The following is a 57671-nucleotide window of genomic DNA, read 5'->3' as shown; positions in this document are numbered from 1 at the left end:
CCGTTGCTGGGCACACATGTGTGAGCAGTAACATAATGGGATTTTTAATAACAGAATGCCGCAATTTCATTCCAAACAAACGGAACAATATCTGAGCGGGTGTAGCTGGGATACTCGGACAGAGTTTCTAAATTATAAAAAAGATCGGCACCGATATGAAATCGTGTGTTTCGTTACACAGATTCCGGATCAGCGCCGATCCTCTGGGTGGTTGGTTTTAATTTAGTAAATTATGGGGAAGAGCTGCGCCCCAGCATGCTCAGTGGCTTCAGCGTGCTCAGTGCCCCAGCTCAAAAAAGCTGCGCTTTTCCTATGCCTCAACCATGTACGGATATGTTACATCCAGGCACGGTACTCTGAGTTCTTTGATGGTTCTCGGGCTTAACCAGCGATACATGTTGATCTCGCTGCCGGCTTTGTCGTTGGTTCCGGATGCTCTTGCACCACCGAACGGCTGCTGGCCGATAACTGCACCGGTCGGCTTGTCGTTGATGTAGAAGTTTCCGGCTGTTCCTTTGAGTGCATCTTCCATCTTAACGATAGCTTCGCGGTCATCTGCAAAGATTGCTCCGGACAGACCATAGGACGTTGCGGTATCGCAGCTTGCCAGAGTCTCATCCAGTTTGTCATCCGGATATACATATACGGTCATAACCGGTCCAAAAATTTCCTCTACCATAGTCTTGAAATCTGGCTTCTTAGCCTCAATCAGGGTCGGATATATGAAATATCCCTTGGAATCATCGTATCCGCCGCAGATAACTTCTGCATCCTCGGATGCTTTTGCATAGTCGATGTACTCTTTGTTGGTCTTGAATGCGGATGCATCGATAACAGCGCCCATCAGGTTTCTGAAATCGGTTATATCGCCAATTTTAATCTTCTCAATCTCCGCCAGCATCCCCTCTTTAACCTGCGGCCAGATGCTTGCCGGAACAAATGCACGGGAAGCTGCGGAGCACTTCTGTCCCTGATACTCGTAGGATGCTCTTGTCAGAGCTGCTACCAGACCCGGTACGTCTGCGGAATTGTGAGCAAAGATGAAGTCCTTTCCACCAGTCTCGCCAACCAGACGCGGATATGTTTTGTATTTCTTGATGTTCTCGCCTACTAAGGAGTAAACACCGCTGAACACTTCGGTAGAACCTGTGAAATGGAATCCTGCCAGGTTCGGATCGCTTAATACGTACTTGCTCATGTCAGAACCACGGCTCGGTACAAAGTTGATAACACCTGCCGGAAGTCCTGCAGCCATCAGGGCCTGCATTACATAGTAGTTGGAAAGAACTGCTGTGGTAGCCGGTTTCCAGAGAACTACGTTACCTGCGATCGCCGGAGCGGTCGGAAGGTTAGCACCGATGGATGTGAAGTTGAATGGGGAAATCGCGGTTACGAAACCTTCCAGCGGACGGTACTCGATGCGGTTCCAAACATTCGGTGTGTTGTTCGGCTGTCTGTCATAAATCTGCTGTAAGTAGTATACGTTGAAACGAAGGAAATCAATCAGCTCGCAGGTATCAATCTCAGCCTGATATGCGGTCTTGCTCTGTCCTAACATGGTAGCTGCATTTACTTTATCTCTCATCGGAGCAGCGATTAAATCAGCTGCTTTTAAGAAGATAGATACGCGGTGTTCCATCGGCATCTCGGTCCATGCTTTTCTAGCTGCCAGAGCTGCTGCAATTGCATCCTTTAACTCTTTCTCACCGCCGGAAGCTGCTTCTGCGATTACATGAGCATGGTCATGCGGCATAACTGCTTTGGTCTTTCTCTCTGTCCAAACTTCCTTACCACCGATGATCATCGAACCTGAACAACCTGTGCGGACTGGCGCTCCAGCTCTTTCTTTAAGCTGGCTCTCTCCGGGCTTCCCGGAAGATATGCTTTTACCGGCTCATTTTTCGGCATCTCTACTTTGAAATATCCATTGCTCATTGCTCATCTCTCCTTTTTGACATTTTGTCTCATTTGTGATTATGATATGAAAACTTTTCTCGCTTTATTTTCATGAAATCTAACTCTTTCTTGTTATTTTTCATATTAATGAATTTCTATGGCTAAATATTAGCACGTTTTTCATTTTGTGTCAATACTATTTCATATTTAAAAATACATATTTTCATTATGTTTTTCTGTGCATATCGCATAATATCTTTGCTTTTTCCTGTATTCTGTTTTGGATTGTAATTTTTATCGATCTTACTGTTCACGCATACGTGCCCAGTAACGGAATTTGCCGTGTCTTCGCATTTAAATACGGTAAATTCCTGCTGCCACCACGTTTTCTTACGGCACTTCTGCTTCCAAAAGTGCCCACCCGGGAACAGTAACTATCGATTCTTGTAATTCTGTATGTTTTTTTTATGCTTTGTTTACGGGACATGGTTTTTGTGGTATACTGATCCCGCCTGAAACAACTCACAAAAGTGAGTTTATCCTGAAAATAATTCACTTATATGAAAAAAGGAGTTTGATTATGCTTAAATTAGAACGTACCAGCGTCATGAATCTGGAAAATGCCATGCGCGGTGCCCGCAATCCGATGAACAGCTGGGGACGGATGGACAGCTTTTATGATGAGAATGGCGAATATAAACTGGGACCGAACGATCTCGACCTTGCGAAACGCCTCCGCAAAGCAGGCAGCGACCACCGCAAGTTTCTGCGCCAGGTATTTGTCTCAGTCGATGTGACCGCACCTCTCTACTGGTGGAAAGAATATGATACTTATAAAGTAGCGACCGTCGCTAATTCAACCAGCACGATGCACAAAATCGCCAGCAAACCGTTTTCGATGGACGATTTCAGCTGCGACCACATGACAGCCGGAACACGCGCATTTATGGAAACAGTTATCGCCAAGCTAGAGGAAATCCGCCTGCGTTATCTGGAGACAAAGAATAAAGATGACTGGTATGATATGATCCAGCTGCTGCCGAGCAGTTATAATCAGATGCGGACTTGTTCGTTTAATTATGAGACACTGATTAATATTTATTATGCCAGAAAGGATCATAAGCTGGCGGAGTGGCATACATTCTGTGACTGGATCAAGACCTTGCCGTATGGGGAAGAATTGATTATTGGGGAAGGGAAATAAATAGATAGCTAAATAATTTGATTGTCGTGGATGGGACGGAGAAAAAGCCGCCCGGGCAAAAATGATCAGGTTTCGAAGACTGGGATTTTCTAGGCATCTTCGGTTTGATTAAAAACAGAAAGAAATCCTCACAAAGCAAGTTTGTTGCGGTTTCTTTCAATATCAAATCCGAATCTGCCAAGTAAATCCACAGTCTCGAAAATTCCATTTTTGCTCTGGCGGCTTTTTCTCCTGTTTATTGGATGATAACTTGGTAAAATTTAAGATCCTGGTGTCATCCAGCGCATGAATGCGGCTGGATGACGGCGTAGGATCTTTTTTCGTTCCGTATGATAAATTACTTTGTCCACCATCTACTTTCTTATCTAACTATATTCAAGAAAGTCCCCCATGTCTTTCTTCTAAATACTGAATGTGCGCTTAGAAGAAATGTTTAGTTATGGCAGAGAACTGGCATTCCCTTATATACTTTCTCGTAGAGAAGTTTTGCTTTATCAACCGGCAGATTGATGCAGCCGTGGCTGCCGGAATACTGGTAGATGGTTCCGCCGAATTTACTTCTCCAGCTTGCGTCATGGAAACCGATGCCGCCGTTGAATGGCATCCAATAATCTACGTGACTTTCATATTCATATGTGCCGTCTGCCCGTTTGGCGCCGCGCAGAACGCGGTCGGTCTGCTTGTAGGTCAGGCTGTAAATACCTTCCGGGGTTGTGTAGTTTTTGGATACGTTTCCGGTTACGCATGGGGCATCCCAGGTCAGGGCGCCGTTTTCGTACATATATACATGCTGGACACCGAAATCAACTTCTGCGTAGGTATTGCCCCAGTCTGCGTCTGAATGGCTGGCTGCCTGCTGGGAGAACTGGACTTCACGTTCCTGATTGATGCCTGTCTGCGCCATCAGAACCAGGTTGTCTGTCTCTGCAGTCTGGTCAATCTTCCATCCATAAGGGCCTGTCAAGGCAACCTCTTTTCCGGAAGTGGTATGGAAGGTACGGGTAGTTCCAGCTGTGTCGTATTTCGCTGCCAGCGCCTTGATGTAGGCAGCTGCCTTATCGCGGTCTACGGTAATGACACCATTCTCGCCGCCTGTATACCAGCTGACATATTCAGTACCGGACAGTGTCTCGGTTGCATCACCGATATGGAAGGTAATGACCGCATTTTTAGCCTGGTTCATCTGGGCGCAGAGTGCTTTTAAGGATGCATCGTCGGAAGTCACCTGGATCGGTATGTAACATCCTAATGCTTCCAGATCGATCTCTGTCATGCCGGAGGCGATCGCCGCATTGATCGCCGTCTGTACCTTTGCCTTATCCACAGATTCTCCCTTTACTTCCGGAACAATCGTGAAATCTTTTCCTTCTTCCCAGGCGGATATATGGGCATCTACCGTCGGTGCTGCACTATCTGACATACAATTTAAGGAAGCAATGCGTTTTGCAAGCATCGTCTGATCGCAGGAAAGCGGCATCGCGATCGTCAGCGCTCCTGCTCCAGCTGCCCCTGCTGCCTGCTGGTCAATCGCTGCCTGCAGCTCATTTGTAATCACTACTTTATAGCCGATCTCCGCTGCGGTGATCTCTTCTGTCTTGCCTCCGCGTTCTTTGATCGTTAATTTATAAGAACCGTAATTCTGCTCCAGCTTTGCCTTCGCTTCCTCGTTGCTCATTCCGCCGACTGCGACGCCATTTACACTTGTTCCATTTGCAAAACTGCCATCTGCCAGTACTGGCTGTGCAAACATCAGCACCAGTGCAGCTGCTGCACCAGTCATTTTAAGTATACTCATACTTTTATTTTTCATTTTTTCACAAACCTCTCTGCCGCGCCATCTGGCTGCGGCCTGCATATATGGATTCTGAATCCTTATTATAGCAGAGTCGGAAAAAAAGTCCAGACCGATTCTAAAAAAGATCGTCAAAAGATCCGATTCGTAAGAATTTCTTAACGGTTCCTTTTTTCTTTCCTTTTTCTTTCATTTTTTCCATATTCATGATTGCAGTTTTTCCATTTTGCAGTATGATGGTATTCATTGCAAATGGGAAGTATAACTTTCAGAACGTCCTTAAAAATGTTTAAAATTTTCATGTTCCCAAAAGCGCCAAAAGGACCGCCGCATCTGGCATGCCCTCTTCTAAGTAAACAAGATTTTTATTGTTATCTTGGTCTGCTTAAAAGGAAATATGCCAGTCTGCGGCAGTCCTTCTTTCTATTTCCGGTCAATTTCCGGATTGACATGCACCATAATGTGTTTTACCTTCGGAAACGTCTTTTCAATGCTGTTATGCACCAACTCGGCAATCTTGTGCGCCTCCCGCAGCGGCATGGAACCGTCTACCTCAATCTCAATGTCCGCATAAATTTTATTGCCAAAGATCCGCGTCTGAAGCAGGTCAATCCGCGCCACATCTGGATTCTGAAGAACGCAGGCGCGCAGCTGTTCTTCGGTCTTCTCATCACAGGAATGATCGACCATTTTATCCATCGCATCTTTAAAAATCTCATACGCCGCTTTCACGATAAAGACGAAAATAACCAGGCTCGCGATCGGATCCATGACCGGAAATCCCATTCTCGCGCCCACGATTCCGACCAGCGCACCGATCGAGGAAAACGCATCGGAACGGTGATGCCATGCATCTGCCATCAGTGCGCTGGAATCAATCTTTTTCGCATAATATCGGGTGTACCAGTACATCGCTTCTTTACTGACAATGGATATAACAGCCGCTGCCAGCGCCAGCATTCCCGGAACCTGCAGGTGACTGTATTCTCCCTTGAGCACGTCCGTAAGCGCCTCCACGCCAATCCCCAGACCTGTCATAAAGAGAACCATCGAGAGGACAATCGCAGCCACACACTCCATCCGCTCATGTCCATACGGGTGCTCCTTGTCCGGCTGTTTGGACGACAGCTTAATTCCAATCACCACGATCATCGTGCTGAACACATCGGACGCCGAATGGATACTGTCACTGATCATCGCATTCGAATGTGCGAACACGCCGGCTAACAGCTTCATAAACGCCAAAAGGATGTTCACTACTATCGTTACAAAAGACACTTGATTTGCCACTTTCTGAAAATCATTCTGTTTCATATTCGTTACCTCCAAAAAATATCTCATGGCACTAACGATAGGTGGGTGCTGCAAACCCATAAAAAAGTATAAAAAAAAACACCCACGAACCAGTATGAGTAACTACTGTCCCGTGGATGAAACTAACTTCCACTGTCGCTTCTGCGACCCGACCCCATGATATTCACGGTCTGCTCAGTTTGTACTGTAGTTTGATATGCAGTGCAAAGAGTTTATGATGGATAATAGCACAAATTTACTTTGTTGTCAATATCGGAAAACGCCCTTTTTTCCATATTTATTTTTTCAATTCCTTTATTCCAGCCTCAAGTCCTGCCGCCGTCAGCGGAAACATCGGAATCTCCTCGCGGATCAGACTGATCGTGTACGCACCGTAGGCATATGCCCAGTTATTTTCCCGCATCGGGTTCAGCCAGATCGCCGACGGAAAACGCCGGTGCATCTCCTGCAGCCAGTAAATGCCTGTCCGCTCGTTGCTGTGGAAATAGTCGAGACTGCCGCCGCGGTACAGAAGTTCCGACGGCGCCATCGACGCATCCCCAACCAGAATTACCTTGTATTCCGGTTTCAGGTTGTGAAAAACCCACTCGGTCGAGATCTTATCCCTCCAGGAGCAGGACGGCGTCGTAAACAGCTGATCGTAGAAACAGTTGTGGAAATAATAAATCTTCAAATCCTTAAAATGGGACGACTGATTGACCGCCTGAAACAGCCGGTTGCACAGATCCGCATATGCCCACATCGACCCGCCGCTATCCATCAGAAGCAGAAGCTTCGTCTGGTTCTTTCTCGGGCGCTCCATGACGAGCTCCAGACGTCCGCCTTCGTCACAAGTCTTCTCGATCGTTTTCTCCACATTGAGTTCCGTTTTCGGTCCATCCTCACGGCAGGATAAAAGACGCAGCTTTTTGAGCGCCACCTGAAACTGCCGGATCTGGATGACCGCATCGTCGCGGAAATCGCGGTAATTCCGCTGTTCCGCCACCTGCAGCGCGCTCCGGTTTTTGCCCGGTCCGCCCACGCGGATGCCCTTCGGGCTGTAACCGGAATGTCCAAATGCCGACGTACCGCCGGTTCCAATCCACTTATTGCCGCCGTGGTGCTGCTCATGCTGCTCTTTCAGTCGTTCCGCCATCATTTTACGGATATCGTCCAGATCAAGTCCCGCAAACCGCGCATCGACCTCATCCTTATCATACGGCGTCTGCGCGTGCGCCTTGGCAAGCCAGTCTAAGACCTCCTTCGGAAGTTCCTCAAACGTCTGCACATTTTTAAAATATGCCAGAAATGCCTGGTCAAATTTGTCATATTCGGACTCTTTTTTGACCAGAACCGCCCTCGCCATATAGTAAAACTCCGTCAGGCTCGCGTCGTTCAGGTTCATTTCCAGCGCATCCATCAGGCTGTTCCACTCATTGAGGCTCGTCTTCATCCCGTAAGAACGGAGTAGATACAGAAAATCAGTAAACATATCGGTTATTCTCCACCAGCTTTAAATCCTCTGTCTTTTTTAAGAGTACCCCCGCAAACGGGATCTCCTTTTCCAGCTTCTCCACCGGCACGCCGCCGATCACAAGCGCCTGAATCCAGTCCAACACCTCGGAGGTACTCGGCTTCTTCTGCAGGCCGCGCAGATCGCGCACCCGGTAGAAGGCGTCCAGCACGCCGTCGATCAGCTTCTGGTCGAGATCCGGGTAATGTGCCTTGATGATCTTCTCCATCATCGGCTGCTCCGGGAATGCAATATAATGGAAGATACAGCGGCGCAGGAACGCATCCGGCAGCTCCTTCTCCGCATTGGAGGTAATAATCACAATCGGACGGTGCTTCGCTTTGACAGTCTTTCCCGTCTCCGGAATGTAAAATTCCATCTTGTCAAGTTCCCAGAGCAGGTCGTTCGGGAATTCCAAATCCGCTTTATCGATCTCATCGATCAAAAGAACCGTCTGCTTTTCCTTCTCAAATGCCTCTCCCATCTTTCCGAGGCGGATATATCTGGCAATATCATCAACGCCATCCGCACCAAACTGGCTGTCGTAAAGACGCTGTACCGTATCGTACACGTAAAGACCGTCTTGTGCGCGGGTCGTCGATTTAATATTCCAGATCAAAAGTTCCATATCGAGGGATCTGGCAATCGCCTCCGCGAGCATCGTCTTTCCAGTGCCCGGTTCTCCCTTGATTAAGAGCGGCTTTTTGAGCGCCGCCGCAATGTTAACGCTGCGGATCAGTTCATCCGAAGCGATGTATTCGTCACTGCCGTGAAATTGCTGCATGGTAAATTCTCCTTTTAGAAAGTTCTCCTTTTACATAACTGTAAACACTAACAAGGGCAGCATAACGATTCAGGATCCATGCTGACTGCGATCGGTTCGGATCCATCGTTCCTCCCGATCGTCATACATAATCCTGCCCGTTTGCCGCCCTATTGATTTTCTATAAATATAGCAATATTCTAATAGTTTGTCAAATCGTATATATGTTAGGATTTCATTAGAAAAACACGATTGTTACTGCTCACTATTCTACTTTGCCACCCGGATATTCTTGCTGCCGCTAAATCCTTCCGGCGGCTCTGTCTCCGTGAGGATCGTCGCTTCTTCAAACACCCCGAACGTCACCGAACTTACCATGCCGAATTTCTGGCTGTCCGCCAGCACATAGCAGCGCTCTGTCTGGCGCATCGCCTCTTGCTTGACTAATGCCTCATTCGGATCCGGCGTCGTGAAACCGTGGCGCTTGCTGACGCCGTTGGTTCCAAAAAATCCCTTTGTAAAATGATAGCCCTGGATCGTCAGGATCGCCTGGCTTCCGATGACCGCCTCCGTCGTGCCCTTTAACTCACCACCAATCAGAATTACGCGGTTTCCGGCGGCTGCCAGCCGTTTGGCATGTGATACCGCATTCGTCACAAACGTGGCGCTGCGCGCCGGAAGATAGTCTAAGATATACCCGGTCGTCGTGCCCGCGTCCAGATAGACAAAATCATCCGGCTGGATAAGTCCCGCCGCAAACTGGGCGATTCTCCTTTTCTCCTCCTGCTGCAATTCCATCTTCTGTGCCACTGACGGCTCGGTTCCCGTAAATGTCCCGTCCGAGGACACCGCGCCGCCAAACACCTTGGTCAGGCGCCCCGCCTTGTCAAGCGCATTCAGATCCCGCCGGATCGTCGATTCTGAAACTCCCAGCACCTCTTTAATCTCAGGAACTGTCACACTCCTCTTTTTATCCAGAAGCTCCAAAATCAGTTCGTATCTTTTTTCTGTCAGCATGACTCTTTTCCTTTCATCTTCTGCTGTGGTTGAACTTTTTTTAGCTCAATTTTTCACTTCTCTCTGTCTTAATATTCTTATCAACTGCAGCTGCTTTCGACAATGACCTTCCGAATCGGCAGCACACGCCCCGGCGATACGGAAAGCTCATCCACACCCATTTTCAGGAATTCTTTTGTCAAACTCAGATCCGCGCCCAATTCGCCGCAAATACCTGCCCAGATGCCCTCGGCGTGCGCATTTTCGACAACCATGCGGATCATCGCCAGCACCGCCGGATGGTGCGGATCGTAAAATGCATCCAGCTCCGGATTCTGACGGTCAACTGCCAGCGTATACTGGGTCAGGTCGTTCGTTCCGATGCTGAAAAAGTCCACTTTTTTCGCCAGTTCCCGGCTTACCATGACTGCCGCCGGGGTTTCAATCATAATGCCCTGCTTCGGGTCGCCAAACTGGAGATTCTGTGCGGTCAGCTCCGTCTTGACCTCCTCGACAATCTTCGCAATCGCCTCGACCTCCCAGACACTTGTGATCATCGGATACATGATCTGGAGATTGCCATAGGCACTTGCCCGAAACAGCGCGCGAAGCTGTGTCTTGAAAATCTCCGGTCTTGTCAGGCAGATACGGATCGCCCGGCAGCCCATCGCCGGATTTTCCTCTTTTTTCAGTTCAAAATAATCGCACTGCTTGTCCGCGCCGATGTCCAGCGTGCGGATAATGACCGGTTTGCCCGCCATCGTTTCCGCTACCTGTTTATATACCTGGAACTGCTCCTCCTCCGTCGGAAATGTTTCTTTTTCCAGATACAAAAATTCGCTGCGGAACAGTCCGATGCCCGCCGCATCGTTCTGAATGACCGACGCCAGATCCTTGCTGTTGCCAATGTTCGCATACAGGCGGATCTTCTTGCCATCCATAGTGACTGTTTCGCGCCCTTTCAGTGTTTGCAGCAGTTCTTTCTTCTCCTGTTCCTCCCGCTGCCGGCGGCGCATTGTTTCCAATGTCTCCTCATCCGGTTCCACATACAGGACTCCGTTAGTACCATCCACAACCGCAAATTTCCCATCTACCGTCTCATCGAGCGCCACGTCCGTTCCGATCAGAGCCGGAATGCTCATCGTACGCGCCAAGATCGCCGTGTGGGAATTGACGGAACCGTGTACCGTCACAAAGGATAGCACCTTGTCCTTTTCAAGCTGTACCGTCTCTGACGGTGCTAAATCATCTGCCAGAATAATCACCGGCTCGTCCGTATGGATGCCCTGACCTGCGCCTCCGGACAGAACGCGCACAATCCGCTCCGAAATATCTTTGACATCCGCCGCGCGCCCGCGCATATATTCGTCCTCCATCGCCGCAAACATCTGGGCGAAATTGTCACCGGTCACCGCAACCGCATACTCGGCATTGACCTTCTGCGTATCGATGATATTCTGAACCGCGTCCAGATAGTCCTCGTCCTCCAGCATGATCTGGTGAATCTCAAAAATCGCCGCATTCGCCTCGCCAACTTCTTTTACCGCCTTTTCATACAACTCGCCGAGCTGGCGGATGGACTCCTGAACTGCCGCATTAAACCGTGCTTTTTCCTGCTCTGCATTCTCTATTTTCGTCCGTTTTACGGTCTGCTCGCCTTTCTGATACACACATATTTTTCCAACTGCGACACCACCAAATACACTTTTTCCATGATATGTCTGCATGACCATTCCCCTTTCCATTGATCCATTATCGAAAAATGCCGCCATGTAATAATCCCTTACATCGCGGCATCTTTGTTAAACTACATATTTTCCTTCATAAACTGGCTGACTGCCTCATAAGCTGCTTCTTCGTCCTCGCCCTCAAAGGTCAGGGTTACTTCCTGTCCGTTCTTTACCGCCAGTCCCATGATACCGAAAATCTTTTTGCAGTCGCCGCTCTTTCCATCTTTCGCCAGCTTGATCGTACTCGTAAACTGTTTTGCCGCCTTTACCAGTTCACCTGCCGGGCGTGCGTGGATTCCTTCCGGGTCTGTAATGGTATATTTAAACTCTTTCATGATGATGTTCTCCTTCTCATTATAACCTATTTTGATTGATTTGACCAAAAAATTTCTAATAAAGATTCACATTCCGTCAAAAAAAATTATTTATCTATTCTTCTACATTCTTCTTGAGAACTCCTAAGAGTACCGTCGAGATCGCCATGCCAACCACCAGTGCCAGCAGGTAGAACAGCGGATTTCCCATGACTGGGAATACGAAGATTCCGCCATGCGGCGCCATCAGTGTGCAGTTAAATAACATGCTCATCGCTCCCGCAACACCCGAACCGACGATGCAGGCTGGAAGCACGTGTACCGGATCGGACGCTGCAAATGGAATCGCGCCCTCCGTGATAAATGCCAGACCCATGATGAAGTTGGTCGGTCCTGCCTCGCGCTCTTCCTTTGTAAATTTCTTCTTAAACAGCATGGTTGCCAGCGCAATCGCACACGGCGGTGTCATACCGCCAATCATAACAGCTGCCATCACATCGTAGTTGCCGGAGGCGATTGCCGCCGTACCAAATACATATGCCGCCTTGTTGAATGGACCGCCCATGTCGATCGCCATCATCGCCGCCAGCACAAAACCAAGAATCAGCTTACTCGAACCACCCATGCTGCTCAGACCATTGTTTAACGCCATATTGATCGCGCCCATGACCGGCTCTACGACGAAGCTCATAACCAGTCCGATGAGCAGGACGCCCACAACCGGGTAAATCAGGACCGGAGCAATCTTTTCCAGTGCCTCTGGAAGATTCTCGCACGCTTTCCGAAGCGCCAGAATCAGATATCCGGCAATAAAACCTGCCGCCAGGGCACCAAGGAAACCTGATTTTCCCTGAGAAGCAATCATGCCGCCGACAAAACCGACTGCCAGCGCCGGGCGGTCTCCAATCGCCATCGCGATGAAACCAGCCAGAATCGGGAGCATAAAGCCAAATGCCACACCGCCGACATTTTTAAACCATGCCGCCAGCGGGGTAATCGTACCAAAGTTTACACGCTGGTCGAGCGGAAGTGCATTCATATCCACACTGAAACCATCAATCAGAAACGCAATCGCAATCAGGATGCCGCCGCCGACTACAAACGGAAGCATGTGGGAGACACCATTCATCAGCTGTGTGTAAATCTGGTGTCCGACACTGCCCGATTTGCCGCCAGAGGCTGCCTTTGCCGGGCTGCTGTTTCCAGATGATGCTGCGTGGTAAACCGGTACCTCCCCGGACGCCGCGCGCTCCAAAAGCTCCGGTGCCTTGCTGATACCGTCCGAAACCTGACATTCGATCACTCGTTTTCCGTCAAACCGATCCATCGGCACCTGTGCGTCCGCTGCCACGATGATGCAGTCCGCCGCCTCGATCTCCTGTGCCGTCAGCACATTTTTTGCTCCGGCTGAACCGCGCGTCTCAACTTTGATCTTCCAGCCCTTCGCGCGTGCCGCTTTTTCCAGGCCTTCGGCAGCCATGTAGGTGTGCGCGATACCGGTCGGACAGGAAGTAACCGCTAAGATCTTCGGTCCGGCTGTCTGTTCCGTCTCTGCACCCGCTTTTTGCGCCTGAATCTCCTGACCACCTGCTTGTGCGGCATTCTCTCCATTTGTATCTGCCGCTTCTTCGCCGGAATCAGCCGCCAGTCTCTCATCGATGCCTGCCTGTTCTGCATCTGCCTTATCAATAATGGAAAGAAAGTCTTCCACCGAAGAGGCATTTCGCAGGGAATCTGAGAAATGCTCGTCCATCATGAGAACGGAAAGCTTGCTCAACACATCCAGATGTACGTTATCTTTTGTATTTGGCGCTGCAATCAGAAACAGCAGAGTGACCGGTTCGCCGTCCAGGGAGTCGAAATCCACGCCATTTTTGATGACCATCGCCGCCAGCCCCGGCTTTTTGACCGCATCACATTTTCCATGAGGAATTGCAATCCCCTCGCCGATACCGGTCGTGCTCTCTTCTTCTCTCGCATAAACCTGCTTGCGGAATGCCTCGACATCCGACAGCTTTCCGCTCGCCGCCATCAGCTCTACCGCCTTGTCCAGTGTCTCCGATTTGCTGGTGGGTGCCGCATCCAGCGATATACTTCTCGGATCCAGTAAATCAGTAATCTTCATATCTGTTGCCTCCCTATTTATGCCCGAATGTCAGGTATGCATTGCATATCCGGCAGTACATTCTGCCAGCTTCAAAAATGTCTGCATACAACCTCATCCGATTTTTGTGATTTTACAGTTCTCATACACTTTCTTTATCTCATCCTTCGTCGCCAGCTGCTCCGAAAAGGCGCTCGCGCTTCCAGCTGCCAGTCCCAAGCGGAAGGCGTGTTCATAATCTCCGCTCTCCCCGTATCCGGCCAGGAAACCGGCTACCATCGAATCTCCGGCTCCGACACCATTTTTCAAGGTTCCCTTCGGTGCTTCCGCCGCATAGACGCTTCCATCCTCCGCCAGAAGAACCGCGCCCTTGCCTGCCATCGAAACCAGCACGTTGACCGCACCTTTTTCCTGCAGCTTCTTCGCATACGGAACAACTTCCTCCCGCTCCGAGAGCTTCACGCCGAAAATGTCTCCCAGTTCATGATTGTTCGGTTTGATTAAAAATGGATGGTGTCCCAGCACATTGAGCAGCAGATCCTTGGTCGCGTCCACAACAATCCGGACGTCTCTGCCATCCAGGCGCTCCATAATCTTCTGATAAATATCATCCGGCATCGACGCTGGAATACTTCCAGCCAGCACCAACGTATCATCCGCCCCCAGTCGGTCAAGCTGGGTCATCAGCGCATCCACCGCTTCCCGCGGAATCTTCGGTCCCCGACCGTTGATCTCAGTCCCGTCGATGGATTTCAGCTTCAGGTTGATGCGGGAGACTCCCTCATCCAGGGAAATAAACTCGGCTTTCACGCCCAGCTGCTCCACTTCCTTCCGAACCTCCTCGCCGACAAACCCGGCAGTAAAGCCAAACGCCGTATTGGCAATTCCAAGGTTTTGAAGGACCGTCGAAACATTGATTCCCTTTCCGCCCGGAAGCAAAATCTCCGAATCCGTCCGGTTGGTCAGTCCGAGCTTAAAATCGCTCACTGACACAATATATCTAACGATGGATTAAAGGTTACCGTATAAATCATAAGCCTTCATTCCTTTCTTATCTTGATTGATTCTGACTGTATTATAAAATCATTTTCATTCAAAATCAATCAAACTTATTCACAAACATGCTGCCTCTTTTTGGGTTATATTGCACAATTTTGATTTTTTATGATTGTTTTTGATTGATTGTTTCGTGTGAATTCCGGCGAAACGATTGCTGTCACTGATGGAATAGTGTTTCCAAAAACATCATTTTTACTCAGCTTCATCTCCTCTTCTAATCGTAAAATCCGCCTTTGTTGACAAGGATTTCCCCATTTGCTATAGTAAATGAAGAATTTTGTAATATCTTTGTAATATTTCCAAGATGTTTTTATATCAGAAAGGATATACGATATGAACGATTCCCCTTTGAAACCTGCTTCTTCCAGGCGCAAAAAAATGGATAAAACAATGATGGCGATCTATTTCCTGATCCTTTTTATTGTGGCCGGGGCGGCTCTGCTGGTATTTCTATGCCTCTCTAAACCTTCTGATAAGGAGAACAAAGCAGGCTCTGATCCTTCCATCGCTTCTTCCAGCACCTTAAAAAACAGTCATCAGACCGGCACCGATGCTAAAAGTACGGCGAAAGCCAAAATCAAAGAAGAAAAGCCGGTCGATCCGTATGAAAATCTCGCGGTCGCCAATGTGGATGATGCGCTGAACCTGAGAGAAAAACCAGATACAGATGCCAAGGTACTCGGCACCTGCTTCCGCGGAGGCGGCGGTACCATTTTAAAACGCAAAAATGGCTGGACAAAAATCCGCTCCGGTGGGCTGGAGGGATGGCTCAAGGACGATTATCTTGTATTTGGCGATGATATCAAGCCGCTCGCCAAAGAGCTCGGTCTCTATATCGCTACCGTCAGCACACAGACACTCCATGTACGTGAGGAAGCCAGCACGGATTCTGCCATCGTCGGTCTGGCTGCCGCGGAAGACTACTATCCTGTACTGAGTCAGGAAACTGGATGGGTCAAAATCCAGCTTTCCGTTGACACCTCCGGTTACGTTTCTTCTGATTATGTCACAATCAGCGTCAAGCCAGGACGCGCAATCAGCATTGAGGCTGAGATGGCAGCGCTGGAGGCGGCACGGCAGGCTGCTGAAGAAGCTGAGCAGGCATCCAGAGCCGCCGAGGAGGCCCAGATTGCAGCCGCAAAATCGCAGGCAGAAGCAAACGCGGCTAAAGGTTCCTCCCAGACTTCGGGAAAATCTGGAAATTCTGGAAGCTCTTCGAAAAAGAGCACGGCTGCACCAGCCGCTAAATCATCCTACGTGATCTCCGCCTCCGAGAGCGACGTTTATCTGCTCTCCGCCTGCCTCACGATGGAAGCCAACGGCGGATCCTATGAAAGCTATCTGGCAGTCGGAAGTCTGATCGTCAACCGCGTCAAATCTGGCAAATGGGGCAAATCCATCTCCAGCGTCATCTACGCGGACGGACAGTTCCCAGGCGCGACCTCCGGCCTGCTTGACAAATATCTCGATAGAGGACCGTCCTCTACTGCCACCAAGGCGGCAAAGGCAGCGCTCGCCGGGGAGAATCAGATAGGCGACTACCTTTATTTTACCTCGACCAAATCAGCAAACTACGACAGCTACTCCAGCTATCAGGTGGTTGGTGGGAATTGTTTCTATAAAAAATAAAAGGCTAAAAAAGGCGGATTTAAACGCATTACATTAAACCTCATATACATTCCCATCGCCTTATGATATGATAATCATATCAGCCAAACATACAGGCAGAGGACATCTACTGTCCATACCTTATTGATAGGTACTCTCGGAGTCTTTCCTGCAAATCATCTCACAACATTAAGCACAGAAAGCTTCCGGGAGTCCATTAATTGCAAATGGAGGAAATTATGAGAAAATCAATTTATACCTTGATGGTTTCCACTCTCATCGCAGCCGCCAGCATGACCGCCTGCTCCAGCCAGCCGTCTGAAACAACCACGGCTGAAACAACTGCCGCTGAATCCACACAGGAAAACGATACATCAGCAGAAAGCAGCGATGCCAGCGAAACAACTACTGCCGGAGAAAAAGAAACCGCCCAGACAACGGATGCAGATTATGCAGAAGACGAGACTCTGAGCGAAAAAGAAATCACAGAACTTTACCGTGGTTTTGCCAGATCCCTTCAAAGCATCATCGCCAATAAAAATATGAACGATTTAGCCGAGCTGCTTGTCTATCCGTCCTACATCGGCATCGATGACGGGATTGTCGTAAATAACAGAACTGAATTTATGGCTCTCGACGCAGACAAGGTATTTACCGACGCGCTGATTGAGGCAGTCAAGACAGCCGATGTTTCTTCCACCGAACTGACCAAGGCAGGTTTCATCGTAGGCAATCCATCCGGTAAACCGGCAGTTACCTTTGGTCTGGACAAAGAGGGATCTATCGGTATCACAGGTATTAACTACTAATCAGATATAAAATAGTGAAAAAGAGCGCCGCAACACTCACAAACCGGCTTTCCATTTCTGGTAAAACCGCTCCATGAGTGCCGCAGCGCTCTTTTCTACGTTACAGCCAGACAACTGCATCCATCAATCCGGCTGACTGCTTCTTCTACATTATCCTTCAATCGCAATATATTTTTTCTGCTCGACTTCCGGTTTTGCTTCTTTCTTCGGAACAAAAATCTTCAAAATACCATGCTTAAATTCCGCCTTGATATCTTCCTCTGTTATATCATCACCGACATAGAAGCTTCTCGCACAGGAACCTGCATAACGCTCTCTGCGGATGTAACGACCGGACTTTTTCTCCTTCTCGTCCTCATCCAGTCCCTTCGCAGCCTGAATCGTCAGATTACCATCTTCCAGGGAAATCGAAATCTCTTCTTTCTTAAATCCCGGCAGATCCATCTCCAGCTCATAGCCATCTTCCATTTCCTTGATATCGGTCTTCATCAGGTTCTGTCCATGGCGTCCATACAGCTTTTTCTCTATCTTCTGTCCGGCGTTATCATCATAAAACGGAAAATCATTAAAGAAATCATCAAACAAATTTTCTCCAAAAATACTCGGCATTAACATAAGTCATCTCTCCTTTTCTAACTTCATTTCATTATGTTTATTTACCAACATTTTCGGAACCGGGACGGTCTGGGAACTTTTCTTTTCTTCCTCTTCCTTCGTTCTGGCTATGTTATAGCACTTCTTATTAGCACTGTCAAGAGGCGAGTGCTAATTTTTTTGTGAAGAATTTGTGAACGCTACGAGCCATGCACATTTCCGTGAAAGAGCCATCTTTCAAGCTTGCTTGATAAAGATGGCTCTTTCATGGAAATGTATAGGCGACAGCCCTACAGCGAGGGAAGTCTTTCCCGAGCTGTGCATGGCGTATGCCACTACTTCACAGGGATTTTTCACTTACTTTCGCACTCAATTTTCTTGGTTTGACCACATTTTTACGACAAATTCTTGGAAAAATATATTCGTCTGATTTTCTTACCACATTTTACGACAACAACTTATGTTTTATACCACAGCAGGTACGGTTTCTGGCAGGTTCATTTTAGACATCTCATTCTCCACATGAGACTTATCTGAAATATGATTATAGACATTCATTGTGATCTGTGCATCTGAATGGCCCATCACATACTGCATAACTTTGGGATTGACATTGTTCTCACCCAATCTGGTACATCCCGTATGACGAAGGGTATGCGATGAAATAGGAGGCATCAACTCCGGCTCTCGCTTCTCTTCTTCTGCCAATTTGCTTTCTTTTTTATTATAGGCATTAACAATATTTTTCAGAAAGCTGTTCACTCCCGCTGGCATAATCGGACGTCCATGCTTTGTATTAAAGATAAATCCACTGCGTCCACCTATCTCAACATTACTCTGTAAACCAAACATTAGGTTCAGTTCTCTCTGCTTACGGAACGCATCATATACCATCTGTGTCATAGGAATATTTCTGATTCCTGCATCCGTTTTAGTTTCTGAATCATGGAAACAATATCCGTCATCACCTTCATAATACACAAGCTGTCCACCTACATGGATCTCCCGGTTCTTCATGTCCACATCTGACCAGGTTAAGCCGATGGTTTCACTCACTCTCAGGCAAGCCCCAAACATAACCTGCATCATTGGAAGATGAGGCTTATACACATTACTCTGTTCAACAAACTTCAAAAGTTTTTCCTGCTGTTCCAGTGTCAATGCTTCTTTCTCCTTTGCCGGAGCCCCATAATCTCCAAGTGTTCCTGTTACTGGATTCTTGCGGATAATCCCATCTTCCACTGCCAGTTCAAAACTGGGATTCAATAAGCCATAAAGACCTTTGATCGTACTGTGTGCCAGTCCTTCATCTGACAATGCAGAAAAGAACGTCCTTACGTGAGATGTCTTAAAATCCACAACACGTAGCAAAACTTAAATTCACTGCATTTTTCCTCTTTGGCAAAAGGAAAAGCACTGTAAAACCCATAATCCAACGGTTTTCAGTGCTTTTTTCATATTACATTATTGAATATCCCTCATTCTGCCTATATAAGTGAAACTTAGCGAAACTTAAATTAAATCTCTTTCAGACAATTCAATTTGGATATTCACCGACTGTGGATTATTTCTCAGTGCACCAGTTTCCAACTTACCGCCTGCTGCCTTGCATCCACAAATCTCTTATAAATACCTTCCTGTTTCATTAATTGCTCATGTGTTCCCTGCTGTGCAATTCTTCCTTTTTCAACAACCACAATCTGGTCTGCATGTCTGACTGTTTTTAATCTGTGGGCAATCATAATAATCGTTTTTTCCTTTGTAAGTGCATCTACTGCATCCATCAGATCCTTTTCATTCTCCGGATCAACATTTGCCGTTGCTTCATCCAATATGACGATTGGCGCATCCTTCATAATCGCTCTGGCTATCGAAATACGCTGCTTCTCACCACCGGAAAGTGTGGCTCCTCCTTCTCCGATCACTGTGTCATATCCATTCGGAAGTTTGCTGATGAAATCATGACAACATGCTTTCTTCGCCGCTTCCACCACTTCCTCATGACTTGCATCCTGGCGTCCGAATTTAATATTATTCTCAATGGTGTCTGCAAACAAATACACCGACTGAAACACAAATGAGAAATTACTCATCAGACTGTTCATGCTGTAGTCTTTTACATTCACACCTCCAAGTGTCACTTCCCCGGAATCCACATCCCAGAACCTGGCAATCAGATTGCAAAGTGTTGATTTTCCTCCACCAGATGGTCCAACGATTGCTGTCGTCGTTTTCTGCGGAATAGAGAGCGATATATCATCAATGATCTTCCGTTTGTCATAAGAAAACGAAACATTAGAAAGTCTGATATCGTAATTTTCCGGCTGTATTTCTTTACCGTCGATATCCATGGTATCCAGCTCCAATATTGCATTTGCTTTATCTACACATACGCTTACCACATGTAAAAGAGATGAATAATTTCCTGCACATTCCAGACTGGCATAAAGCATAAATGCTGAAATTGTCATACCGATCGCATAAACCGCACTCATAGTTCCATTAATATAAAAATATGCACTGCAAGCCACGATCACAGCACCTGTAATTTTGGTTATCACACTTTGCAGAAAATGATAGGGCACAAACACCATTTCCATCTTTGTATTGATCTTTTCACATGCTTCATTTGCATCATTTAATCTTTTCGCCTGTTTCCCAAGCAAGTTATATGATTTAACTTCTGATATTCCCTGCAGATACTCCATGATCTGATTTACAAGCTCCATATCGCATACCACTTTTTGCTCTGAATCTTTTTTACCCGCATTCTGCATCACAGAATTGACCCCAAAGAAAATAAGTACTCCTGCTGCAGCTATCAGTCCAATTCTCCAGTCAAAAATAAACAGCATAAGAATGATCATTGATGTTTCCAGAATTCCCTGCATTGTCAGCATAACCACTCTCGCAGCCACATCGCCAAGTATTTCCATTGTATTGGTTGTAATGGAAGAAATTTCCCCGATACTATTGGAATTGAAATACCCCATCGGCAGATATCGCAGATGTTCTGCAATCTTGATTCTCATAAAAGCACTTGCATTATATCCTCCCTCTGTCTGAAGCACTGTAGAGTATCTCTTGCAGATTACGTCGACTACAATTGCAAGAACCATAATCGCAACGGAGCCTCCAATATATTTTCCTGTCGGTTTCCCACTCAGCAGACCAATCAGTATGTACATAATAGCCGGAATCTTCATTGCTGAGGCAAGAGCCTCTATGAGTCCGATCACTATCGACAGTTTAAATTTATTGCCATTTTCCCTGCCTGAAAAACGAAAGAATTTTGCCAGAATCCCAAACATATCATTCTCCCTCCTTCACCGTATCTTTTACAGAAATATGGGCATTCCACATTTCCTTATAAAGCGGGCATGACACCAGAAGTTCCTCATGTGTGCCATGTGCTGTTACATTTCCATCATTTACAACAAAGATCTGGTCACTGTCCTTAACAGTAGAAAGTCTGTGTGCTATTACGATCAGGGTCTTCCCTGCTACCAGTTTTGCGATAGAATTCTGCAGAATTGCCTCATTTTCCGGATCTGTGTAGGCAGTTGCCTCATCAAGGATCACGATCGGAGCATCCTTTAACATTGCTCTTGCAATGGAGATACGCTGCCTCTCACCACCTGACAGATGTCCTCCTGCACCTCCTACAACCGTATCAAATCCATTCTCCAACTGCATGATAAATTCATAGCATCCACTTTTCTTTGTCACCTCGATGATCTGTTCATCTGTAGCATCCGGATTTCCCTGTCTGATATTTTCACGGACTGTTTCATTAAACAGATAATTGTCCTGTGCAACATATGCAATTTTCCGATTAAAATCTGCAAATGCCAGTTCTTTGACATCAACTCCACCGATTTTGATGCTTCCGGAATCCACATCCCACAGGGACGCAATCAGCTTTGCGATGGTCGACTTGCCGCTTCCGGAAGGTCCTACGATTGCATTTACCGTTCCTGCTTTCAGCTCCATAGTTACTCCGTGCAGGATTTCTTCGTCGTGATAACCAAATCTGACATCTTCAAGAGTAACGGAGTTATCTTTTGGAACACTTTTACTTTTCTCTGGACGTTCAAGCTCCGGCTGTTCCAGAATTCCTGCCACTTCACCAACAATCACTCCGATCTTGCCAAGATCATCTGTATAGGAACCCACTGTGATCAACGGTCCAACGACTCCAAGTGATAAAATAATGCAGATGACAAAATCTGAAATCGCAAGTGTTCCATTAGCTACATAATGTGCCCCAAACGGCAATACCGTAAGAAGCGTATAAGGTGTGACCACCATCATCAGTCCATGAAAGATCGAGCACCGTTTCATCCAGGAAATAAAGGAATCTGCATAAGCCATAGCCGCCTTTGTAAATTTTGCATAAGAACTTTCTGTCTTTCCAAATGCCTTGATCACTTCGATTCCGTCAATATATTCCACTGCCGCATCATTCAGATCTTTTGTTGTCTGAACCGTTCTCTCGAAGCTTGGTTTATAATCCAGCATCATTCCAAAATAGGAAAGAAATCCCACTATAACCGGCACCAATGACCAGAGTGCCAGTCTCCAGTCTGTCAGGAAGAAATAAATCAAAATCACAATCGGTGCCAGCAGATTGGACGTGAATTCCGGGACAATATGCGCCAGTGTTGTCTCGATACTGTCGATTCTTTCCACCATAATATTTTTAAATGTACCGGAAGGTGTGTCTTTCACATAGCCAAGAGGTACCCGCGCCAGCTTGTCACAGCAGGATTTTCTTATATTTGCAAGTACTGCAAACGTTGCTTTATGTGACAATGCTGTCGAAAGTGAATGAAGCAGTTCTGCAATGATAAACGATAATGCAATCAGAACCGCTTTTGCAAGATATATTTCAAACTCCTTTTCACCATTTAAAAACAGCTTTACTACATCTGCAATAATAAAATACGGCAAAATCTTAAAAATCACATTTCCTATTGCAAGTAACACACTCCACACATAGGCAATTCTTTTTTGTCCGGCCCACGTCAGGATCCAGCTGACTGCCGACTTCTTTTTTTCTTTCACATCTTTTCACTCCTTACGTTCGTTTTATTGTTTCGTTTTATTATTTTACCTTCTGTTAGTTCGCGCTAACCAACATATAATAAAATAGGTGGTCTACTGGCATCAACCACCTGATATTATTATCCTGTCTGAACTTTATTCAGAAATCCAGAACCTGCAACACACATAACCTATTCAGAATTCCTGCATCAGTTATACTGGAAATTCAATATTCCACAATCGTTCCCAGCCACCTGTATTAAATTCTTTCAGTTGATATACATTTTTCTTTGCAGTCTCCCTGTCTATATCATGCTCAATGATCTGAAATACTGATGAAAAAAATCCCGTATAGATCATATGCATAAGGCTTTCCTCTACAATCGGTATTTTTACACCGTTCTCTTTCATCTTTTCCATATAATTCAGGCTGGACTTCATTTCCCGCTCTACCATATTGTGTATGAATAATTCAAATTTTCCACTGTCTCCGCATTTCAACAATAATCTGAAATTATCATAATGATCATAGATATAATCAACCATCTGCTCCATCCCATCACTGGATGTATCCGACATATTCCTTGTCTGATCACTGGCAGAAAGCTTTTCAAACTCCTCAACGATCTGGTCATAAATCTGATAAATATGTTCCATATAAGGATCCGTCAGTGCATCAAAAAGTGCCTCTTTCGTCGGATAATATTTGTAAAATGCGCCAGTAGTAAGTCCTGCATCTTTTACAATATTTCTTAAAGATGCTCCTGTCAAACCATCTTTCAGAAAATGTTTTCTGGCTGTATCTAATATGTTTTTCTGTGTATCTTCTGCTTTCGTCGACATTCTTTTCGTATCCTCTAAACTTCTTTTCAAAATATAACAGTGTTATATAACACTGTTATATTTTAACTCATTACAGGAATTTGTCAAGTCTTGGTGTTTCAATTTTTTATTTTCCTCGTGTATTCAGTTTCCACTCCGCAGATGCTTTCTGCAGTTTTACAAGTCTGTTCTATTCAGACAGATTTTCTGTTCCTCAGATCGTCGTTGCTCTGCTGAAGCGATTGATTCAGCTTCTGCGTTTCGGACAATTCGGTTGTCAGACACTGAATTCCTACGGTTGATTTCCGAACTTCTTCTCGCAATCTCTGCCTGTCGGACAAGATCGTCTGTTTCTCTTCTTCCAGCATCTGTATCTGCTTTTTCTGTGTCCGCATGAACTCTTTCGCTCTCTCGAAACTCTGCATTAGAAGATCTTTTTCTACTTTGAGCTTGATCGGTGATTCCTCCGGCAGCTGCGATGGCTGTGTCAAGTTCTCTGTAATAATTTCTAAGTTCTTCGGCTGCTCTGCTTTCTCTGATTTCAATATCTCTGGATTTTTTCCTATTTCTATCAAATTCATTCTCTAGTCCCTCCTTGCTGATATCCAGATGAAATGTTTTTGACAAATTGCTGTCTCTCACCTTCTTCCCATCCTGGTTCTGAAAAGTAATGTGCTTCCGTTTCTCTGTCCAATTTACATTCCATCCAAACTGTTTCATTTTTTCCTTAAACTTTTCTTTGCTGATACAATTTTCCAGTGCTTTTAACACTGCCATTGCACAATCCGCTACTAAGCTGTCTTTCACCTGCTGATGGAACAGGTTATATTTATCTTTGCTCCATGCAATGACTTCCCCTTTTTCAATCTGGCTTCTTATTCTTGAAATGGTGATTACTCATTACCGTAAAATTCTTAGTTCTCTCTACACGAAAAATCTGTGCCATTCTATCTCACTTCCTTTCCAGACAGAAAAAGACGCAAGCCACATTTCTATGACTCACGCCTTTCTCTGCACTTCATTATTAAATTGAAAATTTCCATTCTTCTTCCCTTTGTTCTAACAATTCTCTCGCATTTGCAATAGCAAGGGATAGCTTCTGTTCTAAAAGTTCTTTTGGAGGCATTTTGGTCATATACTGTCCCACATGAATATTTCCATGATCCAATTGCATTAATTCTATAGTTTCCTGTGATTTTTCTGCACATAATATAAGTGCAACCGGACTTTCTTCACCTTCCACTCTTTCATTCTTTTCCAGCCATCGCAAATACAGCTCGACTTGTCCTTTATCCTGCGGTTCAAATTCCCCAAGCTTTAGTTCAACAAGAACCAACCTTCTCAAGCCTCTATGATAGAATAATAAATCCATATAGTAGTCCTTGCCATCCAGTACAAAATGTTTCTGTCTTGCTAAAAATGCAAAATCCGATCCCATTTCCAGAATAAATTTTTCTAATTCTGCAAGAATAGCATTTTCTAAATCTTTTTCACTATAAGTATCACGTAAACCGAGAAAATCAAGCATATATGGATCTCTGTAAAAAAGATCCAGACTCATTTTTCCATCATCTCGTAATTCCGCAATTTCATTTTTAATCGTTTCTTCTGGTTTCTTCGATATTGCAGTTCGTTCATAAAGCATGGATTTTTTTCTTTCACGCAGTGTTCGCACTGACCAGTTTTCCTGCATACACATTGCAGCATAAAAATCTCTTTTTAACTCATCTTGTATTGGCAGAATCTCTACAAAATGCGACCAGGTCAATTGTTGCGACAATGTCGCAACTTTTTCGAAGTCAGGAAATTCCTGATAAAACTTAATCATTCTTGAAATTGATGTTTTATCAAATCCCGAACCATACTCCTGTTCCAGCCGTTTACTGACTTCTGCAACAACCTTTTTTCCATACTCAGGCTTATTATTTCCAGTTAACTCCACACTAAGTCTTTTTCCAATTCCCCAATTAAGAGAAATAATGGCATCATTCACAACTTTTTTTACATTAGTTTTCTTTTCCCTGATTAACGCATTTATTTCATCATAAATATTATCAATATTATCTGCTATTAATATCTCTTTTTTCATTATCGATCCCCTTCTATAACTTGAAATGCCAAATTGGCATTTCAAAACTGTCCCAACTGCTTACTGTTATATTACCCTATTTTTCTCATTCTGCCTACTGCTTTTTCATGGTCACATATAATAATGAGGTCGCATTCCACGACCTCATCACCTTCATTTAAACATAAATCAATTCCTTGAGAATAATTTCTTCCGCAATCGCTCTGTGCTGATTAACAGCTCTTACCCAGGTCATCTGATCTGCTTCTTTATCCGGCAGTGGTTCTTTTTCTTCTAACTGCTTCAGAATTACCTTTTCCCATTCTCTGGCTGCCTTGTCCACTTCCAGAAGATGCTCTCCAATGGTGTCCTGCAGAAGCATCACCTGATAAGTTGAATTTCGATGGTTTTTCAGATAATCTCTGCGAAGAAAACCATACTTGCCAAGTTGCTCCATCTGTTCACCGGATTTATAGGTGAGATTCGGGATTAGATATCCATTTACATTTGTATACGTTAATTTCATTTTATTAGCACTCTCCATTTCTCATCTTTTTTTGACCACAAATTTACGACATTTACGACAAATCTGACACTGCTTTACAATACCAGACAAAATGGCTGATGCCCCGGAAAGCCTGTAAAACAGGCACTTCTAGGATACACAAGACAGAACAAAAATCGACTTCCATTATCAATAGGTGAGTGCTAATTATTTGTGAATATTTTGTGAAATTATCAATCCTTTTTCTCTCTATTGATACTGCCACACTAAAGAGGATAGGAGAATTCTTGCAAAGTGTTGTTAAAAAAGTAAATCTCTAATATTATTCTTATACTATTTCATAATCAAAACCGTCGCCAGAATACAGACGAATCCAATCAACTCTGCCGGTGTAAAAACGGAATTCAGCCAGACCGCTGACAGGCACGCCGCCGTCAGCGGTTCCAGGCAGGCAAGCACCGAAGCGCGCACCGGTCCCGTCAAAGAAACTCCCTTTAAAAAAAGAGTATACGCAACCGCACTTCCCAGTATCACAAGCACACCCAGATAAAATGCGGCATGACCGTCCAGCTCCGCCGGAACTTTCCAGATGCGGACGGCTCCCGATATAAACACGCCGCCGATAAACATTCCCATCCCGGTTGCAGGAATACTTCCCCACTGATTCACCGGATTTTTTGAAAGCAGGAAATACGCAGCTGCGCCGACACCTCCCATGATTCCCCAGAAAAGTCCCTTCGCCGTCAGTTCCATGCCGTCCAGTCTTCCTCCCGTCGCGATCAGCCAGACTCCAAAGAATGCCAGACAGATACAGAAAAACGTCCGTTTCGTGGGCAATGTACGTTCTGCCGCGCATACAAAGACCGCCACGAAGATAATCGATAAATTCTGCAGCACCGTCGCCGTTCCCGAATTGGTCCATTTGATTGCATTTAAGTACGCATACTGGGACAGCACCAATCCCAGAAACGAAAACAGCACCATCTGAGCCATCTCTTTCTTATCCTGAACCAGTGCCCGCACCGGCAATTTTCCCTTCGCAGCGGCAGCAAGCAGAAGAATCGTCCCCGCCCCCAGCATTCTAAGCGCCGTCACCCACGCCGCATCGATCGGGTAGGATGAAAACAGTGCCTCCCCGCATGTTCCCGAAAATCCCCAGCTAGTCGCGCCGATCATGCAGCAGAGAGCGCCGAGGCGGGCAGACGAAGAAGGAACTTCTGTGGAATTTGATGCCTGTTTTTCTGTGGCATGATTCGACTCCTTGATGTTCATTTGATTCTTTCCATCTCTATTCCTTTTTAACATCTTTCATTTCTCCACTATTCTTTTATGAGTTTCGTTCTTTTTCATTGACTTTATCATTATATCGGTATTATCTTTATTTATATATAAAAATATCGGCTTGTTTTTTCATTATATTGAGGTTATTATGATTACAAACTATCTTTCCATAAATTCTGACCGGGAGGAAAACCTGATTCGTATTTTCCCGGATTTTCCGGTTTCGGTGTACCGAACCGACTTTTCCGATCCGTCTTATCAGCTTGTGAGCTGGCACTGGCATGAAGATTTCCAGTTCTGCCTGGTCGAGCGCGGCGAGGTCTGTTTTCAGACGCCTGGTTCCAGATTCCCGATTTCGTCCGGCTGCGGTATTTTTTTAAACCGACGGCTCGTCCACAGCGCTTTGCCATTGACTCCGGATTCCTCCTACTACTGCATCAATTTTTCCCCGGCGCTTCTGACTGCTGCCAGCGGGGCTGCTTTGTCGGATGCGATGGTTCTGCCCCTTTTGAATGAGGAAACCTTGTCTTTTTTCCAGTTTGACGCCCTCACACCCGACGGTTCTCTGCTGACGGACTCCATCTGCCGTATTTTACAGCTTTCAGAGAATCACACACCTGAAAGCTCGTTTCAGGTATATGGTATCCTGTTTTCCCTCTGGATCATCGCCTGGCGCTTTCTCCGTCAAGACGAATCCACGTTCAATAAACGCGGCGATACTTCTGCCGCCAACAGCCGCCTGAAAGAGATTTTCCACTACTTGCAGGCGCATTACTCGCAGAAAACCACCCTGCGCGAGATCTCTGACGCAGTCTGCCTCTGTCCGGAAGAATGTGAACGTTTTTTCAAACGGATGACTGGCATCACGATTTTCCAGTATCTCCTTGAATACCGGATCAAAAAAAGCCAGGAGCTTTTGAACAACTCCCGCCTATCTATCGCGGAAATTGCCCAAAGCTCCGGCTTTACAACACAAAGCTACTATTCTTCCTGTTTCAAACGCCTGACCGGATGTACACCGGGGGCGTATCGTAAGCGGAAAATTTCTCTTATAACTTTTCTTTAAGGAATTGCTTCTTCTTGAAACTTCCTTAACCGTGTTCTCATCCGATTCTTTCCATACACAGCACAAACGAGACACTTTGCATCCCTGTTTTATCAGGGATTGCAGTTCTTACATGGTTCATATCCCTCTGCAATCACTTCATCGCGCGTACCGGTAAATTCCTGCCGGTTTGCCGCCTTCATCTGGGTGACAGATGTGCAGCTTGGAAGATGAAATTTTTTCGAGTTGGTATTGAGAATGTAGGTCTGAACCGTCGCGCTGCTTCCAGAGGATCCAGCGCCGCCTCCCGACGAACCAGCTGCTCCCGATCCAGCCGATTGATTCTGGCTGCTGCCATTTCCAGCCGTTCCCTGTCCGGCTGTGCTTCCCGCACTTCCAGAACCGTCCGCCCAGCTTTCTCCTGTCGCATAATCGATCGCAATACCCGGCTGGACATTATAGACGTACACGCAGAACAGCACTCCCTCGCCCTGATCCTCGACGGATTCCGCCTCCATCAGGACGCCGGAGGCAACCAGATTATCGCCCTCAAAAACCGGTGTCACGCGGTACATGACATGGTTTCCGGTTTCTTTCACGTAATCGGCTGTCAGATTTTCAAATGGCAGCATTCCCTGTACGTTCAGATAGCGGGTTCCGGTAATCAGGTTTTTGACATTAGCATTCTCCGCCGTGAGCTGGTAGCCGATCAGATGACAACGGTTATAGAGATACTTTCCATCCACATTGTCATACTTCGCCGTATGCCAGCCCGTCGGCTTGACTTCCCCGATCGAGCCGCGCTTCTCCGTCGGCATCGTGTCCTGCGAAACCGAAGCATATGCCACGCCGCAGCGCCCCAGGCTGTCCAAATCACTGTAACTCTCAAATGATACATCCGTCAGGTCCGCATCGGTAAAATACGGCACATTTCCATTGACTGCCACATACGGCTGACCGGAATATGCCGGTACATCCGCCAGATTAAATGACGTTCCCGAAGCAGAAGATACACGGTTTCCACCATTTTCTGACGATGACACCGCCTGCGAATCTCCGTCCGCACTTTCCGCCTGATTTTCCTCCGCGCTGACACTTCCGTTTCCATTCAGACTTTCCTCTGGAATCTCCTGCGCGCACGCTGAAACAGACAGCATCGCCGCTGCAGCCAGCCCCAGAAGCCACATTTTCAATTTTCTCATATGAATTTCTGCCTTTCCGTTTAAGCCTATCCCTTTCAGAGCCATGTAGATTTGCGCGTTCTGGCGCCTGATTTTCAGGTGCAGAACCGGCTCTTTTTTATATTTGACTTGTTTTTTATGTTTTTCTTACTCTTTTATATTGTACTTACTTTTTATGTATATTTTTTACCTGCGCACATACCGCTCTTCTGTGATTTTCTCATGCGAGGAACCCGCATATTCCTGCGTTTCTGCCAGCTTCCAGCTGCCCAGATCCATCTTAAAATACATATCTGCCGGATAATCCCGGTTCCAATGACAAAGAATCACTTCTTCGATCCGGCTCTCATACGGAACAACATCCTTGTTCTCGACAAAACAGTACTCTCCCGGCCCCGCCTTTTCCAAAAACGCTTCATCTGCCTGAATCTGCCCAGATTGCCCCAGTTGCCCGGATTGTTCCTGTTCTTTCGGCATATTTCCATTCACCTGTAAAAACTGTTTCTGGCTGTATGCATTCATCCACAGTTTTTTCCCACCTGTCAGCTCCATAATACGCTTTCTAAGCACGCGGTCCTGGCTCTGCCGTCTGTGATTGAACATCATGCCGTTCTGATTATCCACACATACAATTATCTTCATCTCTCTTTTTCTCCCTTTTTCTATCTGCTGTACGTTTCATGTTTCCCAAGGAATCAAAGCAAGCGTCAGCTCCTCCATCCAAGTCCGCAGATTGGGACGCCTGACTGCCAGCGTGTTGACAATCACCGATCGTACACGCACCGGCATCGTTTCTCCTTCTTTCACCAGCCTGCTCACATCGTTTATGACATAAAAATTGCCATTCTCATATCCCAGATACATCATCACATGTCCCGGAAAATATAGAAGTGTGCCCGGTTCTAATGCTCTTAAAATCTGCTTTTTTTCTGAGCAGCGCCGCCCCGCCAGCTCTATTTTTCTAACTGGCATCTGCAGCTGACCGGTCGTATTGCGAGGCAGGATCCATCCAAAACAGCGGTACACTTCCCGGATATAGGAAGAACAATCCCGGCTCTCCAGCATTCCGCCCCAGCCGTAGCGGTCTCCCAGACACTTGAACGCCTGTTTAATAATCTCCTCATTTGTCAAGCTCAAATATCCCACCGATACGTCCCGGCTCATCGGAATCAATCCTTTTTGCCGGAAGAAACTGCCATCCGGAGCGCGGCATGGAAGCCAGACGATGTAATTATTCCAAGACAGTCTGTTCTGTACCCTCTGTTCTGCCTGTGCTTCTGTTGTCTCTATTAGCGCTCCTGTCCCTTTTATTCTGTTTGTTTCTATTGTTTCTTTTATCTCTGGGATTCCTTCTTCCACGCACAATTCCAACACCGTACCCATCCGAAGCCGGTATGCACTGGTTCCCGGATAGACCGCACTTGCTTCCAGCCAGACCATGTCCCCTGTCACTACTAACGGATGGATCGGAAATGCCGCCATCAGCCATTCCGCCCGGTTCCGGCAGACTGCCACCGACTCTGCCGATATCCAGCCCTCGCTGCATTCATTCCGGACATACAGATAACTCTCCTCCTGCACCGAACCCAAAATCAAAAGCGGTTCCCCGACCATACAGAGACAAAGTGCTGCCTCATCCCACTCCGGATCGGATGGATCCTCCTCATCGGCTAAAAAAGTCTCCATCGGAAACTGTTTGATCAACCCCTGTGAAGTCGCGATTCCATATTTGATATGAACATTTTTATTCACAGAATTTTGAGCATCACGCACAGTCCAATTTATACCCTGTATCCCAAATGATAAGAAATTTCCACACCATTTATCATAAACAACTCTCTCTTCTTTGGCAAAGGCTTCATTTTTCAAATCATGCATTTCCGTTCCAGATGTCCGTAAAATCCGTGCATTCAAATCTTCAATTTCTTCCGGCGTCATTTTTACTGATTCTGACACATTTTCTATATCGATCCAATGCTCTGCCTGGCATTGTTCCTTCGAAACATCTGGTGCGAATGATAAAAAAGACGATCTCATATGAACTGATCCAAAACAGCCTGCTTAATTTTCGTATCTTTTATATGATGCATCTTTCTTTTTTATACACAATAAGGAATCGGCAGCACCCTCAGCTGGCGTCTCGTCGTTTCCGAAAGTGCCCCCAGCTGACTGACCAGCAAATCCATCAGATCCTCGCCGTCCATGGCATATCCACTCTAACTCACATTACTTATACTCAATCACATACCAAATCCAGAACTACCTCTTGCGTCTCACATTCCCACAAAAGGCATCTGCTTCCACGATTGAGTCCCCAGATTTAGTAATTCTCCGCATGTACCTCGAAATAAGCCTGCGGATGCGCGCATACCGGACAAACTTCCGGTGCTTTCTCTCCTACTACGATATGACCGCAGTTGCGGCATTCCCATACCTTCACTTCGCTCTTCTTAAATACTTCCTGTGCTTCCACATTGTGAAGCAGGGCACGGTAGCGCTCTTCATGGTGCTTTTCAATCTCCGCTACCATACGGAATTTCGCTGCCAGTTCCGGGAATCCTTCTTCCTCAGCCGTCTTGGCAAATCCATCGTACATATCTGTCCACTCATAATTCTCTCCGTCTGCAGCAGATGCCAGATTCTCTGCGGTATTTCCCAGACCGTTTAATTCCTTAAACCACATCTTTGCGTGTTCTTTCTCATTGTCCGCGGTCTTTAAAAAAAGGGCGGAAATCTGCTCAAATCCCTCTTTTTTTGCCTTGGATGCAAAATAGGTATATTTATTTCTCGCCTGTGATTCGCCGGAAAAAGCCTCCCTCAGGTTCTTTTCCGTCTGGGTTCCTGCATATTTGTTAGCCATTGCGTTGTCCTCCTTTTAATTGCATGAAAACAGTTCATCTTTTCTTTCTATTATAGCACGCTTGAATGTTTTTAATATATTTTTCAAAAGCATTTTTTTCCAAAATCCAGACAATCATTATCATCGGCTAAGCCGGTGTTTTGTTTTTCGCCCTATAAGAGCTCTTTTCCTGTGCTGGAGCCTAAAGACTCATCGAAAGGTTCGTCAGCCACAACATCAATTACTTATTAAACGCTTCTGCTGTATTTGGCAGGCTTGTCACAAGAATCATACTTGCCACAAGCATCGCCGCTATTTTCTTTCTTCGTTTTATCATTGTCTGCCCCCGTTCTTTTTCCGGTGTTATCCTAATTATTATATGTTGTGTAAATCGTGTTTTTGGTGAAATTCATGCGTACCTTCCTTGGTCTCGTGAAAATCCGGTGTTTTTCTATCAGCACAAAAAAAGCAGCAGGATTCCTCCCGCTGCTTTAAAATCTATTTATTTTTTCGTGTGCTTATACGAATTTTCTGCATTCCCTACCGCGCAAACGCCGAAATCATTATGGCTTACAATGTTGGAGCCGATGCCACCCTGTTCTCTATCCATTCCAGTAACATGATTATAAATCAGTTTTCCGTATGGGAAACTACTCATGCGCCAACTATGGCCGATGCCGATTTCCCAATCGTTATATTTACTTAGATCCACATGATTTGGATCCGGCACATTTACGCTGCTTGCGGTATACAGGCATTCTTCGCAGTGCGTTACTTCACGGCCATCAATTTCGAGCACACCCCGCTTATTTACATAATATCCATCCGGTGTCACGGTATCTGCAAGAAGATAGCCTTCATCATTCAGCGCAATCGCTTCTACGTCCGTATTGTCGTAGCCTAAATAATACCATCCGCCATGTGTATGGCTCCAACGTGGAGCGCCAACAGCATCTATCATGTAAATGTTGGTGACGCCATTGTTCCACTCCGGTTTTGAAGTGTCAATTAATTTTCCAATCGCTTCATTCCTTATTTCTGCGTTTCTTCCACGATACAGATAATCAATGATCTCCTTTGACGATGGTCTATTGGTATTTGCTGTACCTGTAGCCTGTGCTGCCGCAGCGCCTATGGTCTGTACGACACCATTTATGGTCCACTGACCATCGGCATTTACATCATATCCATCCGGTGTCTTCCCATTTGTTACGATGTATCCGTTCGGAGTGAAATAGTAGCACTCTGAAATTCCATCCTTGTTTCCATCAATCCACTGCCAGCCATCGTGATACCAGGTTGTTCCGGTGGCATTCGTTCCGTACCACCATCCTGTTTCATTCTTCTGCCATCCGATCGGGTTATCTGCAAACACCGGAACAACCATGATGAGTGATAATGTAAGCGCAGATAACGCGATTAACTTCTTTCGTAACTTCATCGATTTCTCCTTTTTACTGCTTCTTTACATTCTCATAGCCATTCTCAGTCTCTACGACCATTACACCAGGCGCCGAGAAATAAATATATGAATTGCTACTGATGGCGGTTTTATTCGAACTTATGCACTCAAACACGGTGTAGCCCATCTCATTCACACCTGCATAATGGTACGTATCCGTGACTCCGCCAAATCCCGGAAGCCACTCGGTATCTGTCAGCGTCTTGGTTGCCGGATCATACACGATCTTCATTGAAAACGAGTAAGTGCCAATATTGTATGCATAGGTTCCGCTATAGACATCAGTTGCCGGAGCCTGTGAATTTGCAACCGTGCCGTTTGACGTATTTGTCGTTACGGGTTCTGTGCTTACATTCTTCGTCTTTACGGCTCCTCCTTCCGTCCATGCCCCATCACCGTTTACTACGTATCCATCCGGGGTTGTGGCATTTGAAAGCATATAGCCGCTGCCATCAAAGTAATAGCATTCTGCAATGCCATCTTTATTGCCATCGATCCACTGCCACTGTGACTTTGGGTAAGTGCCATTATCCTCCTGCCACCACCAGCCTTTTGAATTCTGCTGCCACTGACCGGCGAGTGCAGTCGTTGCTGTGCCCATCATCATGGCTACAATCATTGCAGATGCGATTAGCTTCTTTCTTATCTTCATATTCATCTCTCCTTTTTTTGAGTATTTTGTTTTTCTTATAATCTTATTATCTCACAAGCGGATAATGGTTTAAAGGGCAATTTGTTTTTCAGATACGTATTTTTGAGAAAATTACAAAGTGATCGCACGATCATCACAAGCCTCAATATCTCACAGTTTTTCACTGATTGCACAGCACCGTTTCTTACAGAAGGTAATACCATACAGCCGGATGTCCTTCCGATCATCATTCAGAAGATATTCCTGATAACGGCGATCCCTGATCTGATCAATAGCCTTTTGACAAGTCATCTTCATATCGTCAAAGTTTTTTGTATATTTTAGTTCTGCGACGATTCCCGCATCTGGATCGTCCGTTTCTACGATGATATCCGCAAATCCTTCTCCGGCTTCAACGTTTGACTTTACAAGCCAGTCTGCGTTTCCAGTAAGGATCCCGACGAGAAGGTTATGATAAGAGCTTTCTTTTTCTTCTTTCCTTGCCTTTGTATCAAATACGCTGATGGAATTACTGAGTACGCGGTTTAAATACTGCTCGACACCTTCGGTATCTCCTTCTTCAAAAGCCTTCCAGAATGCTGTTAGACGCTCCGTGTTACTGAAGATCGACTTTTTAAACCACTCGTTAATCTGAAGACGAAAGACTTCTCGTACTTCCCGGTTTGGAATAATCAGCCGATAAGCTCCGTCTTCATTTCTTCCACTCTGCGTCAAATACCCGGTCGTAAAAAGAACGCTCCAGAGATTTTCGATGCTCTGATCGACCTCTTCATACGTGAGATCCAGGCGAAGCTCCTTTTCGATGGCTTCACCGTTGATCAGGCGCTCAATTTCATTCTTCGTCGTTTTATTTGCTTTATCGATAAAACGCTTTACGAGGTCATTTCCGCTTGTGTTGATCCAGTACGCTTCCGGCTTTGCCTCTTTGTCATCCTTCGCGCGGTCCACAAAATTTATTACATCCCATGGACAGTATACATCTGCATTTCCGAATCTGTATCCATCGTACCACTCCTTCACTTCTTCGAAGCGATCCTCCAGATGATAATCTAAAAGCAGTTTCCGCACTTCCGTATCTGTAAAACCGAACTGTTCGTCAAAACGCGTATCCGTGATCGACAGGATCTTGAAATTGTTGAGGCCCGTAAAGATACTTTCTTTCGAAACACGAAGGCAGCCGGTCAGCACTGCGAATGAAAGCGAATCGTTTGTTTTTAATGCTTCACCTAACAGTCCGCGAATAAAGTGAACCATTTCTTTGTAATATCCATGCTGAAATGCTTTATCCAGCGGGACATCGTACTCATCGATGAGAATGACTGTTTTTTTACCATAATGCTTATATAAAAGAGCCGACAGCATCTTTATAGAAGAAGATACAATGTCGGAATCTTCTTCCTGGACTGTCATATCTAAAAGTCGGCAATAATTCTTTTTATCTATATCCAGAAGTCGTTCGCTGTTTTTCAGACCATAAAATCTTTCAGCTTCCCGTTTGATCAGTTGAATACATTTACGTTTTGCTTCTGAAAAACTCAACCCCTCCACGTCCTTTAAAGAAAGAAAGATAACCGGATATTGCCCTGATGCTGCTCGCACAGTTCCTTATTCTCAGAAACATACAGCCCATCAAACAGCGATGTATCCGTTCCGATTTCGAAAAAGCTCTTCAGCATACTCATGTTGAGGGTCTTTCCGAATCGGCGCGGGCGTGTGAAAAGATTCACTTCACCCCAGTTTAAAAATAACTGTTCGATTAATTTTGTTTTGTCGATATAGTAAAAACCATTTCGACGTATCTTTTCGAATCCATCAATTCCAACCGGAAGTTTTAATTTTTTTTCCATAAAATCCTCCCGCTTTTACTTTTTTAGAACTTCTGTTTTCTTTTATTGTCTCATATTTTTTATAAAAAAGAAAGAGGAAGAAAAAACATATGCAAAAACGCCGGATAAGAATCGTCGTCTTACCCGGCATTTTTCGTTATTTCTCTTCTTTGAATTTCTCGAAGCCCTTCTTGTCTTCCGATGTCACACCTCTCTTATAGAAGTATTGGCAGGTCTTACAGTTTTCCGCTCCGCGCCTCTTATATGGGCACTTTACTGTTTTCTCGTAAATGCAGCGGCTCCGTACCTTTCTCGTGATAAGGAAGGCAATGCGTCCCGCAAATACGACAAACGGAATACTCGTTGCAACTGGGCATTGATTGGAAAAACTATATCGCTTCCGCTTCCCCTACGCCTCATCAATCGCATGCCCGATATCATGGCGCATATATTTGTTAGCGAAATCGATCCACTCGGTCGCCTTGTATGCGTTGGCGCGCGCCTCTTTCAGGTCTTTGCCCTTTGCAGTAACGCCCAGCACTCGACCGCCGTTTGTCACGATGTCGCCGTCCTCATCAAACTTCGTGCCCGCGTGGAATACATAGTAACCGTCCGTGTCTTTGAATTTCTCCAGACCGTGAATCTTGAAACCTTTTTCATATTTCACCGGATAACCATCCGACGCCAGAACAACACAGACTGCCGCATTGTCCTCAAATTCCAGCTGGATCTGATCCAGGGTTCCGTCGATACATGCCTCAAAGACTTCCACGATATCGTTCTTCATGCGCGGCAGGACAACCTGTGTCTCCGGATCGCCGAAACGCGCATTGTATTCCAGCACCTTCGGACCATCTTCGGTCAGCATCAAACCAAAGAAAATGATGCCCTTGAAGGTACGTCCTTCCTTCTTCATCGCGTCAACCGACGGCTGATAGATGTACTTTTTGCAGAATTCGTCTACTTCTTTTGTGTAGAACGGGCTTGGCGAGAAGGTTCCCATACCGCCTGTATTTAAGCCCTGATCGCCGTCCAGCGCCCGCTTGTGGTCCTGGGAGGAGGTCATAATGCGGATCGTATCGCCATCGACGAAGGAAAGGACAGAAACCTCGCGTCCTGTCATGAACTCCTCGATGACCATCTGATTGCCGGCAGAACCAAACTTCTTGTCCTCCATGATCTCCTTGACGCCTGCCTCTGCTTCCTCTAAAGTATTGCAGATCAGAACACCTTTTCCAAGTGCCAGACCATCTGCTTTCAAAACGATCGGCATCTTAGCGGTCTGTAAGTATTCCAGCGCCTTGTGCGGATCGGTAAAAGTCTCATAGGCTGCGGTCGGAATGTTGTATTTCTTCATCAGATCCTTGGAAAATGCCTTCGATCCTTCCAGAATCGCCGCATTTTTTCTCGGTCCAAATACACGCAGTCCCTGTGCCTCGAACACATCCACGATACCGCCGACCAGCGGATCGTCCATGCCAATCACGGTCAGATCAACCTCATGCTCTTTCGCAAATGCCGCCAGCTTATCAAATTCCATTGCACTGATCGGCACACACTCTGCATACTCTGCGATTCCTGCATTGCCTGGTGCACAATAAATTTTATCTACCTTCGGACTCTGAGCCACTTTCCATGCGATCGCATGCTCACGTCCGCCGCTGCCAACGATTAAAACTTTCATGTTCTTCTCCTTATATTCTTCCGTTTGCAATCGCATCGATCGCCTGCGGAAGCAGTACCCACTCTGCCTGTTCCATCACGCGCTGCTGCAGCGTCTTCGGCGTATCATCCGGCTGCACCTCTACGGCTTTCTGGAAGAGGATCGGACCGGTATCGGTTCCCTCATCCACATAGTGAACCGTCGCGCCCGTCACCTTGACGCCACGCGCCAGTGCCGCCTCATGCACCTTCAGTCCATAATAGCCGACGCCACAGAAGGACGGAATCAGGGACGGGTGGATATTGATAATTTTATTTCTGTATGCCTCGATCATCGCCGCCGGAATCTTCACAAGAAATCCAGCCAGAACGATGAGATCCGGCTTACACGCCTTGACGGTCTCTAAAAGCGCCTCATCGAATGCATCTCGCGTCTCATACGCCTTCGGAGTCACAACAAACGCTGGGACACCGTGTTTTTTCGCGCGCTCAATCGCATAAACGCCCTCATTGTTGCTGATAACCGCTACAACCTCTGCGTTCGTGATCTTGCCATTATCAACCGCATCCAGGATTGCCTGCAGATTTGTACCGCCGCCAGATACCATTACAACGACTCTTAGCATAATGTTACTCCCTTTTCTCCCGCCTCAATGGAACCGATAATGTACGGTGTATCGCCAGCGGACTTCATTGCCTCCATCGCGCGCTCTGCATCAGCCGCATCGACTGCTACGACCATGCCGATACCCATGTTGTAGGTATTGTACATCATGTGCTCCTCGATATCGCCTTTCTTCGCCAGCATACCAAAGATCGGCGGAATCTGATAGCTGTCTTTCTTGATGACTGCGCGGACACCGTCTTTCAGCATACGCGGAACATTCTCATAGAAGCCGCCGCCAGTGATATGGCTGCACGCTTTCACAGTCACGCCTGCATTCTTCACTGCTTTCAGCGCCTTTACATAGATACGGGTCGGTGCCAGAAGTGCCTCGCCAAGCGTGGTTCCCAACTCCTCATAGTAAGTCTCCAGTCCCTCTTTGTTGAGTTCCTTCTCAAATACCTTGCGGACCAGGGAGAAACCATTACTGTGAACGCCGGTGGATGCCATACCGATCAGTACATCACCCGGTTTCAGGTTTTCGCCGGTAATCATGTCTTTTTTATCAACCACACCGACAGCAAAACCAGCCAGATCATAATCTTCCTCCGGCATCAGTCCCGGATGCTCGGCTGTCTCGCCGCCGATCAGAGCTGCCTCCGACTGTAAGCAGCCTTCTGCAACGCCTTTTACGATATCCGCGATCTTTTCCGGATAGTTCTTGCCGCAGGCAATATAGTCCAGGAAAAACAGCGGCTCGCCGCCTGCACATGCAATGTCGTTGACACACATCGCAACTGCATCGATACCGATCGTGTCATGCTTGTCCATGATGATCGCCAGCTTTACCTTGGTTCCGCAGCCGTCCGTACCAGATAAGAGAACCGGCTCTTCCATCTCTTTAATCTTTGCCAGGGAGAATGCACCGGCAAAGCCGCCCAGACCTCCCAGCACCTCCTCACGCATCGTTTTCTTTACATGCTCTTTCATCAGTTCTACCGACTTATAACCAGCCTCAATATCTACTCCGGAATTCTTGTAATCCATGGTTTTCCTCCGTATGTCCTTGTTTATATTTTTAATATTTATTTCTGTGCCAGATACTCTTTATGTCCCAGTTTCTGTAATTTTTCATCCTTACCGGCCACTTCGTTCTTCATCTCCTCAGAGTATGCTTTTAATTTTGCTAAAAGCTCCGGATCGGAAGTTGCCAGAATCTTGGCTGCCAGAATACCCGCATTCTTGCCGCCGTTGATCGCTACCGTCGCAACCGGAATACCGGACGGCATCTGTACGATCGAATACAGAGAATCAACTCCGCCTAAATCCGAGGTTTTCATCGGAATACCGATCACCGGCATCGGAAACAGTGCCGCGCACATACCCGGCAGATGCGCTGCCTTACCAGCACCTGCAATGATAACCTTAAAGCCTTTCTCCTCAGCGGATTTTGCATAGTTAAAAAAGATGTCTGGCTCACGGTGTGCAGAAATGATTGTCATTTCATAATCAATCCCCATCTTGTCCAGAAAATCTGCTGCCTGTGCCATGATCGGCATGTCCGAATCGCTTCCCATTACAATTCCTACTTTTGCCATCGTTCATTCTCCTTTTCTCTGCATTGTATTTATTAGTTCTACTTATAAGTAATTTGAATAAAAACAGCCTTACTTATTAGTAATGATACTAGGTTTTTGATCGCAAGTCAATAGGGTTTCGAGAATCCTTCAAAAAATACTATGAGATTGCAGCCTCCTTGCTTTTATGTTATCCTTATTGGCATCACAATGATTACAAAGAGGTTCCCTAAATGAAACGGACATTATCATACACCATTACAAATAAAAACAAAGCTGACACCATCGGCGCCTTCCTCCGCGATGCCGGATATTCCCGCCGCATCCTCATCGAACTCAAACAGAACCCTGAGCAGATCTGCCTGAATGGGACTCCATCCTGGCTGAACACACCGCTTCAGATCGGAGACACCCTGACACTCTTTCTCCCGGACGAACCCGTTTCCTCAGATATTCTTCCGGTCAATCTTCCGATCGATATAGTATATGAAGACGAAGATCTCATAATACTCAACAAAGCCGCCGGAATGCCTGTCCACCCGTCCCAGGGACACCATGAAAATACGCTGGCAAACGCCCTCGCGTACCGTTTTGCCTCGCGCGGCGAACATTTCGTATTCCGTGCCGTGAACCGCTTAGACCGAGACACCACCGGTCTTCTGCTGATCGCTAAACATAAAATAAGCGGCGCATTTCTCTCCGCCATGACTGCGAAAAAAGAAATACGCCGCGAATATCTCGCGATTGTCTCCGGGAAACCAGAAGAATACGGCACCATTGACCTGCCGATCGCCCGAAAAGATGGTTCTACCATCGAGCGCTGCATCGATATGGAACATGGGGAACACGCCGTCACCCATTACCGGTGTCTCGATTACCGGGACGATCTCGACTGCTCCCTCGTCCTGCTGCGTCTGGAAACGGGGCGCACCCACCAGATCCGGGTCCACATGAAAGCTATCGGACACCCGCTTTTAGGTGATTTTCTATACAACCCGGATTACCGCTTCATCGGACGGCAAGCGCTTCACTCCTATACGGTGGCATTCCGGCATCCGATCACTGGGGAAGCAATGGAGTTTACGGCTCCGATGCCGGAGGATTTTTCCTTCTTCTATTAATACTGCTTCCGCAGTCCCTTCGGATAATGGTTTTTCAGCGTCCCGCCGCTCTTCTTGCCCCATCCGAGAGAATATCCGTCCACGGTCACAAGGCACCAGCCTTTTCCGGCATCTTCCGCAGAAAGCCGGATCGTCTCGCCGCGCAGGTATGCCGCCGTCTCTGGCGCGTCGGCAGACAGGTTCACGTTCTGTTTTACCTCCGATGGATGCAGGGCAAGTGCCAGCGCGTGGGACGGCTCAAAACGATTTTTCTTAAATTCTCCCATCTGAAGCCCCGGGCGAAGCACCCGCAGCCCCTTAAAATCGACCATCTCCTCCGGCGTCCGGTAAAGCTGATCGCCAAACATCGTCATCGTACTGTCCGCTGTCCATTTCTTCGGCTCAATAAATATCTCTTTGCAGAAATCCTCATAGACTGCCAGAAGCTTCTTGTCCTTCATCGAAGCCGGATATTTACGCTTCACGCTCTCCGGCTCGCCCGTTTTTCGAAGAAGTGCCGCATAATGGCCTTCTCCCTCGGTCCGGTGCGGCCAGATACGGACCGTTTTCTCGATTCCATCCGTCACACCCGCCCCCCAGGCTGGAACGCCGTGCGAAAGTCCCGGATAGTCCGGCGTTTCCTCTAGCGCAAACTCTGGATGTGCCTCTAAGAAACGTCCGATCGCCTGCTCGTCCTCCTCCGGCGCAAAAGTACAGGTGGAGTACACCAGCCGTCCGCCCGGTTTCAGCATCATCGCCGCATTTTCAAGAATCTCCTGCTGCCGCCCAGCACAGCGACGCACATTCTCCGGGCTCCATTCCGTGACCGCCGTCTCATCCTTGCGGAACATTCCCTCGCCGGAACACGGTGCATCCACGATGATCCCATCAAAAAATGCCGGAAAATACTTCGTCAGCCGCCCGGAATCTTCATTTGTCACAACCGCATTCCGGATTCCCATGCGCTCGATATTCTGCGAGAGAATCTTTGCACGCGCCGGATGGATCTCATTGCTCACCAGAAGTCCTTCTCCGCTCAGTCTCGCCGCCGCCTGCGTCGATTTTCCGCCCGGTGCCGCACAGAGATCCAGAATCATTTCCCCCGGCTGCGGGTTTAAAAGCGAAGCCGCAATCATCGCGCTCGGCTCCTGAATATAGTAAACGCCCGCATCGTGGTACGGATGACGCCCCGGACGATCCTCCGCCCCATAAGCGAATCCCTCCGCCGCCCACGCAACCGGATTCAGAGAAAATGGAGCCGTCTTAGCAAATTCCGCCGGATCCGTTTTCAGTCCGTTCACGCGCAGTCCCTGTGAGCGCTCCTTGTCGTAACTGGCGATAAACGCATCGTACTCCCTGCCGAGCATCTGTTTCATTCGTTCAGTAAATGCTGCTGGTAAATTTATCATGGTTTTGTATTATCCTTCTTAATCAAACATATAATTCATCTTTCCTAAATAATAATACTATTACATAAACAGCAATTCCGTCAACTATTTCTGCCTCTTCTTTCCAGTATCTTTTCCGCCCCATTTTCCCACACTATCCTCATGATTCGATGGATATTTACGTTCGTTCTCCTCCCATTTTTTAGTTTCTCACTCACACGCGGATGCAATCTGTTTTCTTCCAATTTTTCCAGTATCAGCATCGCACTGCACCGACGCGGGGAATTTTTTCTCTGGTGCCTGCTCTGCGGCGGCTTTTTCTACTCCCAACTCTCCCTGTACCGCCCCCGCCAGGCAAAATACTGCCTGCTTCTCCTCACTGCCGCTGCCCTGCTGCCCTATACCCCGGAGCACCTCCCAGTCTGTGCTATCCTTCACACGCTTCTGGCACTGGCGGCTGCACTGTTATTTCTTTATAATCTGTTTTATTTAAGCTTGCAGCTCTATCTTTCGTCCCCAGCTCCTGCCCGTTATTCCCAAACAAACTCCCATACTGCCTTTTTCAGCAAATTGACTCACTCTTTGGATTCTCCTGCTGCCCGTGGGCGCCTCTGCCTCCTGCTTCTCTGGACTTCTTGTGTTTTCTGTCTGGACAGCTGGATTTTATCGGGAATCATCAACAGTGCCATGGAAATTTGCCTGACCTTAACCGCTGGCGTACTGTTCTGGCTGTTTTTTCCTTCACTACGCCTGGCATCGAATCATCCGCATTCCCTGTTGTAATTCTTGCAAAGCGTTTTTTAAACATCTCCCTATCAACAAAAAAAGCCAGTTCTATATCTCTCTTAATACACCAAAGATATAAAAACTGGCTTTTTACCATTCTTAGATTTTTATACCTGCTCCCTCATTTTAAGCAGATATGGTATGTAAACTTCCCGTCATACAGAGCCGGAAACTTCACCGAACGCCCACCTTAGTACACAATCTTGTACTCGCTGGAACCTTCTCCATTTACCACATAGTAAACGGCACGCTCTTCCGGTTTAACATACAGGGTCAGAGTCTCAATCTCGTCCTCTTTATGTCCCAGAGCTGCATATGCTTTCTTTGCTTCTGCCTCCAGCTTCTCGATAGAAATCTCAGCACCTGCGTACTGTACGTATGCAACTGTCTTTACTTCCTTTTTCTCAGCTGTCTTCTTTGCTGCAGTGGTTGTCTTTGTGGTTGTCTTTGTGGTTCTCTTTGCAGTTGTTTTCTTTACGGTCACGTCTGTCTCCTTTTTCTCTGCGGCTGCTGCCATCTCTTTCTTCTCTGCGAGGGCGGTCTCCTTCTTCTGTACCGGCGCTACGGCTGTCTCTTTCTTCTCTACGTGTGCCAGTGCAGTTTCCTTTTTCGGAACGGATGCTACTGCCGTCTCTTTTTTCTCCACCGCTGCAACAGCTGTTTCCTTCTTTGCCACTTCCGCTACCGCTGTCTCTTTCTTTGCGACTGCTGCCACTGCCGTTTCTTTCTTCGCCACTTCAGCTACGGCTGTCTCTTTTTTCTCCACAACAGACGGAACCTTTTTCTCTTCCGTTGAAACAGATTTCTTTGCCGCTGTCTTGGCTAATGTTTTCTTTCTCTGAACCATATATCTCATCCTCCTTCTCTGCTTTCTCCGCAACGTCTTCCGGCTTGTGATTCTGTGCTCACTCACACGGCGCAGCTTTTCCGCCTGCGGCAATGCCTCATATCCGATTCATTCCCGACAGTCGAAGTAGGGACACCGCCTAATCACATCCTTGTCATTCTGCGGTATCCCCATAATTTAATTGTCTTATATTCAAGTTTCCCCAAGTTGTCTGTCCATTCAGATTATCACACAAATGGTCTTTTTCCGCCCTTGATCCACCGTCAAGCACATCCTATCCCTATTTCCATGACCTTGTCTGAACTTTAACAAATTATACGGCAATTTCCTGTTTTTGTCAACAAAACCGCTCTTCCTACCGAATCGCCAAGTACAAATTATAAAATCCAGTTACACTGACGATTCCCACCATAATCGGCGTCAGGAATCGGATGCAGAACACCCAGAGTTTTCCCAGACGGAACTTCGTACCGTCCGCCTCGATCTCCGCAAGCAGATACTCCGGTTTCCATTTCCAGCCTACATAGTAGCACATCGTGAGTCCACCGAGCGGCATCAGAATATTATCCGTTACCAGTCCGGCGAAATCAAAGACCGACTGATTCAGGATTGTGACATCACTCAGAACGCCGAAGGACAGCGCACTCGGAATGCCAAGCAGCGTGATCGCCGTACCAATCACAAGCGCCGCATGCTTGCGTTCCCAGCCCAGCGAATCAATCGCAAAAGAGGCACAGACTTCCAGAAGTGCGATCGCACTCGTAACGGCTGCGAAAAAAACCAGCGCAAAAAACAGGATTGCAAAGAAAGTTCCCCCCGCAATATTCGCAAATACCATCGGCAGTGTGCCGAAAATCAGTCCCGGTCCCTGTCCCGGCTCCAGACCGAAGGCAAATACTGCCGGAAAGATCGCGATACCCGCGAGAACCGCAATCACGGTGTCCAGACCACCGACGATCATACAGCTTTTTGGAATATTTTCCTTTCCACTCAGATAGCTTCCGTAGGTGATCGTGATACCCATACAGAGACTCAGGGAATAAAACACCTGTCCCAGTGCCGCGCTGACAGAAGAAAGCGTGAACGCCGAAAAATCCGGCTGGAAGATAAATAACAGTCCTTTCGAAGCTCCCGGAAGCGTCACGCTTCTGAAAATGATGACAAATAACAGAACCAGAAGCATCGGCATCATCAATTTGCTCGCTTTCTCAATGCCATTGATGCCAAAATAGCAGACAGCTATAGTCGCTGCCATAAATACAATATGCCAGATCACCGGCTCGCTGCTGCCGATAAAGGCGTTAAAATCCGGCGCTGCCGCCGTCGTCACATAGCTGGCAATATACTTTAAAATCCAGCCGCCGATGACGCTGTAATAACTCAAAATAATAAACGCCGCCAGTACGCCGAATATACCGACAATCCGTGCGTGCGGATGAATGTCCGCATATGCCTGCACCGGATCATGCCGCGTCTTCCGTCCCAGGGACATTTCCGTGATCATAACCGGAAGTCCGAGAACGACGATAAAAAACAGATACGCAACCAGAAATGGAAATCCACCGTTCTTTCCCATCAGATATGGAAATTTCCACAGATTTCCCAATCCAATCGCCGCCCCAGCCGTCGCCATAATAAAGCCCAGCTTACTCGCCCATTGTTTGTTTTTACTCATGTGTAGCCCTCTTAGTATTCTTTCATTTCATATTTGATATAGCCTTGCGTTATAACGCAATACAGATTATTATATCGAATTTTAGGGACTATGTAAACCGTTTTTAAGTGGGAATCACGCAAAAAAGCCTGTCCCCCGACACCTTTCCCATGCCAGAAGACAGACTTTTCTCTATTTCTTAATTCAATTCATTTCCGGCAGCACACTCCCGGCATTCCAGAAAGCCGCGCCGAATTTCCACTTTTTCTCTTAGTCCCCGATCGTATCGATCAGACTGTCATCATCAAAGTAATTGATCCGCATTGAAGCCTTCACATCGCGAAGCGTCTCCGCAGCCTTCGCCTCTGCTGCCTTGCTTCCCTCTTTCAGAATGTCAAATACATCCGGGATTCTCTTCTCCCACTCCTGACGTCTTGCACGGAGCGGAGACAATTCAGCCTGCATAACATTATTTAAGAACTTCTTCACCTTCACATCGCCCAGACCGCCTCTCTGGTAATGTGCTTTCAGCTCGTCCAGGTTCTGGTAATCCGGCAGGAACTCTGCAAAATACTCCTGACGGCAGAATGCATCCAGATAGATGAAGACCGGATTGCCCTCGACTTTACCCGGATCCTCGACACGCAGGTGATTGGGATCTGTAAACATGGACATGATCTTCTTCTTCACATCTGCTTCCGAATCAGAGAGGTAGATGCAGTTTCCAAGCGATTTGCTCATCTTTGCCTTTCCATCGATACCCGGCAGACGCAGACACGCCTTGTTGGACGGAAGCAGAATCTCCGGTTCCGTCAGGGTCTCGCCGTACACGCTGTTGAATTTATGGACGATCTCCTTGCACTGCTCTAACATCGGCATCTGATCCTCTCCAACCGGAACGGTCGTCGCGCGGAATGCAGTGATATCCGCCGCCTGGCTAATCGGATAAGTAAAGAATCCAACCGGAATGCTTGCCTCAAAATTACGCATCTGAATCTCTGCTTTTACGGTAGGATTTCGCTGTACACGGGATACCGTAACCAGGTTCATATAGTAGAAAGTAAGCTCTGTCAGCTCCGGCACCATCGACTGGATAAAGATGGTGGATTTCTCCGGGTCAATTCCACAAGCCAGATAGTCCAGGGCAACCTGCAGAATATTTTTACGCACCTTTTCCGGGTGATCGGCATTGTCCGTCAGTGCCTGCGCATCGGCAATCATAATATAAATCTCATCGAACTTGCCGGAGTTCTGAAGTCTCACTCTCTCGCTCAGAGAGCCAACATAATGTCCGACATGTAAGCGTCCTGTAGGACGATCGCCGGTTAAAATAATTTTCTTCATCTATTTGTTTCCCCTTCCATTCTGGTGTTTTTTCTTTAATGGATTTTTGCGCGTGACTGTTAAGGTACTGAACAGTTACGAAAATATTATATATCCTGGCTGGCAGACTGTCAACATTCTGAGACTCCATCTTCCCCAGTAACTCTGTAACTCTGTTACCATTCTTGTCTTGCATATATATGTTAAACACCAGAATTTCCAGTTCCGGAAATTTACTTGCTCTGCGCAAACAGCCAGTCTCTGACTACTTCTGGCTCTTACTCCTGCAGGTTTACCATCACATCCGAAACATCCACTTTCTTATCGATCAGCCCGCTCTCGCTCATCCAGTCGATGTTTTCCTGCCAGCACTCTTCGGTCTGGGTCAAAAACGGAACCTCATCGCTCTCCATGAGCGGCAGAAGTGTCTCACAGGACTTCTCCTCCACGCTCTGGGTCAGAGGGAAGTTTTCCTCATTCTGATTATTCATCAGGATTGCCAGGCAGCCATTCGGATCGTTCTTAAAGTCTTCAAAGCCCTTCTTCGATGCGCGTAAGAATCCTTCCAGAACTTCCGGCTCCTGCTGGATCATTTCGTTGTTGGCAAGGAATACTTCCTCATAATAATTCGGGATTCCATATCCAGCTGCCATGAAGTAGTTGACATCAAAGCCCTCTTCCTCCATCTGCGGAACCTCATGGTTAACAAGGCATCCGATCGTCGCATCCACATTGCCGGTCGTCATAGAACTCATCAGTTCAAATCCGACATCGATCAGGTTTACATCCGATGCATCCGCTCCCACATATTCCATCATGCTCTTGACAACCGCCTCGCTGAGTGCTGTTCCGCCGTAACCAACGGTTTTTCCAACCAGATTTTCCGGTCCTGTGATATTCTTATCCTTTAAAGAAAGAACGACACTTAACGGGGACTGCACGATCGCACCGATGGATTTGATCTTCGTTCCCTGATTGGCAACCGCCTGGATCACATCCTGCTGATAGTACATGCCGATCTCCGCCTTTCCAGCCGCTACCAGTGATAACGCATCGTTCGCATTGGCCGGAAAACGCACTTTCACATCCAGTCCTTCTTCCGCATAATAACCGCGCTCGATCGCCGTATAAATAAAGGTATGGATCGCATTCGGATACCAGTCAAGAACCACATTGATCTCCTTAAGATCCTGACTTTTTCCATCTTCCGAGGTCTGTTTCGCATCCGTGCCCTCTGCCTGAACAGCTGTCTCACTCTTTTCGCTGGCCGTTCCACATCCGCCAAGTGTCATCATTCCCATCACTGCTGCCATCACTGCGGCAGCCATTTTCATTCGTTTTTTCATCTCATATCCTTTCATTTTTACAAATTTCCGTTTATATTTCCCTATCACTTACCTGTTTTCCAGTTCTTTTGGCATATGACTTGCTGGATTCACATACCAATCTCAAAGATCTGCACTTCTTCACGAGTAGCTTTTTTGTGAATACACTTTTTTCGGTCTGCAGCACACATTTCAAAAATACAGACTTTTCAATATCCGCACACATACTTCAAAATTTCATCCTATATCACAATTTCCTACTCATTCCTCCAGAAAATCATCCGCTTTTCAAGCAGCGAGACAACCCACGTTGCCGCCATCGCCACTACCGATAGGAGCAGAATCGGTGCAAATACACCGGCTCCATCTAACTGGGTCATCATTCTCCGGCTGAAATATCCGAGTCCGCTCTGAGCACCCAGCCATTCTCCAATCGCCGCTCCGATGATCGACAGCGGTACCGCCATCTTGATCGCTGAAAAAAAGTACGGAAGCGTCGCCGGAATCTTTAATTTCAAAAAGATCTGACGCTTATCCGCGCCAAATGTAAACAAAAGTTCTTCCATTTCCGTCTTCACCGACCGGAACCCGTCAAATACCGTGATCGTGATCGGGAAAAACGTAATCAGCACCGTTACCAGCACCTTGCTCCAGATCGTGTAGCCAAACCAGAGGACAAACAGCGGTGCCAGCGCCGTCGTCGGGATCGTCTGCGAGGCGATGATCAGCGGATACAGCGCCTTTCTTGCCGTCTCACTGGCATCCATCAGCACAGCCAGTCCCACGCCCAGCACGATCGAGATCAAAAGTCCAATCGCAACTACCGACATCGTCGCCGGCAGATGTGCCGTAAATAATGGACCCCGAAGTTCCCACAGCCGTACAACCACCTGAACCGGAGACGGGAGAATATAGGCTGCATCAATCCCCATAGCCGCTGCCTGCCATGTAAACAGAAGCACCGCCACCAGAATCAGGGCTGGAAGATTCGCATTCATCCGGCTTCCCATTTTATTTGTTTTTTTCTGTTCCATCACGCCTTCTCCTTCTTAAGCATTCCGATCAGTTCTTCCTTTAAGGACAGAATCTCCGGTCTGCGAAGCTCTTCCCGGGATCGCGGATATCCCGCCGGGACCTCGATGGAGCGCAGATGTGTGATCGGTGACTGTTCCACCACGAGAATCCGGCTGGACAGAAACACCGCTTCTTCCACATCATGCGTGATGAAAACAACCGTCTTTTTCTCCTTCTCCCACTGTTCCAGAAGCCACTCCCGCATAGACAGTCTTGTCAGATAATCCAGGGCTGAAAACGGCTCATCCAAAAGCAGAAGGTCTGAACCCGTCAGAACCGTTCTCGCAAAGGCGGCTCTCTGGCGCATACCGCCGGAAAGCTCTTTCGGCGTCTTATCTCCCCAGTCTGCAAGTCCAACCGATCGAAGCGCATCATCCGCTTTTTTCTGCATCTGTTCCTTCGAATATCCGCCCTGAATCTCCATCGGAAGCATCAGATTCTCCCGCACGGTGCGCCATGGAAACAGCAGATCCTGCTGCGGCATATATCCGCAGTAATTTTTCTTCGTTTCGATCGATTCCCCATCCACCCGGATCACACCGGAAGCCGGGGTAAGAAGCTTATTTACCAGCCGGAAGATCGTACTTTTTCCACAGCCGGAAGCGCCGATGATGGACACAAACTCCCCATCCTGGACTTCAAACGACAGATGGTCAATGATCGAAAAATCCTCTACCGCATATTGGAAACGCACGTTGTCAAATGTAAGCATATTTACCGCCTCATTTCCCACGCCATATCCCAGAATGCCGCTTCATAGCGGGAGCAGGCCACAAAAATATCCACCAGATGTTTCTTTTGTTTCTCAGACAGATCCTCTGCCAGACGGTTCATCCACTCTACAAGGACTTCATTTTCCTTGTGGTAAGACTCGGAAGCGTATCCCCGGATCCACTCCCCATAAAATGGATGTTTGTCGGCATCCGGTCTGTCTGCTGCGATTTTCTTCGCAATCCATTCATAACTGAGGGCGCAGGACAATATCGCTGCTGCCGCCTCCGGCGCGCCCCCCTCATAAGCGATGCGAAGCATATAAGAAGTATAAGAAAGGTTATCCAGAGCGACCGGCGTCTGTTCCGCCTCTTCTCTGGTTATCCCCAAACGTTCCATGTAAGCACGGTGAATATCCATCTCCCCATCCAGAATCGAGTGGGTATATCCGGCAAACAGGCGCATAAATGCGAGATCCGTTGATTTTGCCGCCCCGATGGAAAACACCTTTGTGTAATCAATCAGATACAGATAATCCTGTATCATATAATATTTGAATTTATCATGATCCAGACTGCCGTCCGCAATGCCTTTTACGAACGGTTTTTCATTGTAACCAGCCCAGATCTCCTTTGTGGCTTCCAAAAGCCTCTCTGTCATTGTCATACGCGTTCCTCCGCAAATCCTTTTCCCCGGAAATCAAATCCATGATCCATCGGACCGGATCCTTTGCCGAGATCCAGCATCGCTCCCAGTGCGCCGGAAATATATGCCTTGGCACGTTCCACCGCGGTGTCGAGATCATAGCCCTTCGCCAGATTGGATGAAATCGCGCTGGACAGGGTACAGCCCGTCCCATGGGTGTTGGAATTGTGGATGCGTTTTCCGTTAAACCAACGGTATCCGCCGTCCCGGTATAAAAGATCGTTGGCATCATTTAACTGATGTCCGCCCTTGCAGAGAACCGCACAATGGTACGTTTCACTGATCCATTTTGCTGCCGTAATCATATCGTCGGCAGACTTAATTTCCATTCCTGATAAGACCTCCGCCTCCGGAATGTTCGGTGTCAGAACCGCCGCTAATGGAAAAAGCGATTCTTTCAAGGTGTCGATGGCGTCGTCGCTGATTAACTTTGCTCCGCTCGTCGCCACCATAACCGGGTCCACAACAATGTTTTCTGCCTGGTACTCACAAAGCTTCTTCGCAATCGACTTGATCAGTCCGGTTGAAGAAACCATACCGATCTTTACCGCATCCGGACGAATATCCGTAAATACGCTGTCAATCTGCTGTTCCAGAAATTCCGGGGTTACCTCAAAAATCCCCTGGACGCCGGTTGTGTTCTGGGCCGTCAGCGCCGTGATCGCACTCATTCCATATACTCCATTGGCGATCATCGTCTTTAAATCGGCCTGGATACCGGCGCCTCCGCTGCAATCACTTCCAGCGATTGTTAATGCTGTCTTCATAATTAACTCCTTTCAGGCATCAATAACTTTTATAAGGCGACACAAGGTGGTGCCCCCAATGTGCCGCCATAAAAAACTTTTTGCAAAGTTTCTTACCATTTTTTAATGAAGCTTTTTTCACAAGCTTTTTCTCATAAACTTTTTCATGCCATTTTTTTGACAAAATGACAACGTTTTCATCTTTACAGAACCTTTTTTACAGCTTCCTTCAGTTCCTCTGCTGCCTTTTCAATATCATCGGCCGCAAACAAGGCGCTGACCACTGCAATGCCATCCACACCTGTTCCTTTTAACAGTTCCAGATGTTCTTTATTCAGTCCGCCGATCGCAACAACCGGAATATCGACTGCCTGACAGATCTTGGCAAGCATCCCCGGCGTCACGGCATCGGCGTCCTTTTTGGTTCCCGTCGGATAGATGGCTCCGACTCCCAGATAATCCGCCCCATGCTTTTTCGCAAGAAGCGCCTGTTCTACATTTTTGCAGGAAACGCCGATGATCTTATCTGGTCCCAGCTTTTCCCGGACCTTTCCCGCTTCCATATCGCTCTGTCCCACATGGACGCCGTCCGCATCCACCGCCAGGGCAATCTTCACGTTGTCATTGATCACAAACGGAACCTGATACTTTCTGCAAAGTATTTTAAGCTTCTTTGCCTCCTCCAGAAACTCCGCCTCGTCAAGCTCCTTTTCTCTCAGCTGGACAAACGTCGCCCCGCCCTTCAAAGCTTTCTCAACCTGACTCTCCAGAGTTTCCCCCTTCAGCCATGCGCGGTCTGTCACCGCGTAAAGCAGCATATCTTCCGGTCTGCAGTTCATCTGCATTTCCTCCTTCTCTCGGCTGTTCTTATAAAAACAGACACTAAAGTTCTATTATCTTACTTCAAATTTTGCTCCGGCCTCCAGCGCTTCTCCGTTCATGCGATAAATAGCATCAATGATATAATTCCGGTAGGTTGCATTGCCGTCCAGTTCACTTAAACGGGCGTATGCCGTCTCCCCGGCCAGTCCCATCGCGCAGACTGCCGCAGCAGCTGCCTCAAGCGGCTGTTCCTGGTTGGCTGTCACAAAGGCCGCCGTCAGAGCCGAGAGCTGACAGCCGGTTCCTGTGATGGAAGACATCTCCGGACGACCGTTGTAAATGCAGTATGCCTTCTCCGCATCCGCCACAATGTCGATCGCACCGGTGATCGCAACGACCGCATTCATCTTTCCGGCAAATGCCTTCGCAAAAGCTGCCGCCTCGTCCAGATTTTCCTTCGTCACCCGGTCTGCCAGATCGGCATCCACGCCCTTCGTCGTCCCATTTCCAAGTGCCAGTGTCTTGATCTCCGAAATGTTCCCGCGGATCACGGTAAACCTGACTTCCTTTAAAAGCTGATTGGCGGTCTCTGTTCTGAGTTTCGACGCACCGGCGCCTACCGGGTCTAAAACTACCGGATGACCCAGCTCATTTGCCCGCTTTCCGGCAAGCAGCATGGATTCGATGGTCCGGCTGTTTAATGTGCCGATATTGATATTCAGTCCGCCGCAGATGGTCTGGATATCCGAAACTTCGTCCTTATCATCCGCCATGATCGGGGACGCGCCGCATGCGAGTACCACGTTGGCACAGTCATTGACAGTCACGTAGTTCGTAATGTTGTGGATTAACGGACATTTTTCTCTTACATTATCAAATATTTCTTTAAACATGTGCTGGCTTCTCCTCTCTCAGTGCTTCCTGCATTCCTGCTAAAATATTGGCTTTCTTTAAACTTAAAATCAGAACCGCGCTTATGATCGCTCCTCCCGCGGTCGAGATCAAAAACGGAACCACATAGGCATAGACAGCCAGTCCCGCCGCGCTCTTTCCCATCAGGAAAACCGCCACCGGATATGCCGCAAACCCGCCCAGAATGGACGTTCCAAGCACCTCACCGATCAAAGTTGCGAACACACTCTGCGTTTTCTTGTAAACCAGTCCGCAGATCAGGGCGCCAAACATACTGCCCGGAAATGCCATCAGGCTTCCAAGTCCTAACAGATTTCGGATCAGCGCCGCTGCAAAGGCCGCTCCCAGTCCATAGCCCGGTCCCAGAAGAACGGCACACAGGATATTTACCATATGCTGTACCGGGGAACACTTGCTTCCGAACACCGGAACGGAAAATAAACTTCCTACGACGGCAACGGCACAGAATACAGCCGCAATCGCCAGTTTTTTCGTGTTTGTCTTATTCATTTTTCTTCTCCTTCTTTGAAAATTTGCAACTGTTCTGTTTCTTTGATATTCTTGAACAGTTACGAATAATTTACGTTTTCTGCATGAAATTCGGTCGATACTCTCTGGTATCCTCTCACGCCGGAACACGGCTTCCCATCGCTGCCTACAAAGCCCAGGGCGCTCCCCCTCAGCTCGCCGCACACATGCGGAATACGTTCCCCCTTTCAAAGAATTTAATTTTAAAAGAATGTGCCCTGGCACATTCCCGCGCCGAGCGCGGTCACTTGCGACATGATTCCCTTCTGCCGCAGTGCGATCCCGCCCGGTAAGACTTTTATATAACAGGAAATTTCAACGGAATTTCCTGTTATATGAAAAAACAGGAGATACCCCTGCGGATATCTCCTGTAAAAATTCATCTCATGACTTCCTACGACGGCATTATCCGCATCAGGTTAAAGGGTCGAAGTTCGATTACTTCCTCTCAGCCCGCTAACGAGCTCCCCTGTTTTTATCAAATTTGCAATGTTTCCATGCTGAACCATCGCCAGATTTATTATAGCGCATCTGGCGAAATTTTCAAGTGCGACTTTCTGGTGCACTTTTATCCCCTATCCTTTCACGATCAAGGTCAGCGTAAGCGCCCGCCAGATTCCGGTGAGTCCCATAATGCCACCCAAAAGAATCGCTAATGGGATCCTGAGACCGGTAAATGTAATGCTGAGCAGACTGCAAAGGCGCGTCTGCAATCAGCTGAGGCGTTCCATTCGTGTTATTACACAAATCCCCCAAAACCTCTACACAACTCACTACACACTTTTTTACACAATTCGCATAAGAAGATATAATAAATTGCAACAAGTTATATAAAAAAAGTATCAAAAAACAGTACATAAAAAAGTGCTGAAACCCTACATAAATACTGGGGTTCAGCACTTTCTAATAAGTTATATGAAGTTACAACAAGTAGTTCGCTTACTGTGCCATCTGCTTTGCAACTTCCTCTGCAAAGTTCTCTTCCTTCTTTTCGATACCTTCACCAGTCTCAAAACGAACGAACTTCTTAACAGTGATCTTCGCACCATTCTCTTTAGCAACCTGAGCTACATACTGAGCTACGCTCTGCTTGCCATCCTCAGCCTTAACATATACCTGATCCAGAAGGCAGATCTCTTTGAGCTCTTTCTTGATACGACCCATAACCATGCCGCTGATGATCTTGTCGTTTGCGTCCGGCTTCTCGTTCTTAGCTGCTACAGTCAGGATCTCTTTCTCTTTTGCGATGTAATCTGCATCTACTTCGCTGTCGTTGGTGTACAGCGGTTTCAGAGCTGCAGCTGCATAGCTACGTTCTTAGCCATCTCTTTGATTGCATCGTTTACAACGTCAGTCTCAACGTCTACCAGAACGCCGATCTTGCCGCCTGCATGGATGTAGGAAGCAACGAAACCGTTCTCCTCAGCTAACTGAGCAAAACGACGGATCTTCATGTTCTCGCCGATGATGGAGATCTGGGAAGACAGAGCCTCTGCAACTGTCAGGGACGGATCCTTTGCCCATTTTTCAGCCAAGAATGCGTCAATATCTGCTGCGCTTGTGTTCAGCGCCTGCTCAGCAACATCAGATACATAGTTCTGGAACTTCTCGTTCTTAGCTACGAAGTCTGTCTCTGCGTTTACTTCTACTACAACTGCCTTCTTTTCATCAGCGGTAACCTTAGTCATAACGATACCCTCTGCTGCAATACGGCCAGCTTTCTTAGTAGCGCCTGCAAGTCCTTTTTCTCTCAGGAACTCAACAGCTTTGTCCATGTCGCCATCTGTAGCTGCAAGAGCTTTCTTACAGTCCATCATACCAGCGCCTGTCATTTCACGTAACTCTTTTACCATTGCGGCTGTAACTGCCATCTTAAATCCCTCCGTGTATATAAATTCAGGTACACGTTCGTATACCCGCGCGGAGCACGCTTTTATGCGGAAAACCGCGGCGTGCTCCTGGTCTTTTGGTTTCAGTTTTTAATTTTGGGGTTAATTAAGCCTCTGTAGCCTCTGCTTCGCCCTCTGCTGCAGCTGCCTCAGCCTCGCCCTGCTTAGCTTCGATAACAGCGTCTGCCATTCTGGAAACGATCAGTTTTACGGCACGGATAGCATCATCGTTACCCGGGATTACATAATCCAGCTCTTCCGGATCACAGTTGGTATCGATGATACCGATCAGCGGAATACCCAGAGTATGAGCCTCCTGTACGCAGATTCTTTCCTTCTTCGGATCTACTACGAAGATAGCATCCGGGATCTTCTTCATATCTTTGATACCGCCCAGGTTCTTCTCCAGCTTCTCCCACTCTTTTTTCAGCTCGATAACTTCTTTCTTCGGCAGAACGTCGAAAGTTCCGTCCTCAGACATAGCCTCGATCTGTTTTAATCTAGCGATACGGCTCTGGATGGTCTTGAAGTTTGTCAGCATACCGCCTAACCATCTCTCGTTTACATAGAACATACCACATCTCTCAGCCTCGGTCTTGATAGCGTCCTGAGCCTGCTTCTTTGTACCAACGAACAGGATTGTGCCGCCGTCTGCTGCGATATCGGATACTGCCTTGTAAGCCTCATCTACTTTACCTACAGATTTCTGAAGGTCGATGATGTGGATACCATTTCTCTCGGTGTAGATGTACGGAGCCATTTTCGGGTTCCATCTTCTGGTCTGGTGTCCAAAATGTACACCTGCTTCGAGTAACTGCTTCATTGAAATAACGCTCATGTTTCTTTCCTCCAATTTTGGTTTTTCTTCCGCCGTCTTCTCATGCTTTCCGCGGGGACTCATAATGAGCACCGTCCTGCGCAAATCCGACCGGCGTGAATTTTCAGCCTTTATACTATATCACAGGCAAGGTATACATGCAAGTGGAAATTAAAAAAATCACGCATTTTCCTTCATTTTTCTTCGTTTCTTGAATTTCTTCCAGCAAGCATATACGGAATGATAATACAAAGCCTTCAGTAAAAACTTTTAGCAATTCTATGTAAATTAAAAGCGGGCTCCGAAAACCTCGGAACCCGCATAAATCCTAGAAATAAAAAAGAGCGCGAGACGGGACTCGAACCCGCGGCCTCGACCTTGGCAAGGTCGCGCTCCACCAACTGAGCCACTCGCGCATACTTGTAAGAATCGGGGTGACAGGATTCGAACCTGCGACCTCCTGGTCCCAAACCAGCGCTCTAGCCAAGCTGAGCCACACCCCGTCATCCACGTTATTACTCTATTGTGTTTGAAGATTTATATACCTTCAAAACTGCACACTGAATTTCTTCTACTTCTATCTTTCCATCCTTAAGGAAATAACTTCCTCTTTCCTATCCAATCCTTAACCATATCCTTTTGGTTAAGCCCTCGACCGATTAGTAACAGTCAGCTTCATGCATTACTGCACTTCCACCTCTGCCCTATCTACCTCGTCGTCTTCAAGGGGTCTTACTACTTGCGTATGGGATATCTCATCTTGAGGGGGGCTTCACGCTTAGATGCCTTCAGCGTTTAT

Annotated in this window: 50 protein-coding genes, 2 tRNA genes, 1 rRNA gene, 2 pseudogenes and 2 riboswitches; of the genes and pseudogenes, 5 read left to right on the top strand and 50 right to left on the bottom strand. The window is 47.0% G+C overall.

Annotated elements, in window-relative coordinates; translation table 11 throughout:
* Positions 1-310 precede the first annotated feature (310 nt).
* The gene (gene pruA, locus DWX76_RS02660) at positions 311-1804 is read right to left on the bottom strand and encodes an L-glutamate gamma-semialdehyde dehydrogenase (protein WP_412693967.1); all 1494 of its coding nucleotides are present in this window, start codon (positions 1802-1804) and stop codon (positions 311-313) included.
* Positions 1801-1935: a hypothetical protein gene (locus DWX76_RS14825; RefSeq protein WP_412693966.1), complete on the bottom strand. Its 135-nt coding sequence runs from the start codon at positions 1933-1935 to the stop codon at positions 1801-1803. The genes pruA and DWX76_RS14825 overlap by 4 nt, the downstream gene beginning before the upstream one ends.
* A 541-nt stretch (positions 1936-2476) precedes the next feature.
* On the opposite strand from DWX76_RS14825, the gene DWX76_RS02655 reads away from it, so the two are divergent.
* Complete coding sequence (locus tag DWX76_RS02655; protein WP_107000350.1) at positions 2477-3100, top strand: hypothetical protein; 624 nt, start codon at positions 2477-2479, stop codon at positions 3098-3100.
* 433 nt (positions 3101-3533) lie between these two features.
* Here the strand turns inward: DWX76_RS02655 and DWX76_RS02650 are convergent, their stop codons facing one another.
* The 9 genes and pseudogenes from DWX76_RS02650 to pfkB all read right to left on the bottom strand — a co-directional run bounded on the left by DWX76_RS02650 (position 3534) and on the right by pfkB (position 14639).
* Positions 3534-4895, bottom strand: coding sequence for a L,D-transpeptidase family protein (locus tag DWX76_RS02650; RefSeq protein WP_243022436.1), 1362 nt, complete (start codon positions 4893-4895; stop codon positions 3534-3536).
* Between the two features lie 420 nt (positions 4896-5315).
* Positions 5316-6206, bottom strand: a complete 891-nt coding sequence (locus DWX76_RS02645) for a cation diffusion facilitator family transporter (RefSeq protein ID WP_117796348.1) — start codon at positions 6204-6206, stop codon at positions 5316-5318.
* A 103-nt stretch (positions 6207-6309) separates the two neighbouring features.
* Positions 6310-6394: riboswitch (NiCo riboswitch) on the bottom strand.
* An 89-nt stretch (positions 6395-6483) separates the two neighbouring features.
* Positions 6484-7677 (bottom strand): vWA domain-containing protein, encoded by a 1194-nt coding sequence (locus DWX76_RS02640; protein ID WP_107000351.1) that lies wholly within the window; start codon positions 7675-7677, stop codon positions 6484-6486.
* On the bottom strand, positions 7667-8482 hold the full coding sequence (locus tag DWX76_RS02635; protein ID WP_022359195.1) for an AAA family ATPase: 816 nt from the start codon (positions 8480-8482) through the stop codon (positions 7667-7669). Before DWX76_RS02635 ends, DWX76_RS02640 begins: the two co-directional genes overlap by 11 nt.
* Positions 8483-8731: 249 nt before the next feature.
* Positions 8732-9478 (bottom strand): DeoR/GlpR family DNA-binding transcription regulator, encoded by a 747-nt coding sequence (locus DWX76_RS02630; protein WP_107000352.1) that lies wholly within the window; start codon positions 9476-9478, stop codon positions 8732-8734.
* A gap of 80 nt (positions 9479-9558) precedes the next feature.
* Positions 9559-11184 (bottom strand): phosphoenolpyruvate--protein phosphotransferase, encoded by a 1626-nt coding sequence (gene ptsP / locus DWX76_RS02625; RefSeq protein WP_118570115.1) that lies wholly within the window; start codon positions 11182-11184, stop codon positions 9559-9561.
* Between the two features lie 80 nt (positions 11185-11264).
* The gene (locus DWX76_RS02620; RefSeq protein WP_022359198.1) at positions 11265-11522 is read right to left on the bottom strand and encodes an HPr family phosphocarrier protein; all 258 of its coding nucleotides are present in this window, start codon (positions 11520-11522) and stop codon (positions 11265-11267) included.
* Positions 11523-11616: 94 nt separating this feature from the next.
* Positions 11617-13626, bottom strand: a complete 2010-nt coding sequence (locus DWX76_RS02615) for a PTS fructose transporter subunit IIABC (RefSeq protein ID WP_118570064.1) — start codon at positions 13624-13626, stop codon at positions 11617-11619.
* 93 nt (positions 13627-13719) lie between these two features.
* A pseudogene (gene pfkB / locus DWX76_RS02610) lies at positions 13720-14639 on the bottom strand (1-phosphofructokinase).
* A 403-nt stretch (positions 14640-15042) separates the two neighbouring features.
* On the opposite strand from pfkB, the gene DWX76_RS02605 reads away from it, so the two are divergent.
* Both DWX76_RS02605 and DWX76_RS02600 read left to right on the top strand, forming a co-directional pair.
* On the top strand, positions 15043-16293 hold the full coding sequence (locus DWX76_RS02605; protein ID WP_243022435.1) for a cell wall hydrolase: 1251 nt from the start codon (positions 15043-15045) through the stop codon (positions 16291-16293).
* A gap of 218 nt (positions 16294-16511) precedes the next feature.
* Positions 16512-17081, top strand: a complete 570-nt coding sequence (locus tag DWX76_RS02600) for a hypothetical protein (protein ID WP_117796343.1) — start codon at positions 16512-16514, stop codon at positions 17079-17081.
* Positions 17082-17231: 150 nt separating this feature from the next.
* Here the strand turns inward: DWX76_RS02600 and DWX76_RS02595 are convergent, their stop codons facing one another.
* The 9 genes from DWX76_RS02595 to DWX76_RS02550 form a co-directional block, all read right to left on the bottom strand.
* Positions 17232-17696 (bottom strand): Hsp20/alpha crystallin family protein, encoded by a 465-nt coding sequence (locus DWX76_RS02595; RefSeq protein ID WP_022359203.1) that lies wholly within the window; start codon positions 17694-17696, stop codon positions 17232-17234.
* Between the two features lie 444 nt (positions 17697-18140).
* Positions 18141-19034, bottom strand: coding sequence for a tyrosine recombinase XerC (locus DWX76_RS02590; RefSeq protein WP_242995772.1), 894 nt, complete (start codon positions 19032-19034; stop codon positions 18141-18143).
* A 212-nt stretch (positions 19035-19246) separates the two neighbouring features.
* Positions 19247-20986 carry an ABC transporter ATP-binding protein gene (locus DWX76_RS02585; RefSeq protein ID WP_118472112.1) on the bottom strand — a complete coding sequence of 580 codons (1740 nt, stop codon included), beginning with the start codon at positions 20984-20986 and terminating at the stop codon, positions 19247-19249.
* A 1-nt stretch (position 20987) separates the two neighbouring features.
* Complete coding sequence (locus DWX76_RS02580) at positions 20988-22742, bottom strand: ABC transporter ATP-binding protein (RefSeq protein WP_118570063.1); 1755 nt, start codon at positions 22740-22742, stop codon at positions 20988-20990.
* Between the two features lie 192 nt (positions 22743-22934).
* Positions 22935-23594: a TetR/AcrR family transcriptional regulator gene (locus DWX76_RS02575; RefSeq protein WP_243022434.1), complete on the bottom strand. Its 660-nt coding sequence runs from the start codon at positions 23592-23594 to the stop codon at positions 22935-22937.
* Positions 23595-23720: 126 nt separating this feature from the next.
* Positions 23721-24320, bottom strand: coding sequence for a hypothetical protein (locus tag DWX76_RS02570; protein ID WP_181357169.1), 600 nt, complete (start codon positions 24318-24320; stop codon positions 23721-23723).
* Between the two features lie 247 nt (positions 24321-24567).
* Positions 24568-25632 (bottom strand): PDDEXK nuclease domain-containing protein, encoded by a 1065-nt coding sequence (locus DWX76_RS02560; protein ID WP_118570061.1) that lies wholly within the window; start codon positions 25630-25632, stop codon positions 24568-24570.
* A gap of 157 nt (positions 25633-25789) precedes the next feature.
* The gene (locus DWX76_RS02555; RefSeq protein ID WP_117796340.1) at positions 25790-26137 is read right to left on the bottom strand and encodes a TnpV protein; all 348 of its coding nucleotides are present in this window, start codon (positions 26135-26137) and stop codon (positions 25790-25792) included.
* 312 nt (positions 26138-26449) lie between these two features.
* Positions 26450-27421, bottom strand: a complete 972-nt coding sequence (locus DWX76_RS02550) for a DMT family transporter (protein ID WP_118570060.1) — start codon at positions 27419-27421, stop codon at positions 26450-26452.
* A gap of 124 nt (positions 27422-27545) precedes the next feature.
* Between DWX76_RS02550 and DWX76_RS02545 the strand changes: the two genes are divergently transcribed.
* Complete coding sequence (locus DWX76_RS02545) at positions 27546-28463, top strand: helix-turn-helix domain-containing protein (protein ID WP_118570059.1); 918 nt, start codon at positions 27546-27548, stop codon at positions 28461-28463.
* 92 nt (positions 28464-28555) lie between these two features.
* Here the strand turns inward: DWX76_RS02545 and DWX76_RS02540 are convergent, their stop codons facing one another.
* The 12 genes from DWX76_RS02540 to purE all read right to left on the bottom strand — a co-directional run bounded on the left by DWX76_RS02540 (position 28556) and on the right by purE (position 40266).
* Positions 28556-29644 carry a DNA/RNA non-specific endonuclease gene (locus DWX76_RS02540; protein ID WP_118570113.1) on the bottom strand — a complete coding sequence of 363 codons (1089 nt, stop codon included), beginning with the start codon at positions 29642-29644 and terminating at the stop codon, positions 28556-28558.
* Positions 29645-29809: 165 nt separating this feature from the next.
* A complete protein-coding gene (locus DWX76_RS02535) occupies positions 29810-30265 on the bottom strand; it encodes a ribonuclease Z (protein ID WP_118570058.1) in 456 nt (151 codons plus the stop codon).
* A gap of 36 nt (positions 30266-30301) precedes the next feature.
* Positions 30302-31375, bottom strand: coding sequence for a C40 family peptidase (locus tag DWX76_RS02530; protein WP_182427268.1), 1074 nt, complete (start codon positions 31373-31375; stop codon positions 30302-30304).
* A 568-nt stretch (positions 31376-31943) separates the two neighbouring features.
* Positions 31944-32483 carry a rubrerythrin gene (gene rbr, locus DWX76_RS02525; RefSeq protein ID WP_118570056.1) on the bottom strand — a complete coding sequence of 180 codons (540 nt, stop codon included), beginning with the start codon at positions 32481-32483 and terminating at the stop codon, positions 31944-31946.
* Between the two features lie 481 nt (positions 32484-32964).
* Complete coding sequence (locus DWX76_RS02520) at positions 32965-33903, bottom strand: hypothetical protein (RefSeq protein ID WP_118570055.1); 939 nt, start codon at positions 33901-33903, stop codon at positions 32965-32967.
* Positions 33904-33916: 13 nt separating this feature from the next.
* The gene (locus DWX76_RS02515) at positions 33917-34576 is read right to left on the bottom strand and encodes a hypothetical protein (protein ID WP_118570054.1); all 660 of its coding nucleotides are present in this window, start codon (positions 34574-34576) and stop codon (positions 33917-33919) included.
* 150 nt (positions 34577-34726) lie between these two features.
* Entirely contained in the window at positions 34727-36115 is a 1389-nt protein-coding gene (locus DWX76_RS02510) for an AAA family ATPase (RefSeq protein WP_412693965.1), read from the bottom strand.
* Positions 36116-36129: 14 nt separating this feature from the next.
* Complete coding sequence (locus tag DWX76_RS14820; RefSeq protein ID WP_412693964.1) at positions 36130-36423, bottom strand: AAA family ATPase; 294 nt, start codon at positions 36421-36423, stop codon at positions 36130-36132.
* A 388-nt stretch (positions 36424-36811) separates the two neighbouring features.
* Entirely contained in the window at positions 36812-38086 is a 1275-nt protein-coding gene (purD, locus tag DWX76_RS02505) for a phosphoribosylamine--glycine ligase (protein ID WP_118570053.1), read from the bottom strand.
* A gap of 10 nt (positions 38087-38096) precedes the next feature.
* Positions 38097-38690, bottom strand: a complete 594-nt coding sequence (purN, locus tag DWX76_RS02500; protein WP_118467813.1) for a phosphoribosylglycinamide formyltransferase — start codon at positions 38688-38690, stop codon at positions 38097-38099.
* On the bottom strand, positions 38684-39715 hold the full coding sequence (gene purM / locus DWX76_RS02495) for a phosphoribosylformylglycinamidine cyclo-ligase (RefSeq protein WP_118570052.1): 1032 nt from the start codon (positions 39713-39715) through the stop codon (positions 38684-38686). Before purM ends, purN begins: the two co-directional genes overlap by 7 nt.
* 38 nt (positions 39716-39753) lie before the next feature.
* Positions 39754-40266 (bottom strand): 5-(carboxyamino)imidazole ribonucleotide mutase, encoded by a 513-nt coding sequence (gene purE, locus DWX76_RS02490; protein WP_107000367.1) that lies wholly within the window; start codon positions 40264-40266, stop codon positions 39754-39756.
* A 212-nt stretch (positions 40267-40478) separates the two neighbouring features.
* On the opposite strand from purE, the gene DWX76_RS02485 reads away from it, so the two are divergent.
* Entirely contained in the window at positions 40479-41366 is an 888-nt protein-coding gene (locus DWX76_RS02485; RefSeq protein WP_118570051.1) for an RluA family pseudouridine synthase, read from the top strand.
* Here the strand turns inward: DWX76_RS02485 and DWX76_RS02480 are convergent.
* From DWX76_RS02480 to DWX76_RS02390, 18 genes and pseudogenes are all read right to left on the bottom strand, one after another.
* Positions 41363-42754 (bottom strand): RsmF rRNA methyltransferase first C-terminal domain-containing protein, encoded by a 1392-nt coding sequence (locus tag DWX76_RS02480; RefSeq protein WP_182429712.1) that lies wholly within the window; start codon positions 42752-42754, stop codon positions 41363-41365. The two genes, DWX76_RS02485 and DWX76_RS02480, sit on opposite strands and share 4 nt — an antisense overlap.
* Positions 42755-42943: 189 nt before the next feature.
* Positions 42944-43171: a hypothetical protein gene (locus DWX76_RS02475; RefSeq protein ID WP_118482355.1), complete on the bottom strand. Its 228-nt coding sequence runs from the start codon at positions 43169-43171 to the stop codon at positions 42944-42946.
* Positions 43172-43709: 538 nt separating this feature from the next.
* A complete protein-coding gene (locus DWX76_RS02470) occupies positions 43710-44366 on the bottom strand; it encodes a DUF6465 family protein (RefSeq protein WP_117796331.1) in 657 nt (218 codons plus the stop codon).
* Positions 44367-44721: 355 nt separating this feature from the next.
* Positions 44722-46041 carry a sodium-dependent transporter gene (locus tag DWX76_RS02465; RefSeq protein ID WP_117796330.1) on the bottom strand — a complete coding sequence of 440 codons (1320 nt, stop codon included), beginning with the start codon at positions 46039-46041 and terminating at the stop codon, positions 44722-44724.
* A gap of 249 nt (positions 46042-46290) precedes the next feature.
* Positions 46291-47364, bottom strand: coding sequence for a tryptophan--tRNA ligase (trpS, locus tag DWX76_RS02460; RefSeq protein WP_118570050.1), 1074 nt, complete (start codon positions 47362-47364; stop codon positions 46291-46293).
* Positions 47365-47621: 257 nt separating this feature from the next.
* Positions 47622-48689: an ABC transporter substrate-binding protein gene (locus DWX76_RS02455; RefSeq protein ID WP_243022433.1), complete on the bottom strand. Its 1068-nt coding sequence runs from the start codon at positions 48687-48689 to the stop codon at positions 47622-47624.
* A 236-nt stretch (positions 48690-48925) separates the two neighbouring features.
* Positions 48926-49666 carry an ABC transporter permease gene (locus DWX76_RS02450; RefSeq protein ID WP_117796467.1) on the bottom strand — a complete coding sequence of 247 codons (741 nt, stop codon included), beginning with the start codon at positions 49664-49666 and terminating at the stop codon, positions 48926-48928.
* 35 nt (positions 49667-49701) lie between these two features.
* Positions 49702-50454: an ABC transporter ATP-binding protein gene (locus DWX76_RS02445; RefSeq protein WP_117796328.1), complete on the bottom strand. Its 753-nt coding sequence runs from the start codon at positions 50452-50454 to the stop codon at positions 49702-49704.
* A 2-nt stretch (positions 50455-50456) separates the two neighbouring features.
* Positions 50457-51119: a thiaminase II gene (tenA, locus tag DWX76_RS02440; protein ID WP_107000374.1), complete on the bottom strand. Its 663-nt coding sequence runs from the start codon at positions 51117-51119 to the stop codon at positions 50457-50459.
* Positions 51116-51925 carry a bifunctional hydroxymethylpyrimidine kinase/phosphomethylpyrimidine kinase gene (gene thiD, locus DWX76_RS02435; protein WP_118570049.1) on the bottom strand — a complete coding sequence of 270 codons (810 nt, stop codon included), beginning with the start codon at positions 51923-51925 and terminating at the stop codon, positions 51116-51118. The genes tenA and thiD overlap by 4 nt, the downstream gene beginning before the upstream one ends.
* Positions 51926-52107: 182 nt before the next feature.
* A complete protein-coding gene (gene thiE / locus DWX76_RS02430) occupies positions 52108-52743 on the bottom strand; it encodes a thiamine phosphate synthase (RefSeq protein WP_117796326.1) in 636 nt (211 codons plus the stop codon).
* 54 nt (positions 52744-52797) lie between these two features.
* On the bottom strand, positions 52798-53619 hold the full coding sequence (gene thiM / locus DWX76_RS02425) for a hydroxyethylthiazole kinase (RefSeq protein WP_117796325.1): 822 nt from the start codon (positions 53617-53619) through the stop codon (positions 52798-52800).
* On the bottom strand, positions 53612-54148 hold the full coding sequence (thiW, locus tag DWX76_RS02420; RefSeq protein ID WP_117796324.1) for an energy coupling factor transporter S component ThiW: 537 nt from the start codon (positions 54146-54148) through the stop codon (positions 53612-53614). The genes thiM and thiW overlap by 8 nt, the downstream gene beginning before the upstream one ends.
* A gap of 392 nt (positions 54149-54540) precedes the next feature.
* A riboswitch (TPP riboswitch) is annotated at positions 54541-54647 on the bottom strand.
* Between the two features lie 458 nt (positions 54648-55105).
* A pseudogene (tsf, locus tag DWX76_RS02410) lies at positions 55106-56037 on the bottom strand (translation elongation factor Ts).
* Between the two features lie 124 nt (positions 56038-56161).
* Complete coding sequence (rpsB, locus tag DWX76_RS02405; RefSeq protein WP_022359217.1) at positions 56162-56893, bottom strand: 30S ribosomal protein S2; 732 nt, start codon at positions 56891-56893, stop codon at positions 56162-56164.
* A 322-nt stretch (positions 56894-57215) separates the two neighbouring features.
* Positions 57216-57288, bottom strand: a tRNA-Gly gene (locus tag DWX76_RS02400).
* A gap of 13 nt (positions 57289-57301) precedes the next feature.
* A tRNA-Pro gene (locus tag DWX76_RS02395) sits at positions 57302-57375 on the bottom strand.
* Between the two features lie 136 nt (positions 57376-57511).
* Positions 57512-57671: ribosomal RNA gene (locus DWX76_RS02390) — 23S ribosomal RNA — on the bottom strand; the annotation flags it as partial.

This window comes from Clostridium sp. AF21-20LB (genome assembly GCF_003478795.1).
In the GTDB taxonomy this organism is placed as follows: domain Bacteria; phylum Bacillota; class Clostridia; order Lachnospirales; family Lachnospiraceae; genus Otoolea; species Otoolea fessa.
Note: the sequence above shows the minus strand (reverse complement) of the source record. Positions and strands in the feature narration are given on the sequence as shown.

Excerpts from the sequence above, each read along its gene's own strand:
- DWX76_RS02545 (WP_118570059.1), top strand. The coding sequence starts at position 27,546 with ATGATTACAAACTATCTTTCCATAAATTCTGACCGGGAGGAAAACCTG.
- DWX76_RS02550 (WP_118570060.1), bottom strand. The coding sequence starts at position 27,421 with ATGTTAAAAAGGAATAGAGATGGAAAGAATCAAATGAACATCAAGGAG.
- DWX76_RS02595 (WP_022359203.1), bottom strand. The coding sequence starts at position 17,696 with ATGTTAATGCCGAGTATTTTTGGAGAAAATTTGTTTGATGATTTCTTT.
- DWX76_RS14825 (WP_412693966.1), bottom strand. The coding sequence starts at position 1,935 with ATGAGCAATGGATATTTCAAAGTAGAGATGCCGAAAAATGAGCCGGTA.
- ptsP (WP_118570115.1), bottom strand. The coding sequence starts at position 11,184 with ATGCAGACATATCATGGAAAAAGTGTATTTGGTGGTGTCGCAGTTGGA.
- DWX76_RS02645 (WP_117796348.1), bottom strand. The coding sequence starts at position 6,206 with ATGAAACAGAATGATTTTCAGAAAGTGGCAAATCAAGTGTCTTTTGTA.
- DWX76_RS02640 (WP_107000351.1), bottom strand. The coding sequence starts at position 7,677 with ATGTTTACTGATTTTCTGTATCTACTCCGTTCTTACGGGATGAAGACG.
- DWX76_RS02560 (WP_118570061.1), bottom strand. The coding sequence starts at position 25,632 with ATGAAAAAAGAGATATTAATAGCAGATAATATTGATAATATTTATGAT.
- DWX76_RS02620 (WP_022359198.1), bottom strand. The coding sequence starts at position 11,522 with ATGAAAGAGTTTAAATATACCATTACAGACCCGGAAGGAATCCACGCA.
- DWX76_RS02520 (WP_118570055.1), bottom strand. The coding sequence starts at position 33,903 with ATGAAGTTACGAAAGAAGTTAATCGCGTTATCTGCGCTTACATTATCA.
- DWX76_RS02445 (WP_117796328.1), bottom strand. The coding sequence starts at position 50,454 with ATGCTTACATTTGACAACGTGCGTTTCCAATATGCGGTAGAGGATTTT.
- DWX76_RS02480 (WP_182429712.1), bottom strand. The coding sequence starts at position 42,754 with ATGATAAATTTACCAGCAGCATTTACTGAACGAATGAAACAGATGCTC.
- DWX76_RS02555 (WP_117796340.1), bottom strand. The coding sequence starts at position 26,137 with ATGAAATTAACGTATACAAATGTAAATGGATATCTAATCCCGAATCTC.
- DWX76_RS02455 (WP_243022433.1), bottom strand. The coding sequence starts at position 48,689 with ATGAAAAAACGAATGAAAATGGCTGCCGCAGTGATGGCAGCAGTGATG.
- DWX76_RS02535 (WP_118570058.1), bottom strand. The coding sequence starts at position 30,265 with ATGAAGATAATTGTATGTGTGGATAATCAGAACGGCATGATGTTCAAT.
- DWX76_RS02655 (WP_107000350.1), top strand. The coding sequence starts at position 2,477 with ATGCTTAAATTAGAACGTACCAGCGTCATGAATCTGGAAAATGCCATG.
- DWX76_RS02605 (WP_243022435.1), top strand. The coding sequence starts at position 15,043 with ATGGATAAAACAATGATGGCGATCTATTTCCTGATCCTTTTTATTGTG.
- purN (WP_118467813.1), bottom strand. The coding sequence starts at position 38,690 with ATGCTAAGAGTCGTTGTAATGGTATCTGGCGGCGGTACAAATCTGCAG.
- DWX76_RS02515 (WP_118570054.1), bottom strand. The coding sequence starts at position 34,576 with ATGAAGATAAGAAAGAAGCTAATCGCATCTGCAATGATTGTAGCCATG.
- pruA (WP_412693967.1), bottom strand. The coding sequence starts at position 1,804 with ATGATCATCGGTGGTAAGGAAGTTTGGACAGAGAGAAAGACCAAAGCA.
- DWX76_RS02465 (WP_117796330.1), bottom strand. The coding sequence starts at position 46,041 with ATGAGTAAAAACAAACAATGGGCGAGTAAGCTGGGCTTTATTATGGCG.
- tenA (WP_107000374.1), bottom strand. The coding sequence starts at position 51,119 with ATGACAATGACAGAGAGGCTTTTGGAAGCCACAAAGGAGATCTGGGCT.
- rpsB (WP_022359217.1), bottom strand. The coding sequence starts at position 56,893 with ATGAGCGTTATTTCAATGAAGCAGTTACTCGAAGCAGGTGTACATTTT.
- DWX76_RS02600 (WP_117796343.1), top strand. The coding sequence starts at position 16,512 with ATGAGAAAATCAATTTATACCTTGATGGTTTCCACTCTCATCGCAGCC.
- DWX76_RS14820 (WP_412693964.1), bottom strand. The coding sequence starts at position 36,423 with ATGGAAAAAAAATTAAAACTTCCGGTTGGAATTGATGGATTCGAAAAG.
- purE (WP_107000367.1), bottom strand. The coding sequence starts at position 40,266 with ATGGCAAAAGTAGGAATTGTAATGGGAAGCGATTCGGACATGCCGATC.
- thiM (WP_117796325.1), bottom strand. The coding sequence starts at position 53,619 with ATGTTTAAAGAAATATTTGATAATGTAAGAGAAAAATGTCCGTTAATC.
- DWX76_RS02635 (WP_022359195.1), bottom strand. The coding sequence starts at position 8,482 with ATGCAGCAATTTCACGGCAGTGACGAATACATCGCTTCGGATGAACTG.
- DWX76_RS02615 (WP_118570064.1), bottom strand. The coding sequence starts at position 13,626 with ATGAAGATTACTGATTTACTGGATCCGAGAAGTATATCGCTGGATGCG.
- DWX76_RS02630 (WP_107000352.1), bottom strand. The coding sequence starts at position 9,478 with ATGCTGACAGAAAAAAGATACGAACTGATTTTGGAGCTTCTGGATAAA.
- DWX76_RS02585 (WP_118472112.1), bottom strand. The coding sequence starts at position 20,986 with ATGTTTGGGATTCTGGCAAAATTCTTTCGTTTTTCAGGCAGGGAAAAT.
- DWX76_RS02485 (WP_118570051.1), top strand. The coding sequence starts at position 40,479 with ATGAAACGGACATTATCATACACCATTACAAATAAAAACAAAGCTGAC.
- DWX76_RS02570 (WP_181357169.1), bottom strand. The coding sequence starts at position 24,320 with ATGGCAGTGTTAAAAGCACTGGAAAATTGTATCAGCAAAGAAAAGTTT.
- thiD (WP_118570049.1), bottom strand. The coding sequence starts at position 51,925 with ATGAAGACAGCATTAACAATCGCTGGAAGTGATTGCAGCGGAGGCGCC.
- DWX76_RS02470 (WP_117796331.1), bottom strand. The coding sequence starts at position 44,366 with ATGGTTCAGAGAAAGAAAACATTAGCCAAGACAGCGGCAAAGAAATCT.
- DWX76_RS02650 (WP_243022436.1), bottom strand. The coding sequence starts at position 4,895 with ATGAGTATACTTAAAATGACTGGTGCAGCAGCTGCACTGGTGCTGATG.
- DWX76_RS02540 (WP_118570113.1), bottom strand. The coding sequence starts at position 29,644 with ATGAGAAAATTGAAAATGTGGCTTCTGGGGCTGGCTGCAGCGGCGATG.
- rbr (WP_118570056.1), bottom strand. The coding sequence starts at position 32,483 with ATGGCTAACAAATATGCAGGAACCCAGACGGAAAAGAACCTGAGGGAG.
- purM (WP_118570052.1), bottom strand. The coding sequence starts at position 39,715 with ATGGATTACAAGAATTCCGGAGTAGATATTGAGGCTGGTTATAAGTCG.
- DWX76_RS02450 (WP_117796467.1), bottom strand. The coding sequence starts at position 49,666 with ATGAATGCGAATCTTCCAGCCCTGATTCTGGTGGCGGTGCTTCTGTTT.
- thiW (WP_117796324.1), bottom strand. The coding sequence starts at position 54,148 with ATGAATAAGACAAACACGAAAAAACTGGCGATTGCGGCTGTATTCTGT.
- purD (WP_118570053.1), bottom strand. The coding sequence starts at position 38,086 with ATGAAAGTTTTAATCGTTGGCAGCGGCGGACGTGAGCATGCGATCGCA.
- thiE (WP_117796326.1), bottom strand. The coding sequence starts at position 52,743 with ATGAACTGCAGACCGGAAGATATGCTGCTTTACGCGGTGACAGACCGC.
- trpS (WP_118570050.1), bottom strand. The coding sequence starts at position 47,364 with ATGAAGAAAATTATTTTAACCGGCGATCGTCCTACAGGACGCTTACAT.